The following is a 56,163-nucleotide window of genomic DNA, read 5'->3' on the forward strand; positions in this document are numbered from 1 at the left end:
GTTCGTTGCCCTCGGATTCGGGGGTAGTGAAATCGTAGGGGCCGCTGTACCCGACGACGGCGTCGACGGCCGCCGAGACCTCAGGTTTGAACTCGACCGGTTGGAAGGTCTCGTGCTCCGGTGCGAACCCCACGAGCGCGGCCAGGTGTGCGCCAGCGGAGTAGCCGGCGAGCGCCCCGGCCGTTCCGTCGATTCCGAAGGGTGCGGTGTCCCGGACCCACTTGACTGCGGCCGCGGTATCCCGGACTGCCGCGGGGTACTTCTTCTCGGTAGCCAGTCGATACTGGATGTCCGCGACTGCGTAGCCCTCGGCGACCATCTCGTCGAACATGGGCCGTTCTCCCTTGTCACCCATGATCCAGGCTCCACCGTGCGCGAAGACGACGAACGGGTGTTCCCCGCCCTCCTGGGGGACGTAGAGATCGAGTTTCAGGTCGCGTTCCGGTGTCCGTCGGAAGACGACGTCTCGCACCACGCCCTCGCTTCCGGGTGTCGGAAGCGGCGTGTTCTCGGGTGGACGTGTTCTCGAGCGCGTCGTCGTCGACGGCTCGGTCGACGGTTCCCCGTTCGTCGTCGTTCCAGTCGTCTGTTCGCTCCCCGAAGAACACCCCGCGAGTGCCGTCCCGGCCACCGTCGCCAGTACCCCTCTCCGCGACCACGTTCGATCCTCTGTCATGTTCGTGGCCAGCGCCCGGGGCGATTTAGCTGTACCGCTCGCCGATCAGAACTCGGGTTCTGGTACGACGCCGTCTTCTTCGGCCTCGGTGCCGGCGAGGTCGTACTCCTCGCGGAGCTCGCGAATCCGGTCGCGGATGTCCGCGGCGAGTTCGAACTCCAGGTTGTCCGCCGCGTCTTGCATCCGGCCTTCGAGTTCCTCGATGAGGTGGGCGGCCGCGTCGGCGTCGTCGGGATCCATGTCGGTCGTCCCGCCGGTGTCGGTCTTGCTTCCGGGGAGATTGGTCTCACCGATCTCTTTCTCGATGGTCGTCGGCTCGAAGCCGTGGTCCTCGTTGTACGCCTGCTGGATTCGTCGGCGACGCTGGGTCTCCTCGATGGCCGCGTTCATCGCGTCGCTCGGCTCGTCCGCGTAGAGGACGACCTCACCGTTGACGTTGCGCGCTGCACGGCCCATCGTCTGGACGAGCGTCGTCTCGCTCCGCAGGAAGCCTTCCTGATCGGCGTCGAGAATCGCGACGAGCGAGACTTCGGGGATGTCCAGACCTTCCCGAAGGAGGTTGATCCCGACCAGAACGTCGAACTCCCCGGCTCGAAGGCCGCGGACGAGTTCGTGTCGCTCGAGGGTGTCGGTCTCGTCGTGCATGTACTCGACGGCGACCCCCGCCTCTTCGAGGTACTCCGTCAGGTCCTCGGCCATCCGCTTGGTCAGGGTGGTCACGAGAATGCGCTCGTCACGTTCGACGCGCTCGTCGATCCGATCCATGAGGTCGTCGATCTGCCCCTCTGCGGGACTGACCTCGACCTCGGGGTCGACCAGATGGGTCGGTCGGACGATCTGTTCGACGATCTGGTCGCTGTGCTCGCGCTCGTAGTCGCCGGGCGTCGCGCTGACGTAGAGGGTCTGGTCGGTTTTCTCTTCGAACTCCTCGAAGGTCAGCGGTCGATTGTCGTACGCAGTTGGCAGCCGAAAGCCGTTCTCGACCAGTGAGTCTTTCCGGGACTTGTCGCCGGCATACTGGCCGCGGATCTGGGGCACAGTCTGGTGGGACTCGTCGATCACCGTCAGGAAGTCCTCGGGGAAGTAATCGAGCAGCGTATAGGGAGCCTCCCCGGACTCGCGATCTGACAGATGCACTGAATAGTTCTCGATTCCCGAACAGTAGCCCGTCTCTTTCAGCATCTCCAGATCGAAGGTCGTCCGTTCTTCGATCCGCTGGGCTGCCACGAGGTCGCCCTGGCGCTCGAAGTAGCTCACGCGCTGATCCATCAGCTCCTCGATCTCGCCGATCGCCCGCTGCAGGCGCTCCTCGGGGATCGAGTAGTGCTCTGCGGGATGTAACAGAACCGCGGGTTCCTCGCTCACGATCTCGCCTTCGAGAGGATCGAGTTTGACGAGGCGGTCGATCTCGTCGCCCCACATCTCCACGCGGACGGCGTACCGGCCGTACATCGGGTAGATCTCGATGGTGTCCCCGCGCACGCGAAAGGTGCCCTGCGTGAAGTCGACGTCGTTGCGTTCATAGTTCAGATCGACGAGTTGGCCCAGTAGTTCGTCGCGATCGATCTGCTGGCCACGTTCGATCCCCAGGGACATGTCGACGTAGTTCTGCGGATCACCCAGCCCGTAGATGGCCGACACCGAGGCGACGACGATGACGTCATCGCGCGTCAGCAGCGAGCGCGTCGCGGAGTGACGCAGCCGGTCGATCTCGTCGTTGATCGAGGCGTCCTTCTCGATGTACTTGTCGGTCTGTTCGACGTAGGCCTCGGGCTGGTAGTAGTCGTAGTACGAAACGAAGTACTCGACGGCGTTGTTCGGAAAGAGGTTCCTGAACTCCTCGTACAACTGTGCCGCGAGGGTCTTGTTGTGGGCGATGACCAGCGTCGGCTGCTGGATCTCCTCGGCGACCCACGAGACAGTGTTGGTCTTTCCCGAGCCAGTCACCCCGAGCAAGGTCTGCCTGTCCATGCCCTGCTGAAACCCCGAGGCAAGTTGCTCGATCGCCTCGGGTTGGTCGCCGGCGGGATCGAAGGGCGCGTCGACCTCGAAGGGATGTTCGGCGTCGGGTCGATCCGGCGAGAGCGGGCCGCCTGAATCAGTCATTGACGGATTCCACGGGCCCAAATCACTTCAGGCGCTCGGTAGTGACGATAGCTGTCAGTCTTCTTCCGGCTGGACTGGCTGCGCACGAACGCGCAGCCGTGCCGGCCGTCGATACAGTCAGTCCTCTCCCGGCTGGACTGCTCGCGCCAAAGAGCGCTCGCGAGCCGGCCGTCGATACAGTCAGTCCTCTCCCGGCTGGACTGCTCGCGCCAAAGAGCGCTCGCGAGTCGGCCGTCGATACAGTCAGTCCTCTCCCGGCTGGACTGCTCGCGCCAAAGAGCGCTCGCGAGTCGGCCGTCGATACATCAGTTCTCCATAACGCCAGCGTCTTCGAGATACTGCCGGACGTACGGATGGAGGTCGATCTCGAACGGCGGTTCGAACACCTGGAGGTCGGCGTGCTGGTCGTCCGGATCGAGGGAGTCGCTCTCGGCCCGAACCTCGAATCCGATCGGCACGTAGTGTTTCCCGCCTGCGTCCTCGATGTCGGCCACATCGTAGACGTGTTCGTAGACTCCGAGTCGTCGTTCGATCGTCACTCCGACGCCCAGTTCTTCGTTGGCGACGCGCTGGACAGCGTCTTCCAGGGATTCGTGTTTCCGGACCGTTCCGCCGGGGACGAACCACTCGCCTTTGGCTGGCTCGTTCGTTCGTTTTCCGAGGATGACACCGCCGTCGTAGTGGACGACCAGGTCGACCGAGACCAGCGGGACCGAGCGGACGACTGTCTCCCAGGTCTCGTCTGACAAATAGGGACTCACGAGAAGCGCTTCGACGGCAGGCAAAAAATGGCTACCGAAACGGACGACTGCGATCCGTTTCAGGGAATGAACAGCGCGTCAGCAGCCGAGATTGCCTCGTCAGAGACGATCCCGAACGCAGGCATCAGCAGGACCGTGACGACCGCAGCGGCGATCACGGCAGCGTACAGCGCGGTGGGGTACGATTCGATCTCGTGTGGCGTCTCGGGTTCTTCGACCCACATCGCCTTGACGACCCGCGAGTAGTAGTAGAGGCTCAGCGCACTGTTGGCGGCAGCGATGAGGACCAGCCACCACAGGCCTGCCCCGAGCGCGCCCCAGAACAGGAAGTACTTCGAGAAGAACCCTGCCCCGACCGGCAGGCCGGCGAGGCTGAACATGAAGATCGTCATCGCGACGCAGGCGACAGGGGCCTGTTTCGCGAGTCCGTTGAAGTCCTCGAACTCGCGGCCGATGCCCCAGTACTCCGCCAGCGCGATGAACAGGAACGCACCCGTGTTCATGAAGCCGTAGACGAGCAGGTGCATCATCCCCGCGCCGAGGACGAGGCTGTCGTTTCCGGTCCCGGTGATCGCAGCCAGCGCGATCAGGACGTAGCCGGCGTGACCGATCGAGGAGTACGCCAGCATCCGCTTGACCTTCTCCTGGGTCGCGGCCGCGAAGTTGCCGAGCGTCATCGTCACCACGGCGAGCACCATGAACGCCAGCGCCCAGTCGAAGGTCCCCGAGACGGCGTCGAGCGGGAACGCGGTCGTGAACGCGCGGAACGCGAGCACGAATCCGGCGGCCTTCGAGGCCGACGAGAGGAACCCGGAGATCGGCGCGGGCGCGCCCTCGTAGGCCTCCGGGGCCCAGAAGTGGAACGGCACGGCGGCAGTCTTGAATGCGATGCCGCCGACGACCATCAGGATTCCAAGGCCGAGGACGCCATCGACCGGCGTCGTGCCGACCGCCTGTGCGATCCGGTCGAAGCGGAACGCGCCGGTCGCCCCGTAGACGAGACTGATCCCGTAGATGAAGATCGCCGAGGACAGCGCACCGATCAGGAAGTACTTCAGGCCGGCCTCGACCGAGCCGCGGTTGTGTTTGAGGTACGCGACCAGGGCGTACGATGGCAGCGAGACCAGTTCGATGGCGACGAACGCCGCCGCGAGGCTGTTGACCGAGGCGACCATCGACATCCCGGTCGCCGCCAGGAAGACCAGCGAGTAGTACTCGGCCTGGTGGTTCTCGCCCTCGACGTAGTCGTGGCTCGCGAGGACGACCAGCGCGGTGACGCTGGCGACCAGGAACGAGAAGAACAGGCTCATCCCGTCGACGACGATGCTGCCGTCGAACAGTCGCACTGCGCCGTCGACCTGTCCAGTCCCGGCGATCAGGAACCAGCCCGACAGCACCAGCGAGGCTAACGAGCCGAGCAAACCGACGCCCGTGAGCGTCGTCCGGCTGACCGAATCGGATTTCGGCTCGATACTGTCGATCAGGAACAACACGAGCGCGGTTGCGACCAGCGCGAGCGTCGGCGCCGTCGCGGCCCACTCGGGTAGTTGGACTAGTTCAGCCATCACAGACCACCTCCAACGTCGGGCGCGTTCTCAAGGATCGGATTGACTGCCTCCTGGATCATCCCATAGAAGATGTCTGGGTTGACACCGAGGACGATCACACAGGCCAGCAGGACGACCAGCGGCGCCACGTCGTGCAGCGGCGCACGACCGACCTCGTAGTCGGTCGAGAGCGAAAATTCGCCGAACAGCGTCCGCTGCATCGCCCACAGCAGGTAGCCCGCGACGATGACGATACCGAACATCGCCGCCCCGGTGTAGATCGGGGCCCACGCGATTGTCTCCGAGCCGAACGACCCGAGGAAGACCAGTACTTCTGCGGCGAACCCGCTCATCAGCGGCAGTCCCATGTAGCCGAACGCAGCTGCGACGAAGATGCCTACCGTCCAGGGCATCCGATCGGCCATGCCGGACATGTCGCCGACCATCCGGGTGTGGGTCTCGTTGTAGATGACGCCGACTACCATGAACATCAGCCCGGAGATGAACCCGTGGCTGATCATCTGGAAGGTCGCGCCACCGACGCCGTGGGTCGTGTAGGCGACGAGTCCGAGGATGACGTAGCCCATCGAGGAGATCGACGAGTACGCGACGATACGCTTGAGGTCTTGCTGGGCCAGCGCCAGCATCGCGCCGTAGATCACGCTGAGGACCGCGACAATCGCGATGATCTCCGCGAGATCAGCAGCGACGTCGGGCAGCATCGTGAAGTTGAATCGCAGCAGCGCGTAGGTCCCCATCTTCAGGAGGACGCCCGCCAGCAGCACCGACACCGGTGTCGGGGCCTCGACGTGGGCGTCCGGGAGCCACGTGTGGACCGGGAAGACCGGGACTTTCACCGCGAAGCCGAAGAACATCAGCGCGAACGCGAACAGCTTGACCTGTGAGGCAGACTCGAAGACGCTGATCGGTTCGACTGCACCCTCGACCTGCAGCGCCTGTGCGATCTGTGGTAGATCGATCGCGGTGATCGCATCACCGAGTGAGAACACCAGCGTCAGGAACCCGACGAACATGATCAGGCTCGCGACGTTGGTGTAGACGAAGAACTTGATCGCGGCGTACTTCCGGCGCGGACCGCCCCAGATGGCGATGAGGAAGTACATCGGCACGAGGACGACCTCCCAGAAGACGAACCAGACGAAGAAGTCGAGTGCCGCGAACACACCGAGGAGGCCGAACTCTAGCAGGAGCACGAGGCCGTAGAACTGGCTCTGGCGCTCGTCGATCGGCGTCCAGGCCGAGACGATCGCCATCGTCGTCAGGATCGTCGTCAGCACGATCAGCGGCATGCTCACGCCGTCGAGCCCGACGTGCCACTGGATCGCGTAGGGTCCGAGATCGATCCACTCGGCGGTCGTCTCGAACGCGAGGTCGCCACCGAGCAAGGCGTTGCCCGTCGCCTCGTAGTTCAGCCACATCCAGGCGCTTCCCACAAGGGGGACGAGACTGAGTGCAGCGGCCAGTTTACCGGCGTACTCGTCAGGCGCGAAGAAGACGACGCCCGCACCGAGGAGCGTCAGTGCGAGGAGGGCTTCGATCAGCATCTAGAACCACCCTCCCATCAGACCGAAGGCTGCGACGAGCAGCACCAGCCCCAGCGTGAGGAGTGCCGCGTAGTTACTCACGACGCCCGTCTGGAGACGGCGCAGCCCGCGGCCGGAAAACCGGCTTACGCTGCTGATGCCGTTGACGACGCCGTCGACGATACCTTGATCGAACGTGTCTGCGGCCTTCGCGACCGGGAGCGTGACGCCGGTCGCCAGCCAGACCTGATACTCGTCCTGGTAGTAGTTGTGCATGAGGATCGTCTTCGCGCGACCGAGTCTGTCCGTGTGTTCTTCGGGACGCGGGACGTTGTAGAGCCGATAGGCCAGCAGGACGCCCGCGAGGGCGAGTCCCAGCGAGATCGCGGCACCGATCAGCACGGTCCCCGTCTCACCGGCCAGATAGCCCTTCGTGTAACCCGCGTAGTCGTGGAGCAGCCCCGTGTCACCGGCGTAGTGGTGGACCGACGTGAGGAATCCTTCGGGCGCCATGTCGAGCCACTGGTGGAGGTAGTCGATCTTCGCGCCCGTGAGTTTCTTGATCGGGACCATGTTGATCGCCCCGAGGACGACCGCGAGCGCACCGAGGACCGCGAGCGGGCCCTTGACGTTCCAGCGAACCGGCTCGGGGTCCTCTGCGACATCCGAGCGGGGTTCGCCGTGGAACGTCAGGAACACCATCCGGAAGGTGTAGAAGCCAGTGAAGAACACGGCGAGCAGCCCCATCGCGTAGCCGCCGAGCAGCAGTGGGCTGTCACCCAGCCCGTGGATGAGCACTTCGAACAGCACCTCGTCTTTCGACCAGAAGCCCGCGAACGGGAAGATGCCGGCGAGAGCGAGCGAGCCCGCGAGGAACGTCCAGTAGGTGACGGGCATCCGGTCTTTCAGGCCGCCCATGTCCCACATGTTCTCGTTGTGGTGCATGGCGATGATGACCGACCCGGCACCCAGGAACAGCAGCGCTTTGAACACGGCGTGGGTCGTCAGGTGGAAGACCGCCGCGACGTAGCCGCCACCGCCCAGCGCGAGCATCATGTACCCGTACTGGGAGATGGTCGAATAGGCCAGCACCTGTTTGAGTTCCTGTTTGACGACGCCCATCGTCGCTGCGAACAGCGCGGTGAACCCACCGACGAAGGCGATTATTCCGAGGGCGGTTGGGCTGAGCGCGTAGAAGCCGTACATCCGGGCGACGAGGAAGACGCCGGCCGCGACCATCGTTGCTGCGTGAATGAGTGCCGAGACTGGCGTCGGGCCTTCCATGGCGTCTGGCAGCCAGGTGTGCAGCGGGAACTGCGCGGACTTGCCCATCACGCCGCCGAGCACGAGCAGCCCGGCCATCGTGATGGCGGTCTGGGCCTCGAAGCCGTAGAACGTCTGGCCGGATTCGATCGCGGCCTGTGCCGCCGCCGGGAACGAACCCTCGCCGGCGAAGCGACCCGCGGTCGCGGGGAACATCGCGAAGATGGCGACCACGCCGACGAGGAAGAAGTAGTCCCCGAACCGGGTCACGAGGAACGCCTTCTTCGCGGCGCTCGGCGGTCCCTCCTCGCGGAACCAGAAGCCGATCAGCAGGTACGAACACAGACCGACGAGCTCGAAGAACATGAACGCCATGAGGATGTTGCTGGCGAACACGAACGCGAGCATCGAGAACGTAAAGAGGCCGAGCCCGGCGTAGTAGCGTGGCAGGCCGGTCTCACCCTCGTCGTTCATGTAGCCCAGCGAGAAGACGTGGACGAGCAGCGAGATGAGCGAGACGATGACCAACATTAGCGCCGAGAGCGGGTCGATCAGGACGCCGAGTTCGAGCGAGAACGTGCCCGTTCCCTCGACGAAGGTATAGAGCGTCTCGTTGTAGCCACCGTCACCGGTCGCGACGGTGAGGGCGACCCACAGCGAGAGGATCAGCGAGCCGGCAGTCGCGGCGATGCCGGCGAGCGCGCCCTTCTTGGGCATGTATTTGCCCGCGAACAGCGCGATCACGAACGAGACGAGTGGCAAGACGGCGATCGCCGGAACGAGGTCGAATGCACCTGTCATGATTACCACCGCATTGTCGTCGGAGCCGTCACGTCGATGTCACCGAAGTTACGATACAACACGAGGATGATACCCAGGCCGATGGCGACCTCCGCCGCGGCCAGCGCCATCCCGAACAGCGCGAACACCTGACCGTCCACGTGGCCGAAGCGCTGGGAGAACGCAATGAGGTTGATGTTCGCTGCGTTGAGCATCAGCTCGACGGACATCAGGAAGATGAGCGCGTTACGCCGGGTCAGAACGCCGAATAGACCGATACAGAACAGCCCGGCCGACAGCAGCAGATACCACTGGACGTCGATCATCGACGTTCACCTCCGTCGGGCAGAGTCTGCTCTTCGTCGTCGCGACGCGCGAGCATGATCGCGCCGTCGAGCGCGGCGTCGAGGACGATCGCGATCGTGATGAACGCGAAGAGGAACCCTTCGGTCGCCAGATCAGACTGACCGACCAGATCGAACAGCGCGTAGCCGATGCCCTCGGTGATCGCGGCGTCCGCGCTGAAGCCCGGGTTCTGGAACGCGAACTCGGCGCTGAGGAAGACGGCCGCGAGCACGCCGAACAGCGCGACGGCTGCCAGCCCGGCGACGGGGTTGAGATCCTCGGCGAGTCGGGGGCGTCTCATGACCCCACCTCGCTCGCTGTCTCGGTGTTCTGTCGTGTGAGCATGACGGCGAAGGTGATCAGGATCAGGACCCCGCCGACGTACACGAGAATTTGCATCGCTGCCAGGAACGGAGCGTGAAGCATCACGAAGTGGACAGCGACGCTGAGCAGTGATACGCCCAGCAACAGCGCTGCGTGCCAGACGTCACGCACCAGCACCACGCCCGCTGCCGACCCGAGCGTGACGATGGCAAACAGCGCAAAAGCGATTGACTCGTACAATGCCATACTATTCGGCTCTCCGAACGGACGCCCTTTGAAGATTTCTTTCTCAACGCGCGCGTGGTACAGTGTGGCAGCAATAATTTCCGGATCTATGTCGGACTCTCGTCTGCGCTCTCGTTTTCTCCATCTGCGATCTGCAATTCAGTTTCGAGTTGCTCGACTCGGTCCTCCAGTTCTGATACGTTCTGGGACAACTGGCTGCGCTTGCGCCGCCCGTCTCGATGAAGAATCAGCGGGACACTGACACCGATCACAGCGAACAGGCCGAGTACGAATCCGAGGGGACCCGCCAGCAACGTCGTGAGGACGACCACGGCTGCTGTCACCAGCATGGCACCCACTCCCCCCCAGTTCACGGAACTCATGAAGCGGTGATTCAGCCATCACGCGAATAGTATTTGTGGTTTCGGTACCGATACCAACCACCGTATCCTTCGTCGCATTCGCTCACTGCGTTCGCTGCTGTTCCTCGAAAAAGCTGGTCGCAAAGCGCCCGCCTCCGTGCCGCTCGACGATCGGCCGCCGTTGGTTCACTCGCTATCAGCTTCGCTGGTCGGATGCACGTCGAGTTCTGATTCGAGAGTTTCGACACGTTCTTCGAGCTCCTCGATGCGCGCTTCGGCCTCTACGTAGGCTGTGGGGGTCGAAAGCAAGACGAACAACCCCCTGACGAAGCCGACCAGCAATCCCATCAGGCCGAACAAGAGCATTGCGGCCGCGCCGGTGAGGACGGCCCACCTACCACGGCGATCCACCGGGACAGCATGCGACTCATACAATTACCACTGACTGCAGTCGCTATTCAATAGGTTTCGAGGATTACACGATCCTGAAAATTCCCATCCTAGTGGCTGCACTGACCCACTTTGTTCGATTCCAGAGAAACGTGCCTTCGGCGCGTACGTTCTACTGATAGTCGACTTCGCCTTCGGGCCACCACTTTTTCCCGCGTCGGGTATCCTCGGCCTTCGGCCTCCGGGTACCACTCGCGGCAAAAACGTCCTCAGAAGTCGAGGACTTCTGATGGGCTGCGGTAGAGCTCCGCTCTACCGAACGTGGGGAAAAACACCTCGACCTCGCTTCGCTCGGTCGAGCGAAACGGCGCTCACTTCGCTCGCGCCGTACACTTGCCTACTGATAGTCCACTTCGCCTTCGCCTTCGCCAATCCACGCACCGCGATCCGGCTCACGCGACGCAAGCGGGTCGATATCCTTGTACCACGGCACGTTCTTGAGTTGCTCTTTGTTGTAGGCGAACTCGTCTTTCGTGTCCGCGGTGAACTCGAAGTTCTGGGTCAGCAGGATGGCGTCGACGGGACAGACCTCCTCGCAGAGTCGGCAGTAGATGCACTGGCCGATGTGAAGGTTGTACTGCTCGCCGTTGCGCTGTTCGTCCTGCACGATCTGAATCGTGTCGTTGGGACACACCTTCTCGCACTGGCGACACCAGATACAGCGCTCCTGGCTGAACTTGTGAACGCCGCGGAATCGCGGGCTCACTTCCGGCGTGTCTTCGGGGTACTCGACGGTGAACGTCTGGCCGTCGAGCGCGTGCTTCATCGTCGTTGCCATCGATTTCAGGATGCCGATCATTGTAGGTCACCTCCGATGTGGAACAGAGACTGAGAACTCATGCGATCACCCCGACGATGACCGCCGTGAGCACGAGGTTCGCGAAGCTCAGCACCAGCATGCCCTTCCAGCCGATCTGGATGAGCTGGTCGATCCGGACACGCGGGACCGCAGAACGGGCCCACTGGGTGAAGAAGAACACCGCCCAGATCTTGATCGTGAACCAGACGATCCCCGGCAGGACCGGGCCGGCCGGTCCACCGAGGAACAGCGTGGCGATGATCGCCCCACCCAGGAAGATGTGGATGAACTCCCCGAGATAGAACAGGACGAAGTAGACACTGGAGTACTCGGTCTGGTAGCCGGCGACGATCTCGGTCGGCGCTTCGGGGATATCGAAGGGGTTACGGCCGACTTCCGCCAGATTCGCGACGAAGAACAGCGCGAACGCGAACGGGTTGACGAACGCGAACCACGCCGGCACCGAGATCGGCCCCAGCGAGAACAGCGTCCCCGACTGTGCCGCGACGATCTCGCTCATCCGCAGCGAGCCCGCGAAGATGACGACCGACGCGCCCGTCAGCACCAGCGGGATCTCGTAGGCGAGGTTCTGCGCCACTGCGCGGAGCCCGCCGAGGAACGAATACTTGTTGTTCGAGGCGTAGCCGGCCATCACCAGCCCCAGCGACGCGATCGAGGCGACCGCGAACACGTAGGCCAGCCCGATCTCGGGGTCGGCGACCTGGATGCCGTTGCCCATCGGGATGACCGCGAAGCCGAGCAACGCGGAGGAGGCCAGCACGAGCGGCGCGATGTCGTATGCCGGGCGGTCGGCGTCCTCGGGGATGATCAGCTCTTTGCTGAGCAGACGGACGGCGTCGACGACGATGGTCCCGATCCCGGCCGGACCGATTCGATTCACGGAGATCCGGTCGGTGAAGGCTGCCGTGATCTTCCGTTTTGCCCACGGACCAGCGAGGGCGGTATTGAGAAGCATGAACGTGCCGACGATTGCCGAGGCGAGGATGCCGGCGAGCAGTTCGCCGGCGATCCCGAACCCACCGAGGCCGAGCAGCCCCGACAGCGTGTCGGGCAGCGGTGTCTCGGTCATCGGTCGACCTCCCCGAGCACGATGTCGAGGCTACCCAGCGAGGCGACCATGTCAGGGATGTACTCGCCCTCGCTCATCTCCGGCAGCGTCTGCAGGTTCGAGAAACACGGCGAGCGGATCTTGAACCGCGCCGGCTTGTCCGTGCCGTCGCTGCGCATGTAGATGCCGAGTTCGCCCTTGGCGCACTCGACGGCCTCGTAGACTTCCTTGTCGGCGTCCGGGCGCAGGGTGCGTGGGACGTTCGACTGGATCTTGCGTTCCTCCTCGGGCCAGTCTTCGAGCAGGTCGACACACTGGTCGATGATCTTCGCGGACTCCTCGACCTCGCGCATCCGGACGAGGACGCGAGCGTAGTTGTCGCAACCGTCCTCGGTGACGACGTCCCAGTCGAGTTCGTCGTAGTAGCCGTAGGGATCGTCACGCCGCAGGTCGTAGTCGACGCCCGATCCCCGGAGGACTGGACCGGTCGCGCCGTAGTTCTTCGCGACCTCCGGCGGGAGCACGCCGGTGTCGACACAGCGCATCTGGAAGATTTCGTTGCCCGTGACCAGATCGTGATACTCCTCGATCCGCTCGGGCAGGTCGTCGAGGAAGTCCCGGATCTTCTCGAAGAACTCCTCGCGGGGCTCGGGAACGTCCCAGGAGACCCCGCCAAGCCGGAAGTAGTTGAACATCAACCGCTGGCCGGTCAGGTCTTCGAGGATGTTCTGGACGATCTCGCGATCCCGGACCGCGTACATGAAGATAGCCGTGAAATCGCCGTAGACGTCCAGTCCGAAGGTCCCGAGCGCGAGCATGTGCGCACAGATACGCGTCAGCTCTGCGGACATCGTCCGCAGGACCTGGGCGTACTCGGGCACGTCGATGTCGGCCATCGACTCTGCCGCGCGGGCGTAGGCCCACTCGTTGAGGATGCCACCGGGCGTGTAGTCCCACCGGTCGGGGTAGGGCATGATCTGGTGGCGGTAGGTCGACTGCTGGCACATCTGCTCCTCACAGCGGTGGAGATAGCCGATGTCGGGCTCCAGATCGGCGATCTGCTCGCCGTCCAGCACCGTCTTCACGTGCAGGACGCCGTGAGTCGCGGGGTGGTGGGGACCGATGTTGATGAACATCGTGTCCGAGTCCTCGCCCGCGCGATGATCCTGTTCGAGTGGATTAGCGTGCTCGCGTAGCGGGACGATCTGTGGCTGGTTCTGGTTGTAATCCTGGCCGAGCGGGTGGCCCTGCCAGGTCTCGGGCAGGAGGATTCGCCGCAGGTCGGGGTGGTCGTCGTAATCGATCCCGACGAGGTCGTAGGCCTCGCGCTCGTGCCAGTCGGCCGTCCGGAAGACCGGTTCGGCGCTCTCGGAGATCGGGTCGTCCTTCGTCGTCGGGACGACGACACTCAACTGCTGGGTCGGATCGTCGAACTTCTTCAGATGATAGATAGACTCGAAGCGGTCTTCGTACTCCTGTGCGGTGACACACGAGCAGTGATCGAAGCCCGCTTCCTCTTTCAGCGTCGAGAGCGTGTCCTGGATGGCGTCGGGATAGACGACGAACGCCTCGGCGTTGACGTGGCTCTCGCGGTCGACGACGTGCTCGGAGACGAGCGCCTCCAGTGCGTCGTAGTCGAGGCCGTCCTCGGTCACGCCGACTTCCTCGGTGGTGTCCGGGACTGGTTCTTCTAAACTCATGCGAGACACCTCCGGTGTCGAGTGTGGGGTCGATAGTCGCAGATTGCGAGCGTACGCGAGCAGGAACGTCTATCGGAAATCATGGCGAATCAGTCCAGTTGTACCGCATGACGAGGTCCTCTTCGTCGATCTGATCGGCCAGGTGCTGGACGAGTTCGTCGCGTTCGAGGTCGCCGAACTCCTCCAGTTCGTAGGGCTTGACCGTCACGGGAGCGGTCTCGCCGTGTGCGATCTGCTCCTGCAGTTTGGCGACCCCGTAGATCAGCGCCTCGGGCCGTGGCGGGCAACCGGGGACGTGGATGTCGACCGGGATGACCTCTTCTGCGCCCTTCACGACGTTGTAGCCTTCCTGAAAGGGGCCACCGGAGATCGTACACGAGCCCATGCCGATGACGAACTTGGGCTCGGGCATCTGGTCGTAGACGCGCTTCATCCGCGGGGCGAACTTCGAGACGATCGTCCCGGGGACGATGATGACGTCCGCCTGTCGCGGTGAGGCGCGGGGCACACCAGCGTGGAATCGGTCGAGGTCGTGCTTGACCGAGTAGGTGTGCATCATCTCGATGCTGCAGCAGGCGATCCCGAACTGCAGCATGAACATCGACGAGCCGCGGACCCAGTTCATGAACTTGTCGAACTTCGTGAGGATGAACGGCGACGTGCCGAACGCCTCGCGAAGCCGCGAGTTGAATCGGTCGTCGACGCCCTCGCCCATACGCGCTTCCTGGGTTGATTTCCCGCCTGTACTGCCGGCCGGTGGTGTCTGTTCACTACTCATGGTTACCGTTCGACCTTCTGGCGTTGCGCCCGGGGGCTACGCACCCAGCGGACGGCGCCGTTTCGCCACGCCCAGCCGAGGCCCACGACGAGGATGCCGATGAACACGAGCATCGGGACCAGCGCTCGCATCATCCCGACCTCCGTCACGGCGTCGTTGTAGATGACCGTCCAGGGGAAGATGAGGACAGTTTCGATGTCGAAGACGACGAACAACAGCGCGACCATGTAGTACTGGATGTTGAAACGAATGCGCGTGTCGCCCGTCGGGACCTCCCCGCTCTCGTACGTGGCGCGTTTACTCAGTTCGGGGACGCGCGGGCGTAACAGCGCCGAGACCACCATCATCGCCACTGGGATGATGACCGCGACGAGCGCCAGCGCGCCGATCGCTATCCACGGATTGCTCATAAGACTCCTGAGCGGCGCTTAGTAGCCGTCGCATATAAGGGTTCAGTGTTGCAGTCGCCGGCAACGCTTTCTGGGTCTTCACGCACTGGTTGCGACCGCGAGCACTTCTTCGACGAGACGCCGGTAACGGCCCCGCTCGCCGTCTTTGATCACGAGCGCGTCGACGTCTTCGACACCCGGGCGGTCCGCGAGTTTGTACTTCGCCGAGCCGGTAAAGAGCACGAATGGGAGCTCCGGTTGCTGATGTTTGATCTTCTGACACAGTTCGAGACCGTCCAGCGTCGGCATCTTGAAGTCACAGACGACCGCATCGAGTTCGCAGTCCGATTCGACGGTCTCCAGCGCCGCTCGCGGATCGGTCTCGACGACCACGTCGCGGACGTCGGCCGCCCGGTCGAGGTACTCGCCAGCCAACGTCGCCACCGACGGATCGTCGTCGACGACGAGCACTCGAACGCTCGCTTCTGCCCGGTCAGCCGGTTCGGCTTGCATCTGTTATGTCGTACAACTGTCGTCGTTCCCCTAAAAATAGCCCAGTGGTTTCTCGCGCTGAAAAAAGGGGTCCAAACGGCACCCCTACGCTGTGGTCTGTCGTCCACTTGTTCGACACATTGAACCTTTCGTCGACCGTACCCTCGGCCGATGTCCAGACGGATGGTAGCGACGGTCGTTGGACTCCTGTTCGCGAGCACCCTCGTTGTTACCGCTGGCATCGTCGCCGGTCACGGATCTGTCTCGGTGGGGTTCACGACCGAGACGGTCGCGATCGATTCGGGGGCGAAGGTCCAGGTCGATGTCGTCGTCGACCGCGCAGACGACGGTGTCGACACCTACGACCTCTCTCTCTCGACCGATTCCGAAGCCGTCGTCGCGATCACCGACGCCAGCGTATCGAGCGGAACGGCGACCGTAACAGTCGGCCCGAACGGAAGCCGACTGAACGTCTCGGCGTCCGGACTCGCGCGCGACGGCCCGACGGTGGAAGCTCTCACGCTGACGCTCGCTGCGCGGTCGAACGGGACGGAGACGCTTTCGATCGACGCCGCGTCCGTGCTTCCGCCGGCGGGAGCACCCTACCTGACCACGGAGCGTGGCACTGTCGATGTCGTCGTGGGTGCGGACGACACGACCGAGAGCGCCTTCGGTACTGGGATCGTTCTGGCTGGAAGTACCGTTGTGCTGTTGCTCGCTCTCGTTGCGTACGCCGTCGCTCGGCGTCGGTAGTGCTATCCAGGGGTTCGCTCGATCTCTCTGAAGGCCGTGTCGATGTCATCGAACGACTCCAGTGCGTCGTCGAGTTCTTCACGCAGTTCTGCGGCACGCTCCCGGAGCGATTCGACGTCGCTGTCTGCGAGCCGTTCGGGGGTCTTCTCCCCTTCCAGCAGGGCGAGTTTCGACGTGACGTTCATGTATTCTGACAGCCGCTCGTCGTACCGTCGGGCGGCCAGTTGCTGTTCGATCGCCTGTTCGAGATCCGCCTTTTCGACGGGCTTGCAGAGGTAATCGTCGAACTTCATGTCGAGGATCTCGAAGTCCGGGTCGACCGCAGTGATCATGATGACGCGGCAGGAGTGTCCTCGATCACGGATCTCTTCGAGGACGTCGTCGCCGGAGATGTCCGGCATCCGTCGATCCAGCAGAACCACGTCGACGGTGTCGTCGATCTTCGCGAGTGCGTCCTCGCCACCGTAGGCAGTCTCGGTCTCGTAGCTGTCACGCAACCGAAGGGCATAGACGTCGGCGACCTCCCGTTCGTCGTCGACGATCAACACGGTCGCGTCGTCAGGAGCCATGTGTCAGAGACTCAGACGGCCACGTGTATAAAACATCACCGTGGCACCGTCCGGTTCCGAGGTATCCGCCGGCCGACTGTAACGGAAGTTTAAAGACTGCGACCCGGCCAGGTGCAAACAAGAATGGCGACGTCACTACCCCTGCAGGTGATCGACAGCATCCTGCTGAAATACAACGTCGGGGACGCGTTTCTGCTGCTGTTCGGTCTGGCCGTCATCGCCGCACTCGTCGTTCGCTCACGAAAAGTGCTGGCACTGAATACGATGCTGTTCGGCGTCATCTTCGTCGCGACGCCGACATCGATGCTCGTCGCTGCCGACAGCAGCCTGCTGAGTGAACCACTCGCGTACAAGTTCTTCGGCCTGGTTCTCGTGCTGTCGAGCCCAATACTGTACGTGACTGCCAGAAAGTAACTATTCCAGTTTTCCGAGCGCGGTGAAGAAGTCCAGCGAAGGGCCCGCGACTCTGACTGGATCCGCCGCCCGCTGCAGTGTCACCTGCGTCGGTACCTCGATCTCTTCGGCGACGCGGCCGTCGCTGACGACTGTCGCGTGCTCGGCGTCTTCGACGCGGACGGTCACCTCGCTGTCGTTGTCGACGACGAGCGGTGGCATCTCGAGTTCGGCTGCCATCTCCGTGACGACTAACGCCGAAACCGACGGATGGACCAGTGGCCCCGCTTCGCTGAGGTTGTAGGCGGTACTGCCGGTCGGGGTCGCAACGAGGACGCCGTCGGCATGGCCGCTGGTGTACAGTGATCCGTCGACACGTACCGTAACGCCGATCCCGTTGCCGTGGCCTCGCTGTGGCCCCTGAATGACAACCTCGTTGAGCGCTGGTTGGAGCGCCCAGTCGGCACCGGAGGCCCGGACCCGTGGCATCTCCCGGGTGGCAATCTCTCCTGCTTCGCGACGCTCTTCGACGATGGATTCGATGGCGTCGATCGCGTCGTCGGGAGCGATGGCGTTGAGAAAGCCAACTTCTCCGAGGTTGACGCCGACGATCGGTGTGTCTCCGACGCCGCGAGCGGCGAACAGGAACGTCCCGTCACCGCCGATACTGACGACGAGATCACAGCCGTGGAGGTCCTCGACGGAGACCGTCTCCGGTCCGAACCGATCGCCGGTCGGACCGTATCCGCGGTGTTGATCGGCGTCCAGCGCACCAGCGGTCACTTCGTCGACGGCGACTTCGACGTCGATCTTCCGGAGGTGCCGACCGATCGTCTCGACGAGTGATCTGGCACGCGGGTTGTCCTTCTGTCCGACGAGTCCAACCTTCATACCCCCGGCTACGAGTGCCAGCAATTAAACCCAGGCGAAGCCGTGCGAGCCGGCAGTATTAATCCGGGTCCGGAGAAAGAGGTATGCATGGCCACGCCGAAAGGCAAGGTGTGCCGCGATGAGTGAGGACGACAGCGACGACGACTGGTTCGAGAGCGCCTTCGAGGACGACGCCGAAGCCGCTGACTCGCCATCATCGGAGTCGGTCGACAGTGACTCGGCTTCTCAGTCGCCGTCTGATGCCGACGACGCGTTCGACTCCGAGGCGCCGGACGACGCGTTCAGTGCTGACACTGGCGACGCCGCAGACGCCTTCGGCGGAGACGATGTCGAAGACCCGTTCAGTGGCGACGCTACTGAGGAGTCGTTTGGAGACGGAGACAGCGACGGTTCGTTCGGCGGCGACACCGCTGAGGATCCGTTCAGTGACGACGCGGGCGGCGGTTCGCTGTTCGACGGCGACTTCGGAAGTGCGATGGCGTCGGCCGGTCCCGGTGGTGGTGGCGGTAGCTCGACCGATTTCGACGAGGAGGACTACGAGTCGGAGATCCCTCGGATCGATCTCGGAATCTCCGGACTGGACAACATGATCCAGGGCGGGATCCCGGAACGGCATCTCATGGTTTCGATCGGTTCGCCCGGGACCGGCAAGACGACCTTCGGGCTCCAGTTTCTCCATCACGGCCTTCAACAGGGCGAGAGCGCGGTGTTCATCACGCTCGAACAGAGCCGTGAGGCGATCCTCGACACTGCAAACGAGCGCGGCTGGAAGTTCGATCGGTACGAGCGCGAAGACCAGCTAGCGATTGTCGACCTCGACCCAGTCGAGATGGCCAACAGCCTCGACAACATCCGTGGCGAACTGCCGGTACTCATCCGGGAGTTCGACGCCGAGCGTCTCGTGCTGGACTCGGTATCGTTGCTCGAGATGATGTACGACGACCAGTCGAAACGCCGCACCGAAGTCTTCGACTTCACGCGCTCGCTCAAAGAAGCCGGCGTCACCACGATGCTCACCAGCGAAGCCGACGACGAGAACCCCTACACCTCACGGCACGGCATCATCGAATACCTCACCGACGCCGTGTTCGTCCTCCAGTACGTCCGCGGGGACGCTTCCGAGACCCGTCTGGCCGTCGAAATTCAGAAGATCCGAAACGCCAACCACTCCCGGGCTACCAAGCCGTACGAGATCACACTGGATGGGATCGACGTCTACGAGCAGGCGAGCATCTTCTAGCTGTCTTCGTCGAGCGCGTGTTCGAGCGCCAGCAGCCGTGCCTCGACCCGGTCGCACAGGCGTTCGACCTCCGCAGTTTCCCCGACCGCTTCGATTCGCTCTTCGAGGCGGTCGAGCTTCGTTTCGATCGTCTCGACACGCTCGCCGACACCGCTGGCCGTCATCTCGTCGTCGAGAATCTCGTCGACACGTTCGGGGATCGACTCGCCGCGAGTCCGGGCTTCAATCTCGTCAAGCCGCTGGGCGATGCTCGAGTGTTGCATCGGATCTCCCTCGACAGTGTCCTCCAGGCGCGCGAGCCGGTTCGCGAGCGTCCCGTGGCGGTGATGGCCTGCGACCTGCTGTTCGAGTTGCTCGATCCGGCGCTCCAGCGCCCGCACGTTCGCCATACCACTTGTCGACGGGCCAGTAGCAAAAACCCGACCCTACCGGACGACTGTTACCGGAACGGGTGACCGTCTGATGACCGTCTCCGCCACGCTCCCGAGCAGGATGCGCGTCACGCCCGAGCGACCGTGGCTCCCCATCACGATCTGGTCGACGTCGTGCTCTTCGGCGTATCTGACGATCGTATTCGTCGGTTTGCCGACCTCAGTCGCGCGCTCTACCGTCCGCGCCTCGCCGACGATCGCTGCCATCTCTTCGAGGATCTCCTCGGACCGTTCCTGCTGACGTTCGTACCACTCCTCGGAGTAGGTCGGGATCGACGCCTGGACGCTGTATCCCGCTTCGACGGGGTTGATCACGTGCAGTAGCGTCACGTCGTCGTCGGGGAATCGATCGGCGACGAACTCGCAGGCTTCACGAGCCTGATCGGATCCGTCGACTGGGAGGAGAATGTGCATACCTGTGTGGTCGCAGTCCAGTCCCGTCAAAGTTCGGGCTAGCGGTCCCGCTCAGTTGAACGCGACCGGCGTGCCCACGCTGTCTTCGTCTTCGGCTTCGACTTTCTCGATCGCGTCCTCGAAGTCCTCGGATCTGACCGCTGTCCGACCGTCCCGTATCGCGAACATGCCGGCCTCTGTCGTCAGACTCGCCAGTTCCGCCCCGGTGAAGCCCGCCGTTTCGCCGGCCCAGTCGTCCAGATCGACCGACTCCGCGAGATTCATCTCGCGGGTGTGGATCTCCAGAATCTGCTCGCGTCCCTCCGGACCCGGTTCGGGAACCTCGATGAGACGGTCGAACCGACCCGGTCGGAGGATGGCGCGGTCGAGCATGTCGAAGCGGTTGGTCGCGGCGATGATCCTGATCTCGCCACGGTCTTCGAAGCCGTCCATCTCCGAGAGAAGTTGCATCATCGTCCGCTGGACCTCTGCGTCGCCGGAGGTCTTCGATTCGGTTCGCTTGGCGGCGATCGCGTCGATCTCGTCGATGAAGATGATCGCCGGCTCGCGTTCTGCTGCGAGTTCGAACAGATCCCGCACCAGTTTCGCGCCCTCGCCGATGAACTTCTGAACGAGTTCCGAACCGGCCATCTTGATGAAGGTGGCGTCGGTCTCGTTGGCGACAGCCTTCGCGAGCATCGTCTTGCCGGTGCCGGGCGGGCCGTGCAACAGGACGCCGCTCGGCGGGTCGATACCGACCTCGCGGAACTGCTCGGCGTTGAGCAGCGGTTCCTCGACCGCCTCTCGAACTTCGCGGGTCTGCTCTTCGAGGCCGCCGATATCGTCGTAGACCACCTCCGGTGAGGCGTCGACTTCCATCGCCTGGGCGCGGGCGTCCTTCTCGCTGTCCAGACGCGTCTTCACGGTGAAGGAGTCGTTGATCGCGACGCGGTCGCCGGCTTCCATCTCCGAGCGAAGCTGCGGGGAGACTTCCGTCAGGACTTCCTGGTTGTTCCCGTGTTGCTTGACGATGACACCGTCGTCGAGCAACTCCTCGGCCGTCGCGATGTACAGCGAGGACGTTTTGAGCGTGTCGTTCTGCCGTTCCAGTTGGTCGACCTGTTCGGTCAACTCCTCCTGGCGTTGTTTGGCAGCCGACACCTGTTGTTTGAGTTCACGATTCACCCGAATGACTTCGGCGTAGTGCTCTTCGAGCGCCGCCAGTCGTTCCGACGGCGACATTTCGGGATCGAGATCCAGCGTGGGTCGATCCGGGAGCGAGGGACTACGGGACATCTGCTTACCGAATGGTATTGGGTCAGTAAAAAAGTGCCTTTGGGTCGGGTCCGGATACTACCCCCACGTTCGCGTGCGGGTGTATCCCACGGATCGATATCTTCATTCTGACCCGTGCACAACCCGCCCGTATGCGCGTTCGTGACTGGCAGGACATCCTCGAAGACGTGGTCGAGAACGACACCGACCCCGACCAGTGGCGCGCCGTCGGTGGGGACCGAAAGAACGGGATCGGCGAAGACCTCTATCTCGCACACCCCTCGACTGGTGTCTACCAGCTCAAGACCTACGCGAAGAACCCCTTCGAGGTTCAGGGCGTGGGGTCGCAGGTCGCCCGTCGAATCGACGACGAGATCGAACCGCTCTTTCCCGAGGAGGGATCGGGTCTGTTCGGCGTCCAGCAGCCCGTCGCAGACGAGAACGAGGCCGAGGAGAAAGCGAACAATTTGGAAGAAGTCGTCAAGGCCCACGCCGACGCACCCACGAGTCCGAAAGCGCTGTTCGAGGATATCATGGACACGCTCGACAGCCCCGCCTACGGCCCCATGGACTACGAGATGGACGACCGACCCGAGGGGATGGACGACCTCACGAACACCTTCGAGGAAGCCGAGGAACTACTCGACGCCGAACTCGACGATCTGATCGACGAGGACGTGACCCGGGGCTTTCAGTAGAAAGCCCTCGCGAACCGCTGGCGCGGTTCGCTCGCCCTTTTCATTTCCACGAAAGCCCTCGCAGCCGCATGGCTGCGGCTGCTCGCCCTTTTCATGTCCACCAGGCCCGCCTTGCGGGAGCCGCGCCGATCGGCGCGGCATCCGCGTGGGTTACGCCGACGCTTTCTATAGTCGGGCGCGGTTTGCGCCCGACGACTCCCCACTCCTCCCCGGCGGCCAGCATGAACGCTGGCCGCTGGCTTCCTCCGCGACCGCCACCGCCGCCGCTCCGCGTTTCGCTTCGTAGACAGACACGACGAATGCGCTACCGAGAGACTGCTGACACCACGCCGCCGGCCCGCATCTTCCCCGCTGTGGAGAAGTCGTATGCCGACCCCTTCTCACCACAAAACATATGACCTGAACAAAACACGAGTCGGTATGTCCCGTCCAGCCCTCTTCCTGGCTTGTCTGCTCCTGCTGAGTGGGTGTTCCGGAACGCCGTCGACTACCGACTCAGCACCTGACGTCTCGACCGTGAACGGCAGTATCGAACAGCCGAATCTCCCGTGGCCGTTTCTCGGACACCATACCTGGCCAGACATCGGTCCGAGCTACGTGGTCGGTGAGCCGTCGACAGCGCAATTCGAGGGCGTCGTCACGGCGTACGTCTGGAACGCAGACTCCCAGAGTCGAACGTTCGACGTCTCGCTGTCGTACGGACCTGACGAGACGATTCACGAGGAATCTGTCCGGCTCTCGGCGAACGAAACTCTCGGACTCAGGCTGGGCCAGTCGGGTGAGTATGTGCTCACTGTGAACTATGGAGGCGAATCCGGGGAAAAACGAATCACGGTAGATCCGTCAGACTGTAATACGAAAGCCCACGTGCTCTGGGTGGATCGATCCGGGGAGATCGACGACAGCATAGTCAGCACTTCGATGGGGTGCGAACGGAGCGGGAACTGACTGGAGTCATCGACCGGCTGGCGACACCGCCTCGACTACCTCGGCGAACACCTCGGTCGCCAGTTCGATCTCGCGACTCGTGACGTCCAATGGCGGGAGCAGCCTGATGGTCTTGTAGCCCGCCCCGAGCGTCAGCAGGCCGCGCTCGAAGGCGGCCTCCTGGACGGCCTCGCGGCGCTGCTTGGTGTCGAACTCGACACCGATCATCAACCCCTTCCCGCGGACGTCCTCGACGACTGCCGAGGGGAGTTCCGCACGTAGCGCTTCCCGGAAGTGCTGGCCCTGCTCGGTCGCGTTGTCGGTCAGATTCTGCTCGCGAATGATGTCGATCGTCAGACTCCCCTGGATCGACGCCAGTATGTCGCCCGCACCCCACGTCGAGGACAGGCGGCTCTTCTCGCCCGGGAAGACGTCCTGGGGAGCGACTGTCGCGCCGACGCGCAGGCCCTTGGCCGCGGCGATGACGTCCGGTTCGATCGCGTAGTGATCGCTGGCCCACATCTCACCCGTGCGCCCCAGCCCCGACTGGATCTCGTCGGCGATGATCGGGAAGCCGTGTTCGTCCTGCAGGGCGGCGATCTCGTCCATGAACGCCTCGCTCGGGACGTGATACCCGCCCTCACCCTGGATCGGTTCGAGGATCAGGTAGGCGACTTCGTCGGCGTTGACGTGGCCCGTCTCGGGGTCGAGCATCCGCCGCAGTTGGGAGGTGTCGCCCGCGAAGAAGCCACACTCACACGACTGGGGATCGCAGTGTCGGTCCCGACAGAACGGCGCGTCGTGGACGCTTGCAATCTCGGGGAACTCGCGGCGATAGACTTCTTTGGAGCGATTCAGTGAGAGCGCGCCGAGCGTCCGGCCGTGAAACGCCCCTTCGAATGTGATTCCGTACTTGCCGCCGGTGTCGTCGTAGCAGATCTTGAGTGCGTTCTCGACCGCTTCGGCCCCGGAGTTCGAGAGGAAGACCCGGTCCATGTCGTAGTGGTCGCAGATCTCGGTGAGTCGTTCCATTAGTGCGTCGGGGCCCGGGAGGTCGGCCTCACCTGCGGAGGCGTAGAAGTCCTGGCCGGCGATCTTCATCGGATCGACGAGGTCGAACTCCGCGAGTCGATCCCGGATGGTGGGGTTGTTGTAGCCCAGCGGGGCGGCCCCGACGTGACCGGTGAAGTCCATGAGAACGTTGCCGTCGACGTCGGTGCAGAACGGACCGATCGCTTCCTCGGTGTACTGCCAGACGAACTCGTAGACGTGCGTGCTCGGCGCGGCGTGTTCGTGAACGTGCTCGACGAACTCGGCCGCCCGTTCGCCCGGCATCGACGTGACCGTCGGCGTCGCTGTCTCCCGATCCATAACCCTACGTACGGACACCGCCCTCATAAGGATGGGTCAAACGTGCACTTATTTTCGTGATGGTTTTGGCGCCGTCACTATCGAACCGGCCTTCGACTACTCGGATCGGTCACTCTGCCGGCCGCCGCTCAGACCGTCGTCAGTCCGGTCGCGGTGGCGGCGACTATAAGTAACTGCTCTAAACGGCTGTTTGTCCGGCGAACGACCGGTTCGAACTTGTGGCGGGCAGGCCAGCTTTGACTCCGATACTGACCGCAGTCGCGAGCAGGATAGCTGCGCTCAACCCCACGCAACGCGACGACTCCTGTCGGTCCAGCTTAGAGGTCGATATACTGCTGTTCCCACTCGCGACGCGCCTCGATCTCGCGTCGCCCGCGTCGCGTCAGACTGTAGTAGTTTGTCCGCCGGTCGCGTTGTCCTTTCTCGACCAGACCCTTGTCTACTAGCGTATCCAGATTCGGATAGAGGCGTCCATGGTGGATCTCTTTCTCGTAGTACTCTTCGAGTTCCTCTTTGATCGCGAGTCCGTGTGGCTCCTCTTTGCCTGCGATGACATATAGGAGGTCACGCTGAAATCCTGTCAAGTCGTACATCGGTAATGTCCACCTGGATATTATTGTCGGAATCTCATAAATATGTCGACTCGAACTGGTGTGTGGGCGGAGATAGCTACACGAACGTCGCTCTCAGTCGACTCTGAATGGATAAAGGCGCTGATGTAATTTGAGGTGAGTACATACCTCGGCTTACTAGAATAGCTGACGTCAATAACGATTGGTAGTTCAATCCCAGATAGAACGTCGACGATGCATTCTCTTGTCGCTGGGGTTAAATATCTCCATTGCCTAGCAGTAACGATGCCCGAAAAAGTTCTCTTCAAGTCCGAACAGGTCGCGAGTCGAGGCGATGTCGCCGCGTATTTACGAACGGTCGCGGACAAACTCGACGCAGGAGACGCGCTGACGCTCGAAAGCGGTAGCGAGTCTGTTAGTCTCGACCCACCCCAATCCGTAGAGTTCGAGGTGAAAGCCGAACACGAGGGGCCGGCAGAGGCAGGCGAACTGAGCGTCGAGTTCGAGATCGAGTGGGACGTCGACGGGAGCGACGGCTCGCTCGAGATCAAATAGGCACTCCAAGACAACCCAGTCGCTATCGAGTTCGATTACACGTAACGAGTGGAAAGCGTCCGTGCAGGCGGAAAAAGCCCACACGGACGCTTGCCGCCCTGAATTGGTCCCCGCTGACGCTTCGGCCCTCCAAGCGAAGCGTCACCCGAAACTGGTGCCTGGATTGCCTTAAAGTTACCGACACCGTCTCAATTGGTGAGAATACCGAGAGGTCTTCGGACGCAATCGTGGGACTGGACTACAGATACGGTTCTTCCTCCAGAACCCAGCCGAGCGCCCGTTTGTAGTGAGTGAACAACTTTCTGACACCCTCGTGGCGCATCTCCTCGCTTTCGAGTTGCTCACAGAGGAACTCGTACTGCTCGCGGATTTCGTCTTCCTCACGCATGTCTAGTGGTCGCGGGACCGATCGGATAATACTGCCGGCGAGTTCGAACGGGGTTGTTTTCAACGTCCCGTGCCTACGCCGAGGTATGAAGGTTCGAGGGGCGCGTGAGTGCCAATCCTGCGGGTCCCAGTGGTCCTACTACGAGACCGGTTCGATCGAGTGTCCCGACTGCGGCAGCCTCCGAAGTGTGGGCATCGACGAGCGAACCGAACACACCGATAGTCCGGTCACGCTGTCACTGTCGCCGGTCGTCGAGCGGATCGATGGCGATGCGCTCGCGGAGGTCGCGACCGACGCCGCAGATCGTTGCCAGGAGTACGTCCGCAAGCGCGGCTTCGTCGATGCAGGTGATCTCAAGCCGCTCGACGCCACGTACGTCGCAGCCGTCGAGTTACGCTACGTCGCTAGCGAACTCGCCCGGTCGATGCGCGTGAGCGAGGAGGAAGAGCTGTACTTCCTGTCGTTACTCCGGGGGGCCGAGGCTGGTGAGCGCCCGCCGCCAGCGGAGGTTCCGGCGTCGCTCGCCGACGCACGCGGACTCGCGACGGCGGCTGTCGTCGACGCCTATCGTCGCGATCTGGTCCGGTATCTCGACGAGCAGCCCGACCAGACCGCCCGAACCGTCCTCGGACGGATCGTCGATCACAAGAAGCGGATCGAAGCTCTCGACGGCGCGGTCGAGGTCGCGACCGCCGAGACACTGCTGCAAGCGCTAGTCGATCTGAGCCACTACGCGGCGCTCGACGACGAACCGGCGCTCGCGTCCGCACAGGAGCGACTCGACAGTCTAAGCCGTTAGGGTAATTCGATGTCGACGCCGGACTGTCGGCCGGCGGCCTTGACCGTGTTGTACAGTAGCATCGCCCGGGTCATCGGGCCGACGCCGCCCGGAACGGGCGTGATCGCGCTGGCTTTGTCTTTGGCGCTGTCGTACTCGACGTCGCCGATCAGTTCGTAGCCCTTCTCGGTGTCGGCGTCGACGCGGTTGATCCCGACGTCGATGACGACGACGCCCTCCGAGAGCATCGACCCGTCGATCATCTCCGGGACGCCCGCCGCCGCGACGACGATGTCCGCGTCGCGGGTCTTCTCGGCAAGGTTCTCGGTCCGGGAGTGACAGACCGTCACCGTCGCGTTACCGCCGTCGGCCTTCTGCATGAAGAGGTTCGCCATCGGCTTACCGACGATGTCCGAACGACCGACGACGACGGCGTCTTTCCCTTCAGTGTCGACGCCAGCGGTAGCCAGCAACTTCTGGATGCCGTGGGGCGTACAGGGTTTGTATCGGGCGTTCCCGGCGACGAGTCGACCCACGTTCTCGGGGTGGAAACCGTCGACGTCCTTCTCGGGGTCGATCACTTCCAGGACCGCGCGCTTGTCGACGTGCTCCGGGACGGGCATCTGGACGAGGATGCCGTCGACGTTCTCGTCGGCGTTCAGTTCGTCGATCGTCTCGAACAGTTCCTCGGCCGGCGCGTCGGAATCGATCTCGACGTCGATGGCCTCGATGCCGACTTCTTCGCAATCGTCCTGCTTCATCGAGACGTAGGTCTCGCTGGCCGGGTCGTCGCTCATCAGGACGGTCGCCAGCGTCGGCGTCACGTCTTCGGCTTCGAGCTGGTCGATGCTGGCGCGCAAGTCGTCGCGGATCCCCTGGGCGACGGCGTTACCGTCGATGACGTCTGTCATTACCCGAAGGGCCGGCCGCCCCGGGCAAAAGGTTCACTATCCGGGTCGCTTCTATTCTGCCCCGTGTCGGGCGACACGCAGAGTTATGCTGTGAGACAGCGTCTATACCCCATGGTTAGACGACGGCTACTTGGGTTCGTGGGGAACATCATCGTACGGGACGCCAAACGCGACGTCGACAGACACACGAGCGCGGTCCGCCGCAACACGCGGCGGGTTCTCTTTCGACCAGTTCGGACCGGCTTCTCGATCCTGTTCATGACGCTGCTGGTCGCGGTCCTCTATACGATCACGACCGACCCGACAGCGAGCACCGCCGTGGACGAAGCCGAGGCCAGCGGCGACACGCTCGGCATCCTGTTCGCGTTGCTCCCGCCAGCACCCATACTGCTGGCAATCGCCGCCGCGATGATCGTCCTGGTCCCGATCTCGCTCATCACAGGCGGGATTCGCCGTGACCTGCGGTACGGCCGCCCGTAATCACTCGTACAGCGGCTCGTCGTCGTCGTACAGCGGGAACTCGTCAGTGAGTTCGGCGACGCGCTCGCTGACCTCGGCGACGACGTTCTCGTCACCGGGTGCGTCGACGATTTTCGCGATCAGGTCGCCGACCTCGCGACATGCTTCCTCGTCGAAGCCGCGCGTCGTGAGCGCGGGTGTCCCGGCGCGGATACCCGAGGGATTGAACGCCGAGCGCGTTTCGCCGGGGACGGTGTTGGCGTTGAGAACGATCCCGGCGTCTTCGAGCGCTTCCTCGACCTCCTTACCCGTCGTGTCGGGATGAGAGGGACGAAGATCGATCAGGACGAGGTGGTTGTCCGTGCCACCGGAGACGAGTTCGAGTCCGTGGCTCTGGAGCCGGTCGGCCAGCGCTCTGGCGTTCTCGACGGTCTGGGCCGCGTACTCCTCGAATTCCGGTTGGAGTGCCTCTTTGAAGCCGACGGCCTTGCCGGCGACGTTGTGCATCAGCGGGCCGCCCTGGCTGCCGGGGAAGACGGCCGAGTCGACGTCGTCGGCGTACTCCTCGTCGCACATGATGATGCCGCCCCGCCCCGAGCGGATGGTCTTGTGCGTCGAGCCGGTGACGAAGTCGGCGACGCCCACGGGAGATTCGTGGACGCCAGCGGCGACCAGCCCGGTGATGTGGGCGATGTCTGCGAGGTGGTAGGCGTCGACGTCGTCGGCCACGTCCTGGATACGCTCGAAGTCGACCTCACGCGGGTACGCGGAGTATCCCGAGACGATGATGTCCGGCTCGAACTCCTCGGCCTGCTCGGCCAGCCCCTCGTAGTCGAGGTAGCCCGACTCGGCGTCGACCTCGTACTGTTCGACGTCGTAGACCTGGCCCGCGAAGTTCGCAGGGTGGCCGTGGGACAGGTGGCCGCCGTGGGTCAGATCCAGCGAGAGAATCTTGTCGCCGGGTTCGAGCACGGCGAGGTAGACACCCATGTTGGCCTGGCTGCCCGAGTGGGGCTGGACGTTGACGTGGTCGGCTCCCCAGAGGTCTTTCGCACGGTCGATCGCGAGCTGCTCGATTTCGTCGGCGTACTCACAGCCGCCGTAGTACCGCGAGCCGGGATAGCCTTCGGCGTACTTGTTGGTCAGGACCGAACTCTGGGCTTCGAGGACGGCCTCGCTGACGTGGTTCTCGCTGGCGATCATCGCCAGTGTCTCGTTCTGCCGCTCGACCTCGCCGGAAAGCGCCGCCGCGACTTCCGGATCGATCGCACGCACTTCGTCGTAGTCCATATCGGTCACTGGCGGCCCGCCGGATAATAATCTACCTTTCCACCGTCGCGAACGTGAACTTACGAACTGTTGTTGGTTGAACAGGTCGACCAGTAAGTATAATAGGGTCTCCTGCACAGGCATAGAATGCATGGTCACCTGGGGGGTGACAGATGCGGGAGTAAGTCGGGGTGGCGATGGTTTCGACGTCGAAATCGCTGCCGCCGACTGGGTGGGGTACCCCTCCACCGCGCGTCCCGCTCTGGACGATGACGATCGAGATGCGACGATCAGCGTCTGCGCTCACACCGGCGCACCTATCACGGGGTCGACGACTCGATTGACCATACCGGCGACGACGGCACGAGTTCACGGGGAGGGAACGACACGTCTGGCTGACCATTCGTTTCCGCTGTCCGACGGTTCGTACCGTCTGTCGTGTCGGTCCTCGTCGACTCCCGACTGTGGTGCTCGACCGCCTGACGCTGCACCCACGGTCGTCATCCAGTTCCAGGGACCTGCAACGGTCGAGGGGACCGACGAGACGGTCCAGATATCGTTCGACCAGCCTCGAACTGTTACGATTTACGCCCACCCGAACGGGGCGCTTCCGACAGTCACGATTCCACCCACGCCCGACGGGCTCGCGGCCGGTCTGTCCGCGATGGCGGCCGCCCATCACTGTCGTGGACCAGCCCGTTCGCATCCGGACGAGCGGTCACATCCGCCGCTCGTCGATGTCGGCGCGTCACTCGCTGTCCCTGAGAAACTGGACGTCGAGGCGGACACGTCGGCACTGACTGTGACGGTTCCGGAGTCGCTGGACGCGCTGTTCGTGGTCGCGCCGCTGGCGTATTACCTCGGTGCGACCGTCACGGTCGCTAACGTCGAGCGGCCGCGGCTCGTCGCAGACACGGGCGCATACGAGCGGACGTTCTCGCCGCTCCCTGGATTTCAATACGAGTGTGCCTCGTTGCTACGCCAGGTGTTCTATCTGGACTGTCTCGCTCGCGAAGATACGCCGGCAGAGCCGCCGCTGCTGGCGAAACACGACCTCGACGCGGCCCGGCTCCGGGAGTTAACCGTCGCCGAGCGGCTGGAACGGTACGAGAGCGCCTTTGGAGAGCGATTGCGTCAGCGACTGCCCGAGTGGCACCTCTCGACATCCGCCAGCCCGACAGTCGAGCACGTCCCGGCGCTGCCGTACCTGCTGGACGACATGAGTCTCGTCTACCTGCCGTCGGCCTCGTCGATCGAGAGCGCCGACTTGCTCGATCGGGCGCTCTCGGACGCCTATCGGGCAGCGGGTGGGATAGAAGCCGTCGACGTCGTCGAACCGGAACTCGGCGCGGGGTCGTCTCATGCCTGGCTGGCGGACGGTGCGCCACTCGATGCGTTCAAGACGACGACCAGCGCCTACCGGAACAGACATCGCTACGATCGGCAACCGGACGATCCATTCAGTGTAACTGTCGTCCTCAACGACGAGTCGATGGCCGCCGAACACACGGCTGTCGCGGAGATCTACCGTGAACGAGCGACTGACGTCCCGATCGACGTCAGCGTCGAACAGGGACTGAGAACCGACGAGCTCACGGCCGTGCTCGGCGAGCGCAACGACTTCCTCCACTACATCGGCCACTGTGAGGCGAGCGGGCTGCGTTGCCCGGATGGACACCTCTCGATGGCCGACGTTCCCGAGTCTCGAACTCGGACGTTCTTCCTCAACGCTTGCGGATCATACCGCGAGGGGTTGCGGCTGGTCGAGCAGGGGAGTCTCGCGGGGGCAGTGACGCTGACGGCCGTCCTGAACGAACAGGCGGCGAAAGTCGGGACGGCGTTCGCCAGGCTGCTGGTCCACGGGTTCAGCATCGAGGGCGCACTCCGGCTGGCCAGACGGCGGGTACTGATGGGTAAAGACTACGCCGTCGTCGGCGACGGCACCGACTCGCTGGTCCCGACCCGGGGCCAGCCGGCCCTCCTCCGGCTGAGCGATCAGCCCGACGGCTATCACGTCACCTACGAGCCAGTCTCGGCGAAGACGACTGGCCGCCGGTACGAGTGTCCGTTCGACGGTGATGCACGGCTGTACGGGCGGACAGTCGAGACAACGGTCCAGGCCGACGAACTCGCGTCGATCCTCGATGGAACCTCTCTCCCGGTCGTCTACGACGGGGCGTTCCACTGGTCGAACGACCTTGCCAACCGGGTCTGATCCCGGCTGATAGACTCCCGCGTGGTCAGGGACCACGTGCCTCCCTTAGCTGTTGCTCTTCCGTTCTGTACGACAGATTCGAGACATTCAAGTTCCTTCGATAGAAAGGTGGACCAGACGGTAGCGTCGCTTGTCGTTACATCTTGTTGAAATAAATCTAAGCTGGTCGATACAATTAAATACATACGTTGAGTATATAGTAATACAGTATGGTCAGCCAAAACCTCCTTGAATCGGAAATCGAAAACATCCTGCGGACGACACTCACGAGCGCCGGCGAGCTCGTCGTCGTCAACCCCTCCCCGGAGACGATCCGTGAATTGGTGTCGTCGATGGATGGCATCGAGGAGGTCCCCGTAGTGAACGTACTCGCCGACGAGCGCAATCTCAAGGACGTCATGGACGACTTCCTGGTAGCGAGTTCGGCCGCCGACCTCGTCGCGTCGGACGTGCTCTCGCTTCGCGTGCTCGACGGAGAACCAGTCAACTCCCTGCTCGTCTCACCGGACGCGGTCATCTCACTGGTCAGCGCGGGCGATCAGGTGGCCGGTCTGACGACGACGGACGAAGCGTTCGTCGAAGAGGCATACGACTACTACAAGAGCCGCTGGGAAGACGCCGAGGAGTTCTCGCTGCGCACCCCGCCGCTGTCGACCGTTCAGGAGACCCTGATCAGCGACATCGGTGACGACGCTGCAGCGGACTTCGACGCCGTGTTGGACTCGTTGCAGACCGCCCGCGGCGACGGCGACGGACTGGACGAGGTAACGATCAGTCTGCTCGTCGCCGCGAAGAACGGCGAACTGCTGTACGACATCAGCAAGTGGGGCGAGGACATCGGCCTCGCGAGCAAGGCGACGTTCTCGCGGACGAAGACCCAGCTCGAAGACCGTGGCCTGATCGACACCGAGAAGGTGCCGATCGACGTCGGGCGACCGCGCCTGCGTCTGAAGCTCGGCGACGAGCGTCTCACCAAGGCCGACGCCGACGAACTGGCGAGCGTCGCCCAGAGCCTGATTGCATCGTAAGCGACCCGTGGCCGATTTCACCATTTTTCAGCCGCTGAGCAGCAGGAGTCGCTTGGAGTGACAGCAGTCAGGGTTCCCGGCGACTCCGACGCCCTGGGGTTTTTCTCTCCGGCACGCGAGTACCAACCCAGAGATGACAGTAGGTCTCGTCGGGTCCGGCCCAGCGGCCGCGGCAGTGACGACCGCGCTCGCTGACGTGGACGTCTCGGTCACGCAGACGGATCCGGCCGAACTCGACACGACGGAGCTGGCGATTGTCGTTGGTATCACCGGCGATCAGGTGTTCAGACAGGTCACCGACACGCTCGAAGCCACACCGTGGATCGCCGTCGAGCTTGGCGGCGTGGGTAGCTACCCTGTGGTCGACGCGGCGATCACCGGATTCGGTCCCGAGACAGCCTGTTATTCGTGTCTCGAAGGACGGATCGAGTCGAACGTCGATCCAGACGAACAGCCGACGGCCGCGCCGGCGATCCCACAGCAACGATTCGCGGGCGCGATCGCCGGTCGCGCGGCTGCGAGGGTGCTGACCGATGGTGATAGGGACGTCTTCGGGCAGGTACAGACGATTCCCGAGGCGACACATCCGTTGCTCGCACTGCCGGGCTGTGCGTGTGGTGAGTCCCCCGAGCGGACGCTGGAGTGGACGGTCAGTGACAGAGACGTCGACGAAGCGCTCGCGAGCGCGGAACTGGCCCTGGACGAGCGAACGGGACTGGTCAACGAAGTCGGCGAGGTCGAGTCGTATCCAGTCCCCTACTATCTCGCTCGTGGGTGTGATACGAGCGGGTTCAGCGACGCGACGGCCAGTCGGGAGGCCGCGGGCGTCGCGGGCGACTGGAACGCGGCATTGATGAAAGCCCTGGGTGAGGCACTCGAACGCTACTGTGCGGGCGTCTATCGACTCGCCGACCTGCGGGAGGCCTCGCCCGCAGACCTCGACGATCCAGTGTTGCCCTCGGCGTTCGTGACGCCGGATCTGCTCGACGACGACCGCACCCGGCACTGGATCGAGGGCCAGGACCTGCAGGAGAAGCGAGACGTCTGGTTGCCGGCCGAACTGGTCCAGTATCCGCCGCCGGAACGGGAGATCAGGCCGGCGATAACGACGGGGCTCGGACTCGGGAACGGAACCGTCGAGGCCATGCTCTCGGGGTTGTACGAGGTGCTCGAACGGGATGCGACGATGCTCGCGTGGTACTCCTCGTTCGAACCGCTGGGGTTGGCGGTCGCAGACGAGCAGTTCCAGACGATCGCCTCCCGGACCAGAGCGGAGGGGCTGTCGGTGACGCCGCTGTTGGTGACCCAGGACGTCGACGTTCCCGTGGTCGCCGTGGCGGTCCACCGAGAGGGCGAGTGGCCGCGGTTCGCGCTCGGATCTGCCGCCGACCTCGACCCGGCGGCTGCGGCCCGGTCGGCGCTGTCGGAAGCCGTCCAGAACTGGCTGGAACTGCGCGGGATGGGTCGGGAGGCAGCGGCCGACGCCAGCGGTGCTATCGGCTGGTACGCCGACTTCCCCGAGGAGATCGAGACCTTCGTCGACGTCGATCGATCCGTCTCGGCGGCTGACGTCGGTCCCGAGGAGCTGCCGACCGGTGGGGACGAACTCGAACGCGTTCTCGACCGTCTCGACGAGGCAGAGCTGTCGGCGTACGCGAGTCGGATCACGACTCGGGACGTGGACTCGATCGGATTCGAGGCCGTGCGCGTACTCTGTCCGAAAGCCCAGCCGCTCTTTTTCGACGACGCGTACTTCGGCGAGCGCGCCCGGACCGTCCCGGAGTCACTCGGGTTCGAACCGCGGCTGGATCGCGAACATCATCCCTTCCCGTAGAAGGAGTACTTCAGATTCCGAACGTCGCGCGGATCATGTCCCGCGTCCCGGGACCGAGGCCGACTGCTGCAATCGCCATCAGCATCACGATCGCGTAGCGCGGACTCTCCTCCATGAAGTCGTCGGTGAACAGCCAGACGATGGCGACGGCGACGACGATCTTGATCAGCAGGAACGGCCACGAGGTGCCGATGACGTCCGTGACGGAGGCGGGGAGCACCGAGTCGGTGATCGAGATGACGGTCGCGTTGGCCGGGTGTTTCGGGACGTACCCGAAGGGCAACCCGAAGACGTCCGACCAGTCGGAGGCGAGGACGTTCGCGACGCCGTCGATGGCGTGTGACCAGACGACGACCAGCCCGATGTAGCCGGTGCCGCGGTTGATCTCGGGGGCGAATCGCTCGGCCAGCCAGTAGATCCCGTAGGCGATCACGGAGGCGAGTCCAACGGTCACCAGCAGGAAGGATGGGTAGAACCCGACGGAGTCGCGGAGGACCGAGACGATGATCAGACTGGCGAAGGTGAGCACGAACAGGACCGCTCCGATGATCCCGAGCGTCTTCGGGTAGGAGTCGACGTAGTCCCGCCTGGAGAGAGCGACGCTACTCAGCAGCGCGCCCAGCGTGACGAAGAAGACGGTGAAGTAGATTATCGGACTGATCAACAGGGTGTTGGTCGGATAGGGGATGAGTGCTTCCCCGCCGAAGTTCGGACCCATGACACTGTCGTTTGCGTCCTCGACGACCCGGAGGACGCCGCCGAACAGCATGAACGGCACGAGCCCGAAGAAGAGATTGCGGTTGTGGCCGAGGTTGAGTCGACGCAACAGCAGGATCACGCCGAGCAGGAAGAACAGCCCGACGATCATGTAGCCGACTTCCGAGACGGCGGTGTATCCGGGCGTCGCGACGAACGCGTCGGACGGGACACCAGTGCAGACGGCGTCAGCGTATCCGTAGGTTACTGATTCGCCGTCGTTGATGGCACACTGGGCGTTGTGTGCGTCCGCGGCGACCGGGCCCCAGAAGTACCGCCAGATGAACCCGTCGTACACTGTCCGATGTGCGAGGGTCGACCCGGTGGCCAGTCCCGCGACACTCGCGAGGAAGGCGGCGACCCACAGCCGCACCGCGCCGATCCGATCGATGACGTCCATGCCCGAGTAGGCGGGACGGCGCGTGTTTAGATTTCCGGTCGCGTGCGAGGCCGGTGTCGAACCGCTCCCCGTGGGCCTTTAGTTGTACCCGCCGAAGGGAGAGGTATGAGCGACGAATCGAGGGGATTCAGCGAGGTGACACGGCTGGCCGACGCGGTGGCGACGATCCAGGAGGCGACGACGCCGATCGATCGCACGGATCGACTCCCGCTGTCGGCGGCCGAGGACCGCGTCCTCGCCGCGCCAGTCACGGCCCGGCGCAACGTGCCCCACTACGAGCGGGCGGCGATGGACGGGTACGCCGTACGCGCCAGCGAGACGTTCGACGCGAGCGAGCGCTCGCCCGTCGTCATGGAGCGCCAGAACGTCGACTCGGGACCCGTCGAACCTGGACAGGCCCAGTGGGTCCACACCGGGAGTCCGATTCCCGAGGGCGCTGACGCCGTCGTCAAGGTCGAACGAACGCGCCAGCGTGACGACCGCGTTGAGATCGAAACGGCCGTCGCCGAGGGGGCCAACGTCGGTCCAGTGGGCGAGGACGTCTCGGAGGGCCAGCAGCTGTTCGAAGCCGGCCATCAGCTTCGACCCTCGGATCTCGGCCTGTGCAAGGTCGCCGGCGTCGGGAAGGTCGCGGTCTCCCAGCGACCGACTGTCGGGGTCGTTCCGACCGGCGACGAACTCGTCCAGCACGATCCTGAGCCGGGCGAGATCGTCGAGACCAACGGCTTCACGGTTTCGCGGTACGTCGAGCGCTGGGGCGGGGCTGCGACGGATCGAAATATCGTCGCCGACCAGCGTTCGGCGCTGCGGTCGGCCATCCAGCGGGACCTGACCAAGGACATCGTCGTCACGACCGGCGGGTCGTCGGTCGGCGAGCGCGACCTGCTCCCCGAAGTCGTCGAGGACCTCGGCGAGGTGCTGGTTCACGGCATCGCGATCAAACCCGGCCATCCCGCCGGCCTCGGGATCGTCGAGGGTCGCCCGATCGTCATGCTGCCGGGCTATCCCGTCTCCTGTATCGTCGGCGCGGTCCAGTTACTTCGCCCCCTCCTGAAGCACATCGGCCACTTGCCGACGAATCCGCTGCCGAGGACGGAGGCACGACTCGCCCGAAAGATCCCGAGCGAGGTCGGCGTTCGGACCTTCGCTCGCGTTCGCCTGGGGGACAACGAAGAGAGTGAGCCGATCGCCGAACCGACCCGGACGAGCGGCGCGAGCGTCCTTTCGAGCGTGGCCGAGGCCGACGGCTGGGTCGTCGTCCCCGAGTCCCGGGAGGGAATCCCACAGGGCGAAACAGTCGCGGTCGAGAACTGGGAGTACAATGAGTGACCGGACCGAGTTCCGTGACCTCGCGAGCCCCGAGGAGGCTCACGAGACGATCGCGGACCTGGATGTCGGTGGCGGCACCGAAACTGTCGCCCTCGACGAGGCTCGCGGCCGGGTGCTGGCCGAGCGCCTGGAGGCGACTATCGACGTCCCGGGGTTCGACCGGGCGGGTATGGACGGCTACGCAGTTCGGGCCCGCGACACGGTGGGCGCGGGCGAGGCGAATCCCGTCGAACTCGAACTCGCTGGAGCGGTTCACGCCGGTGAAAATCCCGATGTGACAGTCGAGGCGGGGACGACAGTCGAGATCTCGACTGGCGCAGTGCTGCCCGAGGGCGCGGACGCCGTGGTCAAAGTCGAGCGCACCGACCAGCCGGACGAGGGGACGGTCGCGATCCGGACGGCGGTCACGCCCAGCCAGAACGTCATGCTCGCGGGCGCGGACATCGCGGCGGGTGAGCGCGCACTCGGACCCGGGACCGAGATTACGGCCCGCGAGATCGGCCTCCTGTCGGCACTCGGCGTCGCCGACGTCTCCGTGAGAGCACCGCCGCGGGTCGGGATCGTCTCGACGGGCGACGAACTCGTCCGGCCAGGCGAGGACCTCGACCACCGCGCGGGCCAGATCTACGACGTCAACACCCACACGATCGCTGCTGGCGTCGAAGAGGCCGGCGGCGAGGCCGTCACCTACCCCCACGTCGGCGACGATCTGGACGAACTGGAACGAGTCCTCCGGCAGGCCGCCGAGGAGTGCGACCTCGTCCTTTCCTCGGGGTCGACGAGCGCCTCGACGGTAGACGTGATCTATCGCGTGGTCGAGGACCTGGGCGACCTGCTCTTGCACGGGGTCGCCGTCAAGCCGGGCAAACCGATGCTCGTCGGGCGCTTCGCGGAGGCGGCCTACGTCGGACTGCCGGGCTATCCCGTCTCGGCGCTGACGATCTTCCGGACGTTCGTCGCGCCTGCGATCCGCGAGGCTGCGGGCCTGCCGGAAGGGCGAACGGCGACGATCACTGGGCGGATGGCCGTTCGCGAGCGCTTCGAACAAGGTCGGCTACGGTACATGCCGGTCGGGCTGGTCGAGGGCGGTTCGAGGACCGAACCGGACAGTCGAGCGGCAGCGCCGCGAGAGAGTGGGGCGGGCGAGACGTTGGTCTATCCGGTCGACAAGGGCAGCGGCGCGACGACGTCGCTGACGGCTGCCGACGGCGTCGTGGCGATGGAACCGGACACGAACGAACTCTCCTCGGGTGAGAGGGTCGAGGTCCAGCTGTTCTCGCCCTCGGTGCGTATTCCGACGCTCGTGGGGTGTGGTGAGGACGATCCGGCGCTGTCGCGATTGCTCGACCAGGTGGAGCGGCCGCGCTATCTCGCGGATGGCTCGCGAGCAGGTGTCCGCCGACTCGAAGACGGGATCACCGACGTCGCGGCTCTCAGCGGGCCGATCGAGCCCCCGTCGGACGCCACGGAGGTCGGTTCGTGGACTCGCGAGTGGGGCTTGCTCGTCCCCGAGGGCAACCCAGACGCTGTCGAGGGGCTTGACTCGCTCGTCGCGGCGGATCTGTCGTTCGTCAATCGACCCCGGGACAGCGGCCTGCGGGCGACGTTCGACGCTGCGCTCGCTCATCTGGATACCGAGAACGCAGCCGACGAGATTTCGGGCTACGAGCGGGCAGCCCGCGCCCACGAGAGCCCGGCGCGGATGGTCGCGCGCGGCGACGTCGACGCGGGACTCGGGCTCCGGGTGTCGGCCGAGAAACTCGGGCTGGGATTCGTCTCGCTGGGGTCCGAGACGGTTCGGGTCGTCGCAGCCGAGGACCGCGCCGGGAAACCCGGTGTCGAAGCACTCGCGACGGCGATCGACGACGAGACAGTGTTCGAGTCGCTGGCGGGCTACGAACCCTGATCACCCGGCGTCTTCGGAGCCACTGTCGGCAGTCCCAGCGAGCGCCCAGAGGTCGTCCAGGCGATCGACGCGGTGGTCGGCTCGGACACACTGGCCGCGCTCGTGCGGATCGAAGCGTTCGACGTGGGCGGCGTCGAGACCGGCGTTCCAGGCCGCGCCCACGTCGCCGGGACTGTCGCCGACGAAGACGCCGTCGTGGCCGTTGCCGGCGACGCCCAGATCGGAGAGCGCGAGGTGGACCGGGTCGGGGTCGGGTTTCCAGCCGATCTCGTCGTCACAGCAGACGACGGTGTCGAACCAGTCGGCGATGTCGAGGTGGTCCAGCGCGGCCTCGGTGAGGTGGGTCTGGCTGTGGGTGACGAGGCCGACCGGGCGATCGAGCGAGGCGAGCAACCGTTCGGCGTCGTCGTAGAGGTAGGTCGCCTCTGCGCGGCGGATCGGATCTTCGATCTCGTGGAAGGCCTCCCAGAACGGCTCGGGATCGATCCTCCACTCGCGCAGTTGCTCGTTGCGTGTCCCGCCGAGACCGTGCCAGAGAATCCGCACTTCTTGATCGGAGAAGTCGCGGCCCAGGCAGTCCCCGATCTCGTCGAACACCCACCGCGGATGGTCGGGTTCGATGTCGATCAGCGTCCCGTCGAGGTCGAACAACCAGACATCGTAGGCCGCGTTCGCCATGAGGACTGCGAACCTAGTCGATCATCCAGTAAATGCTTTCCGCCGCCGGTTCACTCGCGACGAGTCAGCGACGGTCGCGCGACACTACACGTCGACAGCCGTGAGGTGGAGGTATCGTCCCCGAAGCTGGCCCGGTGTCGGGACCGACCCGAACTTCGAGTAGCCGTCGTCGGTTCGCCGGAGGATGCTGCCGCGGTGGGTCGAGAGGAACACCTCGTCGTCTGCGACACAGCCGCCGACCACCAGTTCGTCGGGGACGGGTGAGAGGACCGTCTCGACCGTCTCGCCGTCGTGAGACTCGAAGATGGCGTGGTCGGTGTTCTCGTCCCAGGTCGGCGAGGGACCGTGTGCGCCCCCGGCGTAGACGACGCCGTCGTGGACGAGTGCACCCCGGAAATATCGCTGACTGTGGCCGGTGTCGAGCCGTCGCCAGGTGCGGCCGGCGTCCGCGGTTCGGAAGAGACCGTCGCCGGTCGCGGTGACGAACGTCTCGCTGTCGTCGATCACGAGTTCGTGGACGTCGTCGGGGTGTTCGGAGTCGACGTCGCTAGCGTGGCGTGCGACCCACGTGTCGCCCCCGTCGTCGCTGACGAAGACGCCACCGACTTCGAGACCGGCGACGATCCGTTCGGGGGCGTCGGGGTGGGTCTGCAGACTCCGCACCTGGGCCTTGTCGTCGTGGCGCGGCAGGCCCCAGTCGGCCTGTTCGCGGAGGTCGCGAAAGCCGTCGAGTTCGGCCCAGTCCGCTGACTCGGCCGGGAGGCCCGCCGAGAGGTCGGCGCTGTAGATCCGGGCCGGTCGCGTCCCCGCGTAGAGCGTGCGTCCCGATGGATCGGTAGTGACCGAATACACCGACGACTCGGGGACACTCAGTTGCGACCACTGCTCGCCGTCGGCGGTGTGATACAGCCCGGACTCGCCTGTCGCGAACGCGCCGTCGACGCCGTCGAACTGCCGAACGCGATACACGCGCCCGGCGTCGAGCACCTTCCTCGTAGACTCGGCGTCGATTCGATACACGCCATCGTCGCTTCCTGCGTACAACATATCTCCCAGTTCCACCCACAGTCACTTGTTGCTTCTCTGAGCTGTGTTTCAGTAACGTAGGTGTCACGTTCCGGGCGGGCGGTCGAGCGGGCGAGTGCAGGTACCGTTCCGTCGGAGGATCGCGACGTACTGATTCTCGCGCAGTTCCTGCTCGTCGGAGTACTGGTTCGTGTGTGGGTAGATCCCGTTGCGGAGAATCTCGGTGATCGATCCCGGCGTGGGTCGATCGGGGACGAAGTTGGGTGGTCGATCCCCGAACTCGGCGACGATCTCGTAGCCGTAGCTCCCGTTGAGTAGCCCCCGGTAGTGCTCGCGCCGTTCGGTGGTATTGGTCCGGGTGAACCACGTCCGGTGGTCGTCGGGCACGTCACGGAGATACAGTAAGTCACGATAGGTGAGCTGGACGTATTCGGGGCAGGGCTCCAGCGTCGATTGGTCCTCGACCCCGTCGATGTACTGAACCTCCAGCCAGTGGGGGACGGCGGCCTCCTCGAACCCGGAGGTGTAGATCTCCATGGTCGCGTTCCGGTCGACGTTGTCGTTCATCCAGTCGACGGCTTCCGCTCTGGGCATCGAGCCGTACTGGGCCGCGCCCACGCCGGCGTAGGCGGCTGTCGTGAGCAACAACACCGCGATCACGGGCCGAGCAATCGCAGGTCTACGGTCGCGCAGGTCCGCGAGGCCGATCGCCAGGAATACGACGAGCAGCGGCAGCGTGGGGAGGAGGTGATGCGGCCGGAAGTCGTGCCAGGTCGCGAGCAAGAGCACGTGGCCCAGTAGATACATCAGGAGGACGGCCGAGGCGTCGACGGCGGGCAGTCGCCGGCGGAACCGGACGAGTGCGGCGCCGACGCCCGCAACTCCTGCCAGGAATAGCGGGAGACCCAGCGTCGTGAGATAGCCGCGGAGGAACCACCACCAGATGGGGGCGTCGGGGCCTTTCGTGACCGTGACCCGGTAGGCCGGATGGCCGAAGACCCGCGAGACGAACTCGGCGACGCCCCCGACGAGTAACGTGGGAAAGCCGAGGACGATCACGAGTGCGCCGATTCCCGCGCCTTTCGCGATCAGGGCACGATCGTCCAGTATCGACCGCCAGTCTCGGCCCTCACCCTGGACGCGGATCAGGTGCGCGATGGGGATCACGAACACGATCAGCGCGGTCGTCAGTTTCAGCGTCATCGCGGCCGCGCCGGCCGCGCTCGCGGCGAAGAAGTACCATTGTGAACCGTCCTGGACGTACCGCACGAGCAGGTAGAGCGCGAGCAACAGCACGAACAGCGACGGCACGTCCTCGCCGGCCTCGTGGACGAGCGTGATCAGCCCCCAGGTGACGGCGAGGAACGCGCCGGCCAGTCGCCCGGTCGTCCGGTCGCGAAGTTGCGTCCCGAGTCGGTAGGTGAGATAGACCGCGCCGAGGGCGAACAGGACGTTCAGAAGACGGATGAGCAGTATCGTCCACGTCCAGATCCATTCGGGCGTCGCGTGCCAGACTTCCCAGAAGCCGAACTCCTGGGTCGGCAGTCCGAACTGGGCGAAGGCGTCGAGATCGCCGACGACCGCAGCCGCCAGCACGACCGGCAGGACGACGAGTCCGTAGAGGTAAAACGTCGATCCGAACGGTTCGCGCCCCCAGACGACTCCCTCGCGGAGCGCGCCCAGACTCGGCTCGTCGATGACCCGCCCGTAGGCGACCATCGGATCGAGCACCCGATCGCGGCCGTCCCAGGTCGCGAAGTTCGGAATCTCTTGCCAGACGAACAGCCCGGCAAAGACGGCCGCGCCGGCGAGGATCGCCACGAGATACGGGTCCGAACGGAGATCGGCGAGGACCCGTCGCTTCGCTCGAGCAGCCAGCGACCCCAGACCCAACATATGTCTGTGAGTCCAGCGAGCGGGCGCAAAAGGGTTGCTTTTCCGACCGACGGCACCTTCCTACTCGGTGGCCTTGAGATTGTGAACGGGATCGAGCCACTCGACGATCTCGGCGGTGGCTTCGAGTTCGCTCGCGATCGCCCCGGCGTCCTTGTAGGCGATTGGGGCCTCGTCGAGGACCGATTCGACGATCGACTCGGAGTAGACGCCGTCCATCTGTTCGGCGAGCTCCTCGACGCTGCCTCTCGCGCTGGCCTCCCGGCGACTCATCGTCCGGCCCGCTCCGTGCGGAGCCGTCTGATTCCAGTCGTCGTTACCCGTTCCGTGAGCGAGGACCGATCCCTCGGCCATGTTGAACGGGACGACCAGCCGTTGGCCCTCACGGGCCGGTGTCGCGCCCTTGCGGATCGTCAGGTCCCTGAAGTCGATGTAGTTGTGCACGGACTGGAAGCGATCGACGGGCTCGACACCCAGCGCTTCGCAGACAGCGTCGCTCATCAGGGCGCGGTTCCAGCGGGCGTACTGCTGGGCGAACAGCATGTCGACGTAGTAGCCGTGAGCTTCCCGACCGTCGAGGAAGTCCAGATCAGTGTTGCGTTCCTCGGGGTCGGGTTCGATGGCGTTCAGCCGATCGAACACTCGCTCGATTTCTTTGCCCTCGAAGTCCGCGAGGACGGCCTCGCGGTCGATGTGGGACTCGCCCTTGCCACCGGTGATCCATGCCCAGAGGTCCGAGTCGCTCACGGCTTCGGGATCGAATTTCAGGTACGTTTCGAGGTCGTCGGGGACGGCGTCGCGGATGGCGTCGGCGTTGCGGAGGTCGGTGGCGCGTTCCTGCCAGTATTCGGCGACTGCGAGGCCGAGATAGCGCGAGCCGCTGTGGATGACCAGCCAGTACTCGCCGGAGTCGCGGGCCTGTGCGAACTCGACGAAGTGATTGCCGCCGCCGAGCGTCCCGGCGCTCTTGATGACGTGGCTGATCCCCTGGCGCTTGCGTGAGAGGACGCGATTGCAGAGAGACTTGAAATAGGCCTCGTCGTAGCCCGAGAAGTCGAATTCGAGCGGGTCGATCGACTCGCCGAATCGCTCGCGATAGGCCGCGTCGAACTGCTCGAAGACCTGGGTTGCGCGCTCGAAGGGGAACTGCTCGACGAGGTGTGGTGCGTCGTCGTAGTCGTGGACCGACCGGCCCATCGGGATCGCCTCCCGGACCCGGCGCTCGCGTTCCTCGTGAGAGAGCGACAGGGAGTCTCCGAGGTTCGTCGCGGCCATGCCACAGCCGACGTCGACGCCGACGATGTTCGGGACAACTCGGTCGGGCAGCGCCATCGTGAACCCGATCGGTGCGCCCGCGCCCCAGTGCGTGTCGGGCATCACGACGACCGGCTCGGTGAACGCGGGGTGGTCGATCACCGACTGGATCTGTTCGATCGCCGACTCTTCGAGTAGCGACTCGTCTTCGACCATGATCGTGGCCGTCGTATATGTCCCCGACAGTTCGACGGGCATCAGTAGCCCAGGGTACGCGTGTTGGGGTGAAAGCGTTGTGGTACGGATTCGCCCCGAGTCGACATCTTCTTGTGCCAATGTATCGACCGTCTATATATCACGACGTAGGGCACTACGGCCGTCACCGACCCCGTAGCTGGCCATATCATTTACCCTCCCATGGACGCCGAATCATCTCCGCGACACGGTTTGACGCGTCGGCGCGCACTCGCCGGTGGTGCGCTCGCAGCGAGTGGACTCTCCAGTGGCTGCGTCGAGACGATCGAGCGGTTCTTCGGTGGCTCCTCTCGCGAGCAAGTATCACTCGAAATCGTCACTGTTCCCGCAGACGCAGACGCCCGTCTGACCGCCATCGCGAGAACACTGGTCGACCGCCTCGAAGCGGTCGGTATCGCGACGGACTTTCTGCTGACACCGACCGACCAACTCCGTAAAAAGGTTCTGACGAACCGCGATTTCGACGTCTATATCGGCACGATGGCCGCCGACCGGGACCCCGACTATCTTCGGACCACGTTCCAGTCGTCGTACTCGAACGGAGTCGGCTGGCAGAATCCCTTCGGATTTACCGATCAGGGAAGCGACTCGCTGCTCGACGCCCAGCGCTATCAATCGGGCCAGCAGCGCCGTGAGACGATTCAGGACGCGCTAACTGCTATCACAGGTGAACAGCCGATCGTGCCGCTGCTTTCGGATACGGCGATCGCGGCGGTCAGGCGAAACCGGTTCGAGGGTTGGGATCGGGTTAGGGCCAGGGATCCGCTGTGGTTGCTCGCGCTCGATCCGGCACCGGGGCGCTCCCCAGAGGGACGATTGCGGATGACGGCCGTAGAGAAGATCCTGACCGAACGACTCAATCCTCTCCTCCCGACGTTTAGCGAGTTCGACGCGCTGACGGCGTATCTGTACGACCCGCTCGGCAGGTACTACGACGGGCAGATACGTCCGTGGCTCGCGCAGTCGTGGTCGATCGACGAGTCGGCTCGCGAGATCCGTCTAGAACTCCATCCGGATCTCACCTGGCACGACGGCGAGGCCCTCACCGCCGCGGACGTGCAATTCACCTATCGGTTCCTGAACGACACGGCGATGGGAACTGGCGAGACTCGCCATCCCGCCCCGCGGTTCCGAAGACAATCGAGTCTGGTCGACGCCGTGGACGTCCTGGACGATCAGACGGTCCGGATCTCGGTCGACGCTGCGCCTGCTGTCGCACGGACTGTACTGACAGCGCCGCTGCTTCCGGAACACGTCTGGGAGTCGCGAACCGACGTCGTCGACGAGTCGACCGGATTGACACAGGCCGTCACCTGGGACAATCCTGACCCGGTCGGGGCTGGGACACTGGCGTTCGAGAGCCGAACAGTCGAGGAGTCGCTCGTTCTGACCCGAAACAGCGACCATCCGATGAATCGAGAAGGGACTGCCCTGTTCGAGCGGTTCGGTCCGCTGGCGTTCGACTCACTCCGGTTCCGGGTAGTTCCGTCCGATCTCGCCGGGCTCTCGTTGCTCACTGACGGTGACGTCGACGCGACCGTTCCGAAGCTCGGCAACGACGTCATCTCGAACGTCCGGAACGAATCGGCTGTCGATCTGGTGACGTCTCCCTCGCGGACGGTGTACCACGTCGGATTCAACGCCCGTCGACGGCCGCTCCAGAATCCGGGCTTTCGGCGTGCGATCGCTCGACTGTTCGACAAGGGTGATATCGTCGAATCGACCTTCGACGGGCACGCTGACCCGCTGACCACACCCGTGACTGACGCAGAGTGGATTCCGTCGTCGCTGGCCTGGAACGGTAGTGATCCGGAAGTACCATTCGCTGGGAGCGGTGGCGAGTTCGACGTCGAACGGGCGAAACAGTACTTCGAGGACGCCGGGTTCCAGTACACGAACGACGGTCGATTGGTTTATTGAGATCGATCGTCTGCCAACTATATGAGTAGATTCGATCGATGGCACTGTTCGAAGTATTGACGCAAGTTGCGGCGGTCGTCGCCCTGGCGGTAGCGGTATCGCTGGGGGCGGTCGTCGGTTTCAGTCGGTTTCCCCGGACGCGCCAGCAATTTTTCACGCAGTTGCGCATCGTGGCTCCGTATCTGGTATTTCTGGGCATCGTGCTCGGATTCACGAGCGCCCTTCGGGAAGTCGGCACGGTGGTCCAGTGGGCGATCGGCTTCCATCTCAGCCCGGTCATCTTCGAGATCGAGGGTACGTTCGTCGCCTGGCTCCAGACGTTTCAGACCTCCACCGCGACGACGTACTTCTCGGCCATCTACGTCTACGGCTACGCGTACCTGCTCGTGTTCCCGATCGTCGCCTACGCGCTCGCCGACCGGACGAAGCCCCTTCGTCTCTTGATCCTGGCGTACATACTCAACTACGTCATCGGGCTGGTCTGTTACATCCTGTTTATCGCCTATGGCCCTCGGAACTATCTGATCGGCGAGGGGATCCTGTACTCGTTCTGGCCGCAAGCACAGTTTCTCACCTCCGAGGTCAACACCAACACGAACGTCTTTCCGTCGTTGCACACTTCGCTGTCGGTGACGGTCGCCACGCTCGCCGTTATGACGCGTGATCTCTACCCTCGCTGGGCCCCGATCGCGATTCCGATCGCGCTCTCGGTCTGTCTGTCGACGATGTACCTCGGAATCCACTGGGGGGTCGACGTGCTCGCCGGGGCCGGTCTCGCGGCCATCAGCGTCTACGGTGCGGTCCGGCTTGACGACCACTTCGAGCGCGGTGTCAGCGCCAGCCGGGAGTGGTGGGAAACCCTTCGGAACCGACTCCCGATCTGAGCGCCCTCACTCCCGGACGTGGATCGAGCTTCCGAGATACTTGTTGAGCACTTCGCTCACGCTGTCGGCGTTGAACTGCTCGAGGTCGCCCTCGATCTCGCCTTTCAGTGCGTCGAGATACGCCTCGTCAGTTCGTAGCTCCCGGAAGTCGATCGACTCGACGGCCACCCCCAGCGCAGCCTCGGCCTCCGCGCGCATGAACGCCTCGTCGCCGAGTTCGCCCCGCCAGAGGTTGTGCTGGAAGAAGCGCCACCCCTCCTCGCCGGGCGGGTCCGCTGCCCGCGAGAGTGTGGTCTCGAAGGTCGCGGGATCGACTGCCACCGCGGGGTCGTCGGGTTCGAGTCGGAAGCGGACGCCGAAGACGTAGCGGGCACTCCCAGAGTGGTCGGAAGCGTCGCCGTCGACGTCTCGGTTGCTCATCAGTCGTAGATGCCGTTACAGCGCTCGGCGAGATCGATGTCCTTCTCGGTGATGCCGCCGGCGTCGTGGGTCGTGAGTCGGACCTCGACCTCGCCCCAGGTGATCGTGATCTCCGGATGGTGCCAGGCGTCTTCTGCGAGGCCGCCGACTGCCGAGGCGAACCCGACGCCCGGCAGATAGGAGTCGAACTCGAAGACTCGGACGATCTCCTCGCCCTTTCGTTCCCAGCCCTCGGGTAGCTGTGCCTCGATCTCGTCGTCTGTGAGCAGATCGCTCATGTACCGAAACTCGTCTGCCAGCCGAAAATAGATTGGCCCCGCGGCAGTCGGAGGAGGCTGGGTCGGGGCGAGAGGAGTCAGATCACGTTTGAATCGTGAGCCTCGACTCACAATTGCGGTGGCCGGGAGCGCGTTTCAGCGCGCGACCCGGGGGAGGGCAGGCCTGCTGCAGAGACGGACGTACGCGCCGAAGGCGTGTTTTTCCGTCAGAGCACAGCTCTGACGGCGTCTGCGTCATTGCACTCCGCAGACCCCCGGAATCGCCCACCATGGCGATTCCGGCCTTTTTCCCCAAGTTTTTGCGATAGTGCGAGAGCGGAGCTCTCGCATACCATGCGAACGGGCGCTGCGCGCCCGTGAGCAGACGCAGGGTGCCGCAGCGCGCTTCGTGGAGCGCGCGAGGACACCCGAGGAGTAAAAAGTGGTACCTAGAAGTGCCAGGGAAATTCGTCGAACTCGGGCTCGCGCCCTTCGTTGAAAGCGTCGCGACCCTCTTTGGCCTCGTCGGTCATGTAGCCGAGGCGGGTCGCCTCACCCGCGAAGACCTGCTGGCCGACCATACCGTCGTCGGTGAGGTTGAAGCCGTACTTGAGCATGCGCATGGCGGTCGGGGACTTGCTGGTCATCGTCTCGGCCCACTCCAGGGCGACGTCTTCGAGGCGCTCGTGCGGGACGGCTTCGTTGACCATGCCCATGTCGGCTGCCTCCGCGGCGGAGTAGGTCTTCCCGAGGAAGAACACCTCGCGGGCTTTCTTCTGGCCGATCTGTTTGGCGAGGTAGGCCGATCCGAATCCCGAATCGAAGCTCGCCACGTCGGGGTCGGTCTGGAGGAATTTCGCGTGCTCGGCGCTGGCGAGGGTGAGGTCACAGACGACGTGTAGCGAGTGACCGCCGCCGACGGCCCAGCCCGGGACGACGGCGACGACGGGCTTTGGGATGTGGCGGATCTGGCGCTGGACTTCCAGGATGTGCAACCGACCCACGTTCTCGGGGGCGTCGGGGTTGTCGGGGCCCTCGTCTCGCTTGCCTCTCGGGTCGCTACGCTCCCCGCTCGGCTTTTCGGAGTCGCCAGGCGACTCGCTATATTCATAGCCAGACTCCCCACGAATCGACTGGTCGCCACCCGCACAGAAGGCCCAGCCGCCGTCTTTCGGCGAGGGGCCGTTCCCCGTCAGCAGGACACACCCCACGTCGGTCTGGCGCTTGGCGTGATCGAGTGCGGTCGAGAGTTCGTCGACGGTCTCGGGGCGGAAGGCGTTGCGGACGGCAGGGCGGTCGAAGGCGATGCGGACCGCGCCGACCTCGCGGGCGCGGTGGTAGGTGATGTCGGTGAAGTCGAACCGCTCGATGGGGTCCCAGCGGTCGGAATCGAAGAGCTCAGAGACCATAGGGCGGTTGAGGGACGGCAGGTCAAAAAGTCCCCCGTCACGCCGAGGGCACTGGCTTTATTTGGGCAGGGTAGCTACTGTGAGTACAACCCCCGCACCCTAGCATGGCAGAGACGTTCTACGACGTCCTCGGTGTGTCTCCCGACGCCGACGCCGAGGCGATCACCGAGGCCTATCGCGACCGGATCAAGGAGACACATCCAGATGTCAGCGACGCCGATGACGCTGAGGAGCGGACGAAGAAAGTAATCGAGGCCAAGGACGTGCTGACCGACGAAGACGAGCGAGCGCGCTACGATCAGCTCGGTCACCAGAGCTACGTTCGACAGACGACGATGGACGCCGACTGGGGGGACGACGATTCTACCGCGGCTGCGACCGACACGTCGTCTGCGTCGAGCGAGGCGGCCGAGACCGACTGGACCAAATCGAGCGGGGAAGGGACGACCTGGGCCGGCAGAGGCGACTGGCGCGACGAGGAGGCAGCCGAGAAACGGCGCCAGCGCGAACGCCGACGTCGAGCCAGAGAAGCAGCGGGGGCGTCCGGCGTCCGCAACGAAGGCGGGACGTCCAGCGGTGGAACCGCGGCCGGCGGGGCGACGGTCGATGGGGGGGCGACGAACAACGTCGGTGGCCCGGTGGGCTGGGCGACCAGCGGCAGTCACGCCGTCAGGAACGAACAGGATCGAAGCGGCGTCCACAGCAGCCGACTGTTCCCGCCAGGCCAGTCGCTCGTGTTGCTCATCTCCGCGTTCGTCTGCTATCCTGCACTGGTGTTCTCCAGCCTGTTCCCTTCGTTTCCGCTCATCGTCAATCTCATCGTCGGTGCCTGTACCCTGATTTTGATCGCTTACTTGACGTCGATGCCGGAGGTCGGTGTCTACGTCTTCGGCGGCTGGACGGCTCTGGGAACAGTCGGACTCGTCGCAAGCGGCGTGAGTCCACTGTCACCCGTCGGATTGATCGTCCTGCTGTCGACGTGGTTCCCGTTCGGGCTCACGGTACTCACTTACGAAGTGTTGCGGTGGTGAACCGCCTCGGGGTCAAGTGGTTCGAGAATCTCCGATTCTCGTCATCTGCTCACGGCGCTTGCGCCGTTCGCAGGTTCGTGGGACTTCGTCCCACGCCCATCACGGAAATCTTCGATTTCCGTACGACCCCGAGGCACTCGGCCTGCTCCGCCTGTAGACCTCCCCCTGACGGTGGCGCTATTCGACAGCACCGCAGACCTGATCGTGGAGACGCTCACGGACCCGATGGCTCTGCTCGGCGTCGAACCTGACTTCCAGAATCTGGGTTCCAGCACTGCCGAGTGACTCTCGATAGGCCGTCTCGAAGCCTTCCAGATCGTCGAGGACGGCGTATTCGAGTCCGTAGAGATCACCGACAGGCTCGAAGTCGATCCCGTGGGGCGTCTTGAAGTGCTCGGTGAAGGGGGGATCGAACTCCTCGATCGGGAGCATGTGGAAGATCCCGCCGCCGTCGTTGTTCAGGAGCACGATCGTCGCGTCGACACCACAGCGCTGGACCGCCAGCAGCCCGTTCATGTCGTGGTAGAACGCCAGATCTCCGAGAACGAGCACGAGCGGATCGTCCGTCGCGCTCCCTGCGCCGAGCGCTGTACTGGTGATCCCGTCGATCCCGCTTGCCCCGCGGTTGCCGAGCACCGTCAAGTCGGCTCCTCGCGGCTCTCCGAAGCGGTCGAGATCCCTGACGGGCATGCTGTTGGAGACCATAATCGTCGCAGGATCGGGCGCGCCACGCGCGACCGTCGAGAGGACTGCCCCCTCGAAGTGCTCGGTGTCGACGGCGTCTGTGACGTGGTTCCAGTGTTCCTGTTCAGCGGTGCGAAAACGGGCGAGCCAGCCGTCTGCTCGGGGGCTGTCGAGCCGCGTCGCCAGTCGCTCGGCCAGCCACGTCGGATCGGCGGTGATCAGGTCCGTCGCGGTGAATTCGGCCTCGCGCCACCCGCCTGCGGGATCGACGACGAACTGCTGGGCGGCGTGATCGCGGAGGTATTGTCGCATGACTTTCGACGTGGGTGAGGCTCCGAAACGCAGGACAACTTCGGGGTCGGGCCAGTCTCCGGCGGCGTCGAGATACGAGTCGTAGCCGCCACAAATCTGGGCGTGGCTGTGGGGCTCATGGCCGAATCGGTGGCCCGAGAGTGGGTCGGCCAGCACCGGCCAGCCAGTCGCCTCCGCCAGCGCGGCCAGCGACTCTCTGGCGGGCGTCGGCGCGTTAGCGGGACCAGCGACGAGCAAGCCACGGTCGATCCCGGAGAGGTCGGCAGCGAGCCTGTCGAGCGTGGTCGAATCGAGCGTCGGCCGGCCCTGCGAGAGCCGGACGAACGGGCCGTCTCGTCCCGTCGAGCCGAGCGGCGCGTCCGCATCGAGGGTCTCGGGGATGTCGTCCTCGACCTCTGTCGGTTCCAGGGGCTTGGCGAACGGAACGTTCAGGTGGACCGGTCCTGGTGGCGTCCCAGCCGCGCGCTCGACTGCGCGGCAGGCGCTGACACGTAACGACCGCAACGCGCGCGATTCGGGTTTCGGCTCTGGCAGGGTCCGGTACCACCTGACCGCGTCGCCGTAGAGCTTCTCCTGGTCGATCGTCTGATTTGCGCCGCTGTCCTGCAATTCGGAAGGGCGGTCGGCCGTCAGCACGATCAGTGGGACTCGCGACTGGTTGGCCTCGATCACAGCGGGATGGAAGTTCGCGGCTGCCGTCCCGGAGGTACAGACCAGCGCCGTCGGTTCGCCCAGCCGTCGGGATCGCCCGAGCGCGAAGAAGGCCGCCGAGCGCTCGTCCAGATGTGAGAAGACTTCGACGTCATCACGTGCGGCGAAGGCGGTGGTCAGCGGCGTCGAGCGACTGCCGGGCGCGAGACAGACTCCGGTGACGCCTGCGGCGAGCAGTTCCTCGGCCAGCGTCTCGCCCCAGAGCGTCGCACGATTCGGTGCCGTCATCGGTAGCCACTCACCGTCATTCGAGTTCGTCGAGCATCGGGCGATACTTCAGTTGCACCTCGTCCCACTCGCGGTCGGGGTCGCTGTCGTGGACGATCCCGGCACCGGCAAAGAGCGAGGCCGTCCGCTCGCGGGCCAGCGCCGAGCGGATCGCGACGGCGAAGGTGCCGTTGCCCGCGGCGTCCATCCAGCCGACTGGTGCCGCGTACCAGCCGCGGTCGAACGCCTCGGTGGACTTGATCGTCTCCAGGGCGGCGTCCGGCGGGAGGCCACCCACCGCCGGCGTCGGGTGGAGTGCCTCGACCAGATCGAGGACGTGCCTGTCGGATTCGAGCGTCGCGCGAATCGGCGTCTGGAGGTGTTGAACCGTGGCGAGCCGACGAAGGATTCGATCGCCGGTCTGGACACTGGACGCGACTGGATCTAGCTGATCGCGGATCGCCTCGACCACGAGATCGTGTTCGTGATTGTCCTTGTCGCTGTCGAGCAGTTCCTCGCCCAGCCACTCGTCTTCGGCTGGCGTCTCGCCGCGGCCCGTCGATCCGGCCAGTGCTTCGGTCTGGACCGTGCGTCCGGACAGCGAGACGAGTTTCTCGGGGGTCGCCCCGAACAGCGTCCCGGCCGCCTCGGACTCGGTCGTGACGGCGAACCGGACGCAGTCGGGATACCGGGTGTCCAGTCGCGAGAGCGCGTCCGGAATCGACAGCGGACGTTCGAGACCGACCGACAGCGACTGTGCGAGCACGACTTTTCGGAGTGTTCCCGAGCGAATGTCGGCGACGGCGTCTTCGACCTGTTCGCGCCAGTCCTCCCGCGAGGGTGTCCGGTGTTGATCGACGATCCCCGGTCGGCCAGTCGGTTCGTGGGTCGGAAGGTCAGAGAGGCGCTCGCGCCAGCGTTCGAGCCGGTCGGTCGCCTGCCGGTCGGCGTCGGGCCCGGTCGCCGTCACTGTCAGCCAGCACCGGTCGCCGCTGGTCGTGACCTGCACGGTCGGGAGGACGAACCAGGCGTCGGGAAAGCCGTCCCAGGTGCTCGGCCCGCGGTCGGCCGCCCCGTCGTGGAAGGCGAAGCCACCGAACAGGCGCGGGCGTGCTGGCTGTGGTGTGGCCGGCGTCCGAAGGCGGTCGAACAGCGCCGTCGCCGTCTCGCGCACGGTCGCGAAGCGATCGGGTCCGTTGGCGGTAATCGACGCGGTCGCGCCCGTCGTCACGACGGCCTCCTCGCCGTCGCGCCAGACGACGCTCGGCCGCGATACCTCGGCGAGCAGGGCTGCGTGATCCACGTCGTCGAGTTCGTGACTGCGCGCCACGACGGTGAGATCCGACGCCGTCCCGACGGCCTCGTCCCCGCGCAGTGTTTCCATCTCCTCCTGCTTAGGCCTCCGGCGTTTTAACTGCTGGCAAATCCGGGCTACTCCCAGAACGACTTCGTCCTCGCGTACTCGCGCTCGCGAGCCAGAATATCCCGGTAGAAGTCGTCCTCATCCTCACGGAGTTTGTTGATGATCCGGGCTGCGTTGTGCGGGCCAACACCGCGAGCCGCGAGCGCGATGATCGCTCGCTTGCCGTGGCTCTGGACGAGACTGGCCGCCCGGTAGGCGCGCTCGGTCTGTTTCTCCTGCTCGTCGTCTTTCTCGTCGGCTTTGACTGCCTGGACGACCTCGTCGGCCCAGGGATTGAGTGCGGCGATCCGTGTCGAGCCACACTGTGGACACTCGGGCTGGTCGCTGACGCTCTTGACTGTGCGGCGGGATTTCCAGTCCTGGCAGTGCAGACAGAAGAGGATCACGCGGTCGTTCTGGATTCGCTCGCGCACGGTCTGGACGACGCTCGCGTCGGCGTTCTCGGGCGCGAGCAGTTCCTGCCCGCCCGAGCGACCGCCGCGGCCGATGGGCGTCCGCTCGCCGATCGTCTCGACGTCGATCTCGCCCGACTGGATCTGCTCGAGGGTCTCGCTGGCGGCCTCGACCGCGAGTTCCTCGTGCAGCACGGCCCGCAGGGCTTCGTCGTAGATCGGCGTGTCTTCCAGCGCGGCGAGCAGACGATCACGGCCGAATCGACCGCTGCCCTTCCCGCGCCAGCGCTTGAGCGCCCCGAACTTCGTGGCGACCTGGGCCAGCCTGAACTTCAGGACGTCGGCGTTCTTCAGACTCAGTTCGATGATCGCTTCTAAATGCTGGGGATCAGTGTCTTCGAGGACGTCGACGACGTCACGGGCCGCGATCCCGCCCGGTACTTCGAGTTCGATCCGGTAGGGATCGATCTCCATCCCCACCGAGGAGCCGGTCTGCTGGCCGAGCATGGCCGAGACCAGTCTGCCGAGGGTCTCGTTGACGGTGTGGCCGAAGTGGGCGTTGATGACGACTTCCCGGCCTCTGAACTCGACGAGAATGCGGTCGTCGGTCGGCAGCGGCGCTTCGTGGCGGTCGATCGGGTCGAGCGCCGCCGTGATCGTGTGTTCGTCGGCCGGGTAGCGCCGACGGAGGTCCCGGGCCACGGCCTCGGGCGTCGCGCCACCCCGGAGCTGCGTCCCCGCGACGTCCCGTATCTCGCCCACTTCCTGGGCGACCGCGAAGGGGACAGGGATCTCCTGGCCGACCCAGGAGGGGACTTCGCCGCCGGGGTCGGCGACGGGCGTGACCTGCACCAGTTCCTCTTCCTCGTCGATCTCGGTGATCCGCCACATCTCCCCGCGCTGGATGAAGATTTCGCCGGGCTGGGCGAAGTTGACGACGAACCGTTCGTCGAGCGTCCCGATCTGGTTCCCGGAGGCCATGTCCTCGACGCTGTAGGTGGCCTCGTCGGGGATCATCGAGAGGTTCTGGTAGAAGTACTGCCAGGTCCCGCGTCGCTTCTCCAGGGTGTCACGCTCCTCGTCCAGCCAGAGCACGTCGTTGCCGGCCAGTTCCCTCACTACTTGCTTGAAGTCGTGTTCGCTGACCTCGGCGAAGGGGTAGGCCCGGGTGAGGATGTCGTATGCTTCCATCGCCCGAATCTCGCCGAAGTCCATGACGAGACCGGCGATCTGGTTGGCGACGGTGTCGAGGCTGCCGTGGTGGATCGCGGCGTCTTCGACCTCGCCCGCGGTCGCGCGGCGGGCGATCGCCAGCGCTTCGAGCGTGTCGTCGGGCCGCGTCGTGATCACCGTCCCGGAGGAGACCAGATCACGGCGGTGGCCCGCTCGCCCGACGCGCTGGAGGAGTCGCCGCACCTCGCGGGGGCTGTTGTACTGGACGACGTGCTCTACGCGACCGACGTCGATCCCCAGTTCCATCGAGGACGTGCAGAGGAGCGCGTCGAGTTCGCCCGCTTTGAACTGGTCTTCGACCTCGATACGGGCCTCCTTCGAGAGCGAGCCGTGGTGGACGCCGATGTCGGTTCCCAGCTTTTTGAATCGCGAGCCGAGTGCCTCGGCTGTTTGGCGAGTATTGACGAACACCAGCGTCGAGTCGTGGTCGTCGATGATCTCGTCGATCGCCCGGACGTGACTGGCCACTGCGTCGTCGGTCATCAGCTTCCCCGAGAGACGACCGTCTTCCGCCGTGATCTCGGGCTCGCGGACCTCGATATCCAGTCGACTCCCGACGTCGACCTCGGCGATGTGACAGCCCCGGTTTCCGGTGAGGAACTTCCCGACTTCTTTCGGATCGCCTACCGTAGCCGAGAGGCCGATCCGCTGGAACGGCCCGGCGAGTTCGCGGACGCGTTCCAGCCCGACCGTGAGTTGTGCCCCGCGCTTGGCCGCGGCGAGTTCGTGGACCTCGTCGACGACGACGTGGTCGACATCTTCGAGCGCTCGCCGCAACTTCGAGCCGGTCAACATCGCCTGCAGCGTCTCGGGCGTCGTCACGAGCACGTCCGGCGGGTCGTCGGCCTGCTTGCTGCGCTGGTAGTCCGTGGTGTCGCCGTGGCGGACGTCGACGTCGAGATCGAGTGTCTGGCCCCACCACTCAAGGCGCTCGCGCATGTCGCGATTCAAGGCTCGTAGCGGGGTGACGTACAGCGCGCCGATCCCGAACCGATCCTCTCCCTCCAAGGAATCGAGCACAGGCAGCATCGCCGTCTCGGTCTTCCCTGTCCCCGTGGGGGCGACGACGAGTGCGTTCTGGCCCTGCGATATGGGTGGAATCGCGCGGCGCTGTGGCTCGGTGGGCGTCTGAAAGCCGCGTTCGGACAGCGCGTCTCGGAGAGCCTCACCGAGTTCGGTGAAGGCCGCCGCGCCGTCGGCCGCTGGCTCTGCCATCGGGACGA

The 56,163-nt window shown here is 64.4% G+C and carries 54 protein-coding genes (1 of these 54 only partly in view); 16 read left to right on the forward strand and 38 right to left on the reverse strand.

Annotated elements, in window-relative coordinates; all coding sequences use genetic code 11:
- The 17 genes from DV733_RS13540 to DV733_RS13620 form a co-directional block, all read right to left on the reverse strand.
- Positions 1-676, reverse strand: partial view of an alpha/beta hydrolase gene (locus DV733_RS13540; RefSeq protein WP_049992524.1) — the 5' portion only. Its footprint begins 293 nt before the window's first position; only the first 676 of its 969 coding nucleotides appear in the window; the start codon lies at positions 674-676; its stop codon lies beyond the left edge, outside the window.
- Between the two features lie 45 nt (positions 677-721).
- A complete protein-coding gene (uvrB, locus tag DV733_RS13545) occupies positions 722-2,782 on the reverse strand; it encodes an excinuclease ABC subunit UvrB (protein ID WP_049992525.1) in 2,061 nt (686 codons plus the stop codon).
- Positions 2,783-3,087: 305 nt separating this feature from the next.
- Positions 3,088-3,543, reverse strand: a complete 456-nt coding sequence (locus DV733_RS13550; protein WP_049992526.1) for an NUDIX domain-containing protein — start codon at positions 3,541-3,543, stop codon at positions 3,088-3,090.
- A gap of 59 nt (positions 3,544-3,602) precedes the next feature.
- Entirely contained in the window at positions 3,603-5,108 is a 1,506-nt protein-coding gene (locus DV733_RS13555) for an NADH-quinone oxidoreductase subunit N (RefSeq protein WP_049992527.1), read from the reverse strand.
- On the reverse strand, positions 5,108-6,655 hold the full coding sequence (locus tag DV733_RS13560; RefSeq protein WP_049992528.1) for a complex I subunit 4 family protein: 1,548 nt from the start codon (positions 6,653-6,655) through the stop codon (positions 5,108-5,110). Before DV733_RS13560 ends, DV733_RS13555 begins: the two co-directional genes overlap by 1 nt.
- Positions 6,656-8,698 (reverse strand): NADH-quinone oxidoreductase subunit L, encoded by a 2,043-nt coding sequence (gene nuoL, locus DV733_RS13565; protein ID WP_049992529.1) that lies wholly within the window; start codon positions 8,696-8,698, stop codon positions 6,656-6,658. It abuts the gene before it with no gap.
- 2 nt (positions 8,699-8,700) lie between these two features.
- Complete coding sequence (gene nuoK / locus DV733_RS13570; protein WP_049992530.1) at positions 8,701-9,003, reverse strand: NADH-quinone oxidoreductase subunit NuoK; 303 nt, start codon at positions 9,001-9,003, stop codon at positions 8,701-8,703.
- Positions 9,000-9,323, reverse strand: coding sequence for an NADH-quinone oxidoreductase subunit J family protein (locus DV733_RS13575; RefSeq protein ID WP_049992531.1), 324 nt, complete (start codon positions 9,321-9,323; stop codon positions 9,000-9,002). Before DV733_RS13575 ends, nuoK begins: the two co-directional genes overlap by 4 nt.
- The gene (locus DV733_RS13580) at positions 9,320-9,592 is read right to left on the reverse strand and encodes an NADH-quinone oxidoreductase subunit J (protein ID WP_049992532.1); all 273 of its coding nucleotides are present in this window, start codon (positions 9,590-9,592) and stop codon (positions 9,320-9,322) included. Before DV733_RS13580 ends, DV733_RS13575 begins: the two co-directional genes overlap by 4 nt.
- 86 nt (positions 9,593-9,678) lie before the next feature.
- Entirely contained in the window at positions 9,679-9,954 is a 276-nt protein-coding gene (locus DV733_RS13585; protein ID WP_136342355.1) for a 6TM ABC transporter family protein, read from the reverse strand.
- 165 nt (positions 9,955-10,119) lie between these two features.
- Positions 10,120-10,344, reverse strand: a complete 225-nt coding sequence (locus DV733_RS13590; RefSeq protein WP_136342356.1) for a hypothetical protein — start codon at positions 10,342-10,344, stop codon at positions 10,120-10,122.
- Positions 10,345-10,720: 376 nt separating this feature from the next.
- Positions 10,721-11,182 (reverse strand): NuoI/complex I 23 kDa subunit family protein, encoded by a 462-nt coding sequence (locus DV733_RS13595; RefSeq protein WP_049992535.1) that lies wholly within the window; start codon positions 11,180-11,182, stop codon positions 10,721-10,723.
- Positions 11,183-11,219: 37 nt separating this feature from the next.
- Positions 11,220-12,272, reverse strand: coding sequence for a complex I subunit 1/NuoH family protein (locus DV733_RS13600; protein WP_049992536.1), 1,053 nt, complete (start codon positions 12,270-12,272; stop codon positions 11,220-11,222).
- On the reverse strand, positions 12,269-13,951 hold the full coding sequence (locus tag DV733_RS13605; protein WP_049992537.1) for an NADH-quinone oxidoreductase subunit D: 1,683 nt from the start codon (positions 13,949-13,951) through the stop codon (positions 12,269-12,271). Before DV733_RS13605 ends, DV733_RS13600 begins: the two co-directional genes overlap by 4 nt.
- A 79-nt stretch (positions 13,952-14,030) precedes the next feature.
- Positions 14,031-14,729 carry an NADH-quinone oxidoreductase subunit B gene (locus DV733_RS13610; protein ID WP_049992538.1) on the reverse strand — a complete coding sequence of 233 codons (699 nt, stop codon included), beginning with the start codon at positions 14,727-14,729 and terminating at the stop codon, positions 14,031-14,033.
- 2 nt (positions 14,730-14,731) lie between these two features.
- Positions 14,732-15,139, reverse strand: coding sequence for an NADH-quinone oxidoreductase subunit A (locus DV733_RS13615; protein WP_049992539.1), 408 nt, complete (start codon positions 15,137-15,139; stop codon positions 14,732-14,734).
- A gap of 78 nt (positions 15,140-15,217) precedes the next feature.
- On the reverse strand, positions 15,218-15,631 hold the full coding sequence (locus tag DV733_RS13620; protein ID WP_049992540.1) for a response regulator: 414 nt from the start codon (positions 15,629-15,631) through the stop codon (positions 15,218-15,220).
- Positions 15,632-15,781: 150 nt separating this feature from the next.
- On the opposite strand from DV733_RS13620, the gene DV733_RS13625 reads away from it, so the two are divergent.
- Entirely contained in the window at positions 15,782-16,363 is a 582-nt protein-coding gene (locus DV733_RS13625; protein WP_136342357.1) for a hypothetical protein, read from the forward strand.
- 2 nt (positions 16,364-16,365) lie between these two features.
- Here the strand turns inward: DV733_RS13625 and DV733_RS13630 are convergent, their stop codons facing one another.
- On the reverse strand, positions 16,366-16,932 hold the full coding sequence (locus tag DV733_RS13630; protein WP_049992542.1) for a response regulator transcription factor: 567 nt from the start codon (positions 16,930-16,932) through the stop codon (positions 16,366-16,368).
- A 123-nt stretch (positions 16,933-17,055) separates the two neighbouring features.
- Here DV733_RS13630 and DV733_RS13635 point away from each other — a divergent pair, with 123 nt between their 5' ends.
- Positions 17,056-17,346 (forward strand): hypothetical protein, encoded by a 291-nt coding sequence (locus tag DV733_RS13635; RefSeq protein WP_049992543.1) that lies wholly within the window; start codon positions 17,056-17,058, stop codon positions 17,344-17,346.
- Here DV733_RS13635 and DV733_RS13640 read toward each other — a convergent pair whose 3' ends face one another.
- Positions 17,347-18,216: an NAD(+)/NADH kinase gene (locus DV733_RS13640; protein ID WP_049992544.1), complete on the reverse strand. Its 870-nt coding sequence runs from the start codon at positions 18,214-18,216 to the stop codon at positions 17,347-17,349.
- A 118-nt stretch (positions 18,217-18,334) separates the two neighbouring features.
- Between DV733_RS13640 and DV733_RS13645 the strand changes: the two genes are divergently transcribed.
- Entirely contained in the window at positions 18,335-19,456 is a 1,122-nt protein-coding gene (locus tag DV733_RS13645) for a KaiC domain-containing protein (protein WP_049992545.1), read from the forward strand.
- Here the strand turns inward: DV733_RS13645 and DV733_RS13650 are convergent.
- The 3 genes from DV733_RS13650 to pan2 are packed head-to-tail and all read right to left on the reverse strand — an operon-like array spanning position 19,453 to position 21,576.
- A complete protein-coding gene (locus tag DV733_RS13650; protein ID WP_049992546.1) occupies positions 19,453-19,845 on the reverse strand; it encodes a hypothetical protein in 393 nt (130 codons plus the stop codon). The two genes, DV733_RS13645 and DV733_RS13650, sit on opposite strands and share 4 nt — an antisense overlap.
- A gap of 36 nt (positions 19,846-19,881) precedes the next feature.
- Complete coding sequence (locus DV733_RS13655) at positions 19,882-20,301, reverse strand: universal stress protein (protein WP_049992547.1); 420 nt, start codon at positions 20,299-20,301, stop codon at positions 19,882-19,884.
- 51 nt (positions 20,302-20,352) lie between these two features.
- A complete protein-coding gene (gene pan2, locus DV733_RS13660; protein ID WP_049992548.1) occupies positions 20,353-21,576 on the reverse strand; it encodes a proteasome-activating nucleotidase Pan2 in 1,224 nt (407 codons plus the stop codon).
- 131 nt (positions 21,577-21,707) lie between these two features.
- Here pan2 and DV733_RS13665 point away from each other — a divergent pair, with 131 nt between their 5' ends.
- Positions 21,708-22,253, forward strand: coding sequence for a hypothetical protein (locus DV733_RS13665; protein WP_049992549.1), 546 nt, complete (start codon positions 21,708-21,710; stop codon positions 22,251-22,253).
- A gap of 420 nt (positions 22,254-22,673) precedes the next feature.
- Positions 22,674-23,201 (forward strand): hypothetical protein, encoded by a 528-nt coding sequence (locus DV733_RS13670; RefSeq protein ID WP_049992550.1) that lies wholly within the window; start codon positions 22,674-22,676, stop codon positions 23,199-23,201.
- 6 nt (positions 23,202-23,207) lie between these two features.
- Here DV733_RS13670 and DV733_RS13675 read toward each other — a convergent pair whose 3' ends face one another.
- Entirely contained in the window at positions 23,208-24,551 is a 1,344-nt protein-coding gene (locus tag DV733_RS13675; RefSeq protein WP_049992551.1) for an aminotransferase class III-fold pyridoxal phosphate-dependent enzyme, read from the reverse strand.
- A gap of 317 nt (positions 24,552-24,868) precedes the next feature.
- Complete coding sequence (locus DV733_RS13680) at positions 24,869-25,144, reverse strand: PadR family transcriptional regulator (RefSeq protein WP_049992552.1); 276 nt, start codon at positions 25,142-25,144, stop codon at positions 24,869-24,871.
- Between the two features lie 264 nt (positions 25,145-25,408).
- Between DV733_RS13680 and DV733_RS13685 the strand changes: the two genes are divergently transcribed.
- Complete coding sequence (locus DV733_RS13685; RefSeq protein WP_049992553.1) at positions 25,409-25,678, forward strand: amphi-Trp domain-containing protein; 270 nt, start codon at positions 25,409-25,411, stop codon at positions 25,676-25,678.
- Positions 25,679-25,916: 238 nt separating this feature from the next.
- Here DV733_RS13685 and DV733_RS17385 read toward each other — a convergent pair whose 3' ends face one another.
- Positions 25,917-26,066, reverse strand: coding sequence for a hypothetical protein (locus DV733_RS17385; protein WP_170178708.1), 150 nt, complete (start codon positions 26,064-26,066; stop codon positions 25,917-25,919).
- Between the two features lie 85 nt (positions 26,067-26,151).
- Between DV733_RS17385 and DV733_RS13690 the strand changes: the two genes are divergently transcribed.
- On the forward strand, positions 26,152-26,865 hold the full coding sequence (locus DV733_RS13690) for a DUF7117 family protein (protein WP_049992554.1): 714 nt from the start codon (positions 26,152-26,154) through the stop codon (positions 26,863-26,865).
- On the opposite strand, the gene DV733_RS13695 is transcribed toward DV733_RS13690, so the two are convergent.
- Positions 26,862-27,755 (reverse strand): bifunctional methylenetetrahydrofolate dehydrogenase/methenyltetrahydrofolate cyclohydrolase, encoded by an 894-nt coding sequence (locus DV733_RS13695; protein ID WP_049992555.1) that lies wholly within the window; start codon positions 27,753-27,755, stop codon positions 26,862-26,864. The genes DV733_RS13690 and DV733_RS13695 overlap by 4 nt on opposite strands.
- 111 nt (positions 27,756-27,866) lie before the next feature.
- Between DV733_RS13695 and DV733_RS13700 the strand changes: the two genes are divergently transcribed.
- Complete coding sequence (locus DV733_RS13700) at positions 27,867-28,235, forward strand: hypothetical protein (RefSeq protein WP_136342358.1); 369 nt, start codon at positions 27,867-27,869, stop codon at positions 28,233-28,235.
- Here the strand turns inward: DV733_RS13700 and glyA are convergent, their stop codons facing one another.
- On the reverse strand, positions 28,236-29,504 hold the full coding sequence (gene glyA / locus DV733_RS13705) for a serine hydroxymethyltransferase (protein ID WP_049992557.1): 1,269 nt from the start codon (positions 29,502-29,504) through the stop codon (positions 28,236-28,238).
- 319 nt (positions 29,505-29,823) lie between these two features.
- Between glyA and DV733_RS13710 the strand changes: the two genes are divergently transcribed.
- The 3 genes from DV733_RS13710 (at position 29,824) to DV733_RS13720 (ending at position 34,560) form a co-directional block, all read left to right on the forward strand.
- Positions 29,824-31,698, forward strand: coding sequence for a hypothetical protein (locus tag DV733_RS13710; RefSeq protein ID WP_136342359.1), 1,875 nt, complete (start codon positions 29,824-29,826; stop codon positions 31,696-31,698).
- A gap of 209 nt (positions 31,699-31,907) precedes the next feature.
- A complete protein-coding gene (gene tbsP, locus DV733_RS13715) occupies positions 31,908-32,726 on the forward strand; it encodes a transcriptional regulator TbsP (protein ID WP_049992559.1) in 819 nt (272 codons plus the stop codon).
- 133 nt (positions 32,727-32,859) lie between these two features.
- A complete protein-coding gene (locus DV733_RS13720; RefSeq protein WP_049992560.1) occupies positions 32,860-34,560 on the forward strand; it encodes a YcaO-like family protein in 1,701 nt (566 codons plus the stop codon).
- 10 nt (positions 34,561-34,570) lie between these two features.
- Here the strand turns inward: DV733_RS13720 and DV733_RS13725 are convergent, their stop codons facing one another.
- Complete coding sequence (locus tag DV733_RS13725) at positions 34,571-35,716, reverse strand: DUF63 family protein (RefSeq protein ID WP_049992561.1); 1,146 nt, start codon at positions 35,714-35,716, stop codon at positions 34,571-34,573.
- Between the two features lie 105 nt (positions 35,717-35,821).
- On the opposite strand from DV733_RS13725, the gene DV733_RS13730 reads away from it, so the two are divergent.
- Together DV733_RS13730 and DV733_RS13735 are read left to right on the forward strand one after the other, a co-directional pair.
- Positions 35,822-37,045, forward strand: a complete 1,224-nt coding sequence (locus DV733_RS13730) for a molybdopterin molybdotransferase MoeA (protein WP_049992562.1) — start codon at positions 35,822-35,824, stop codon at positions 37,043-37,045.
- Positions 37,038-38,951 carry a molybdopterin biosynthesis protein gene (locus tag DV733_RS13735; RefSeq protein ID WP_049992563.1) on the forward strand — a complete coding sequence of 638 codons (1,914 nt, stop codon included), beginning with the start codon at positions 37,038-37,040 and terminating at the stop codon, positions 38,949-38,951. The genes DV733_RS13730 and DV733_RS13735 overlap by 8 nt, the downstream gene beginning before the upstream one ends.
- On the opposite strand, the gene DV733_RS13740 is transcribed toward DV733_RS13735, so the two are convergent.
- From DV733_RS13740 to DV733_RS13755, 4 genes are all read right to left on the reverse strand, one after another.
- A complete protein-coding gene (locus DV733_RS13740; RefSeq protein ID WP_049992564.1) occupies positions 38,952-39,629 on the reverse strand; it encodes an HAD family hydrolase in 678 nt (225 codons plus the stop codon). It lies immediately after the preceding gene.
- Positions 39,630-39,713: 84 nt separating this feature from the next.
- The gene (locus DV733_RS13745; RefSeq protein ID WP_049992565.1) at positions 39,714-40,676 is read right to left on the reverse strand and encodes a WD40/YVTN/BNR-like repeat-containing protein; all 963 of its coding nucleotides are present in this window, start codon (positions 40,674-40,676) and stop codon (positions 39,714-39,716) included.
- Positions 40,677-40,739: 63 nt separating this feature from the next.
- Complete coding sequence (locus DV733_RS13750) at positions 40,740-42,551, reverse strand: ArnT family glycosyltransferase (RefSeq protein ID WP_049992566.1); 1,812 nt, start codon at positions 42,549-42,551, stop codon at positions 40,740-40,742.
- Between the two features lie 60 nt (positions 42,552-42,611).
- Positions 42,612-44,060, reverse strand: a complete 1,449-nt coding sequence (locus tag DV733_RS13755) for an RNA-splicing ligase RtcB (RefSeq protein ID WP_049992567.1) — start codon at positions 44,058-44,060, stop codon at positions 42,612-42,614.
- Positions 44,061-44,249: 189 nt separating this feature from the next.
- On the opposite strand from DV733_RS13755, the gene DV733_RS13760 reads away from it, so the two are divergent.
- Positions 44,250-45,977, forward strand: coding sequence for an ABC transporter substrate-binding protein (locus DV733_RS13760; protein WP_161569359.1), 1,728 nt, complete (start codon positions 44,250-44,252; stop codon positions 45,975-45,977).
- A gap of 38 nt (positions 45,978-46,015) precedes the next feature.
- Positions 46,016-46,861, forward strand: a complete 846-nt coding sequence (locus DV733_RS13765) for a phosphatase PAP2 family protein (RefSeq protein ID WP_049992569.1) — start codon at positions 46,016-46,018, stop codon at positions 46,859-46,861.
- Between the two features lie 6 nt (positions 46,862-46,867).
- On the opposite strand, the gene lwrS is transcribed toward DV733_RS13765, so the two are convergent.
- The 3 genes from lwrS to DV733_RS13780 form a co-directional block, all read right to left on the reverse strand.
- Positions 46,868-47,281, reverse strand: coding sequence for an LWR-salt protein (gene lwrS, locus DV733_RS13770; RefSeq protein WP_049992570.1), 414 nt, complete (start codon positions 47,279-47,281; stop codon positions 46,868-46,870).
- On the reverse strand, positions 47,281-47,559 hold the full coding sequence (locus DV733_RS13775; RefSeq protein ID WP_049992571.1) for a 4a-hydroxytetrahydrobiopterin dehydratase: 279 nt from the start codon (positions 47,557-47,559) through the stop codon (positions 47,281-47,283). The genes lwrS and DV733_RS13775 overlap by 1 nt, the downstream gene beginning before the upstream one ends.
- Before the next feature lie 428 nt (positions 47,560-47,987).
- Positions 47,988-48,947, reverse strand: a complete 960-nt coding sequence (locus DV733_RS13780; protein WP_049992572.1) for a 1,4-dihydroxy-2-naphthoyl-CoA synthase — start codon at positions 48,945-48,947, stop codon at positions 47,988-47,990.
- Positions 48,948-49,051: 104 nt separating this feature from the next.
- Here DV733_RS13780 and DV733_RS17895 point away from each other — a divergent pair, with 104 nt between their 5' ends.
- Positions 49,052-49,978 carry a J domain-containing protein gene (locus DV733_RS17895; RefSeq protein ID WP_049992573.1) on the forward strand — a complete coding sequence of 309 codons (927 nt, stop codon included), beginning with the start codon at positions 49,052-49,054 and terminating at the stop codon, positions 49,976-49,978.
- 177 nt (positions 49,979-50,155) lie between these two features.
- Here DV733_RS17895 and menD read toward each other — a convergent pair whose 3' ends face one another.
- The 3 genes from menD to DV733_RS13800 are packed head-to-tail and all read right to left on the reverse strand — an operon-like array spanning position 50,156 to position 56,155.
- Positions 50,156-51,913, reverse strand: a complete 1,758-nt coding sequence (menD, locus tag DV733_RS13790) for a 2-succinyl-5-enolpyruvyl-6-hydroxy-3-cyclohexene-1-carboxylic-acid synthase (protein ID WP_049992574.1) — start codon at positions 51,911-51,913, stop codon at positions 50,156-50,158.
- Between the two features lie 16 nt (positions 51,914-51,929).
- Positions 51,930-53,276, reverse strand: a complete 1,347-nt coding sequence (locus DV733_RS13795) for an isochorismate synthase (protein WP_049992575.1) — start codon at positions 53,274-53,276, stop codon at positions 51,930-51,932.
- 47 nt (positions 53,277-53,323) lie between these two features.
- Positions 53,324-56,155, reverse strand: coding sequence for a DEAD/DEAH box helicase (locus tag DV733_RS13800; protein WP_049992576.1), 2,832 nt, complete (start codon positions 56,153-56,155; stop codon positions 53,324-53,326).
- Between the last annotated feature and the right edge of the window lie 8 nt (positions 56,156-56,163).

This window comes from Halapricum salinum, assembly GCF_004799665.1.
Classification (GTDB): Archaea; Halobacteriota; Halobacteria; order Halobacteriales; family Haloarculaceae; genus Halapricum; species Halapricum salinum.

Excerpts from the sequence above, each read along its gene's own strand:
- DV733_RS13745 (WP_049992565.1), bottom strand. The coding sequence starts at position 40,676 with ATGTTGTACGCAGGAAGCGACGATGGCGTGTATCGAATCGACGCCGAG.
- pan2 (WP_049992548.1), bottom strand. The coding sequence starts at position 21,576 with ATGTCCCGTAGTCCCTCGCTCCCGGATCGACCCACGCTGGATCTCGAT.
- DV733_RS13755 (WP_049992567.1), bottom strand. The coding sequence starts at position 44,060 with ATGCCCGTCGAACTGTCGGGGACATATACGACGGCCACGATCATGGTC.
- DV733_RS13560 (WP_049992528.1), bottom strand. The coding sequence starts at position 6,655 with ATGCTGATCGAAGCCCTCCTCGCACTGACGCTCCTCGGTGCGGGCGTC.
- DV733_RS13605 (WP_049992537.1), bottom strand. The coding sequence starts at position 13,951 with ATGAGTTTAGAAGAACCAGTCCCGGACACCACCGAGGAAGTCGGCGTG.
- DV733_RS13555 (WP_049992527.1), bottom strand. The coding sequence starts at position 5,108 with ATGGCTGAACTAGTCCAACTACCCGAGTGGGCCGCGACGGCGCCGACG.
- DV733_RS13775 (WP_049992571.1), bottom strand. The coding sequence starts at position 47,559 with ATGAGCGATCTGCTCACAGACGACGAGATCGAGGCACAGCTACCCGAG.
- DV733_RS13765 (WP_049992569.1), top strand. The coding sequence starts at position 46,016 with ATGGCACTGTTCGAAGTATTGACGCAAGTTGCGGCGGTCGTCGCCCTG.
- DV733_RS13725 (WP_049992561.1), bottom strand. The coding sequence starts at position 35,716 with ATGGACGTCATCGATCGGATCGGCGCGGTGCGGCTGTGGGTCGCCGCC.
- nuoL (WP_049992529.1), bottom strand. The coding sequence starts at position 8,698 with ATGACAGGTGCATTCGACCTCGTTCCGGCGATCGCCGTCTTGCCACTC.
- DV733_RS13730 (WP_049992562.1), top strand. The coding sequence starts at position 35,822 with ATGAGCGACGAATCGAGGGGATTCAGCGAGGTGACACGGCTGGCCGAC.
- DV733_RS13675 (WP_049992551.1), bottom strand. The coding sequence starts at position 24,551 with ATGGATCGGGAGACAGCGACGCCGACGGTCACGTCGATGCCGGGCGAA.
- lwrS (WP_049992570.1), bottom strand. The coding sequence starts at position 47,281 with ATGAGCAACCGAGACGTCGACGGCGACGCTTCCGACCACTCTGGGAGT.
- DV733_RS13585 (WP_136342355.1), bottom strand. The coding sequence starts at position 9,954 with ATGAGTTCCGTGAACTGGGGGGGAGTGGGTGCCATGCTGGTGACAGCA.
- DV733_RS13665 (WP_049992549.1), top strand. The coding sequence starts at position 21,708 with ATGCGCGTTCGTGACTGGCAGGACATCCTCGAAGACGTGGTCGAGAAC.
- DV733_RS13700 (WP_136342358.1), top strand. The coding sequence starts at position 27,867 with ATGGTTAGACGACGGCTACTTGGGTTCGTGGGGAACATCATCGTACGG.
- DV733_RS13695 (WP_049992555.1), bottom strand. The coding sequence starts at position 27,755 with ATGACAGACGTCATCGACGGTAACGCCGTCGCCCAGGGGATCCGCGAC.
- DV733_RS13780 (WP_049992572.1), bottom strand. The coding sequence starts at position 48,947 with ATGGTCTCTGAGCTCTTCGATTCCGACCGCTGGGACCCCATCGAGCGG.
- DV733_RS13670 (WP_049992550.1), top strand. The coding sequence starts at position 22,674 with ATGTCCCGTCCAGCCCTCTTCCTGGCTTGTCTGCTCCTGCTGAGTGGG.
- nuoK (WP_049992530.1), bottom strand. The coding sequence starts at position 9,003 with ATGATCGACGTCCAGTGGTATCTGCTGCTGTCGGCCGGGCTGTTCTGT.
- DV733_RS13740 (WP_049992564.1), bottom strand. The coding sequence starts at position 39,629 with ATGGCGAACGCGGCCTACGATGTCTGGTTGTTCGACCTCGACGGGACG.
- DV733_RS13615 (WP_049992539.1), bottom strand. The coding sequence starts at position 15,139 with ATGAGCAATCCGTGGATAGCGATCGGCGCGCTGGCGCTCGTCGCGGTC.
- DV733_RS13575 (WP_049992531.1), bottom strand. The coding sequence starts at position 9,323 with ATGAGACGCCCCCGACTCGCCGAGGATCTCAACCCCGTCGCCGGGCTG.
- DV733_RS13620 (WP_049992540.1), bottom strand. The coding sequence starts at position 15,631 with ATGCAAGCCGAACCGGCTGACCGGGCAGAAGCGAGCGTTCGAGTGCTC.
- uvrB (WP_049992525.1), bottom strand. The coding sequence starts at position 2,782 with ATGACTGATTCAGGCGGCCCGCTCTCGCCGGATCGACCCGACGCCGAA.
- DV733_RS13645 (WP_049992545.1), top strand. The coding sequence starts at position 18,335 with ATGAGTGAGGACGACAGCGACGACGACTGGTTCGAGAGCGCCTTCGAG.
- DV733_RS13625 (WP_136342357.1), top strand. The coding sequence starts at position 15,782 with ATGTCCAGACGGATGGTAGCGACGGTCGTTGGACTCCTGTTCGCGAGC.
- DV733_RS13600 (WP_049992536.1), bottom strand. The coding sequence starts at position 12,272 with ATGACCGAGACACCGCTGCCCGACACGCTGTCGGGGCTGCTCGGCCTC.
- DV733_RS13610 (WP_049992538.1), bottom strand. The coding sequence starts at position 14,729 with ATGAGTAGTGAACAGACACCACCGGCCGGCAGTACAGGCGGGAAATCA.
- DV733_RS17385 (WP_170178708.1), bottom strand. The coding sequence starts at position 26,066 with ATGCGTGAGGAAGACGAAATCCGCGAGCAGTACGAGTTCCTCTGTGAG.
- DV733_RS13750 (WP_049992566.1), bottom strand. The coding sequence starts at position 42,551 with ATGTTGGGTCTGGGGTCGCTGGCTGCTCGAGCGAAGCGACGGGTCCTC.
- DV733_RS13690 (WP_049992554.1), top strand. The coding sequence starts at position 26,152 with ATGAAGGTTCGAGGGGCGCGTGAGTGCCAATCCTGCGGGTCCCAGTGG.
- DV733_RS13580 (WP_049992532.1), bottom strand. The coding sequence starts at position 9,592 with ATGGCATTGTACGAGTCAATCGCTTTTGCGCTGTTTGCCATCGTCACG.
- DV733_RS13635 (WP_049992543.1), top strand. The coding sequence starts at position 17,056 with ATGGCGACGTCACTACCCCTGCAGGTGATCGACAGCATCCTGCTGAAA.
- DV733_RS17895 (WP_049992573.1), top strand. The coding sequence starts at position 49,052 with ATGGCAGAGACGTTCTACGACGTCCTCGGTGTGTCTCCCGACGCCGAC.
- DV733_RS13795 (WP_049992575.1), bottom strand. The coding sequence starts at position 53,276 with ATGGAAACACTGCGCGGGGACGAGGCCGTCGGGACGGCGTCGGATCTC.
- DV733_RS13630 (WP_049992542.1), bottom strand. The coding sequence starts at position 16,932 with ATGGCTCCTGACGACGCGACCGTGTTGATCGTCGACGACGAACGGGAG.
- DV733_RS13685 (WP_049992553.1), top strand. The coding sequence starts at position 25,409 with ATGCCCGAAAAAGTTCTCTTCAAGTCCGAACAGGTCGCGAGTCGAGGC.
- DV733_RS13680 (WP_049992552.1), bottom strand. The coding sequence starts at position 25,144 with ATGTACGACTTGACAGGATTTCAGCGTGACCTCCTATATGTCATCGCA.
- DV733_RS13650 (WP_049992546.1), bottom strand. The coding sequence starts at position 19,845 with ATGGCGAACGTGCGGGCGCTGGAGCGCCGGATCGAGCAACTCGAACAG.
- tbsP (WP_049992559.1), top strand. The coding sequence starts at position 31,908 with ATGGTCAGCCAAAACCTCCTTGAATCGGAAATCGAAAACATCCTGCGG.
- menD (WP_049992574.1), bottom strand. The coding sequence starts at position 51,913 with ATGACGGCACCGAATCGTGCGACGCTCTGGGGCGAGACGCTGGCCGAG.
- DV733_RS13595 (WP_049992535.1), bottom strand. The coding sequence starts at position 11,182 with ATGATCGGCATCCTGAAATCGATGGCAACGACGATGAAGCACGCGCTC.
- DV733_RS13735 (WP_049992563.1), top strand. The coding sequence starts at position 37,038 with ATGAGTGACCGGACCGAGTTCCGTGACCTCGCGAGCCCCGAGGAGGCT.
- glyA (WP_049992557.1), bottom strand. The coding sequence starts at position 29,504 with ATGGACTACGACGAAGTGCGTGCGATCGATCCGGAAGTCGCGGCGGCG.
- DV733_RS13655 (WP_049992547.1), bottom strand. The coding sequence starts at position 20,301 with ATGCACATTCTCCTCCCAGTCGACGGATCCGATCAGGCTCGTGAAGCC.
- DV733_RS13640 (WP_049992544.1), bottom strand. The coding sequence starts at position 18,216 with ATGAAGGTTGGACTCGTCGGACAGAAGGACAACCCGCGTGCCAGATCA.
- DV733_RS13720 (WP_049992560.1), top strand. The coding sequence starts at position 32,860 with ATGACAGTAGGTCTCGTCGGGTCCGGCCCAGCGGCCGCGGCAGTGACG.
- DV733_RS13800 (WP_049992576.1), bottom strand. The coding sequence starts at position 56,155 with ATGGCAGAGCCAGCGGCCGACGGCGCGGCGGCCTTCACCGAACTCGGT.